The organism is Shewanella sp. CG12_big_fil_rev_8_21_14_0_65_47_15, from assembly GCF_002783505.1.
Taxonomy (GTDB): domain Bacteria; phylum Pseudomonadota; class Gammaproteobacteria; order Enterobacterales; family Shewanellaceae; genus Shewanella.
In genome coordinates, this window is the sequence record NZ_PFGL01000049.1 from 51,837 (window position 1) to 109,507 (window position 57,671).

General features: G+C 48.1%; 52 protein-coding genes. 28 read left to right on the plus strand and 24 right to left on the minus strand.

What is annotated here, in order from left to right; genetic code table 11:
- Positions 1-179 precede the first annotated feature (179 nt).
- Positions 180-1,130: a putative sulfate exporter family transporter gene (locus COW15_RS13750; protein WP_293633090.1), complete on the plus strand. Its 951-nt coding sequence runs from the start codon at positions 180-182 to the stop codon at positions 1,128-1,130.
- 13 nt (positions 1,131-1,143) lie between these two features.
- On the opposite strand, the gene COW15_RS13755 is transcribed toward COW15_RS13750, so the two are convergent.
- Positions 1,144-1,290 carry a hypothetical protein gene (locus tag COW15_RS13755; protein WP_293633149.1) on the minus strand — a complete coding sequence of 49 codons (147 nt, stop codon included), beginning with the start codon at positions 1,288-1,290 and terminating at the stop codon, positions 1,144-1,146.
- Positions 1,291-1,403: 113 nt separating this feature from the next.
- On the minus strand, positions 1,404-1,949 hold the full coding sequence (locus COW15_RS13760; protein ID WP_293633091.1) for a LuxR family transcriptional regulator: 546 nt from the start codon (positions 1,947-1,949) through the stop codon (positions 1,404-1,406).
- A gap of 144 nt (positions 1,950-2,093) precedes the next feature.
- Between COW15_RS13760 and COW15_RS13765 the strand changes: the two genes are divergently transcribed.
- From COW15_RS13765 to COW15_RS13780, 4 genes are read left to right on the plus strand one after another with little or no spacing between them, the layout of a single operon-like run.
- Complete coding sequence (locus COW15_RS13765; protein ID WP_293633092.1) at positions 2,094-3,335, plus strand: metal transporter; 1,242 nt, start codon at positions 2,094-2,096, stop codon at positions 3,333-3,335.
- The gene (locus COW15_RS13770; RefSeq protein WP_293633093.1) at positions 3,332-4,360 is read left to right on the plus strand and encodes a membrane fusion-like protein; all 1,029 of its coding nucleotides are present in this window, start codon (positions 3,332-3,334) and stop codon (positions 4,358-4,360) included. The genes COW15_RS13765 and COW15_RS13770 overlap by 4 nt, the downstream gene beginning before the upstream one ends.
- 1 nt (position 4,361) lies before the next feature.
- Complete coding sequence (locus COW15_RS13775; protein WP_293633094.1) at positions 4,362-7,415, plus strand: CusA/CzcA family heavy metal efflux RND transporter; 3,054 nt, start codon at positions 4,362-4,364, stop codon at positions 7,413-7,415.
- The gene (locus tag COW15_RS13780) at positions 7,412-7,717 is read left to right on the plus strand and encodes a DUF3240 family protein (protein ID WP_293633095.1); all 306 of its coding nucleotides are present in this window, start codon (positions 7,412-7,414) and stop codon (positions 7,715-7,717) included. Before COW15_RS13775 ends, COW15_RS13780 begins: the two co-directional genes overlap by 4 nt.
- 75 nt (positions 7,718-7,792) lie before the next feature.
- Here the strand turns inward: COW15_RS13780 and COW15_RS13785 are convergent, their stop codons facing one another.
- The 8 genes from COW15_RS13785 to COW15_RS13820 all read right to left on the minus strand — a co-directional run bounded on the left by COW15_RS13785 (position 7,793) and on the right by COW15_RS13820 (position 15,300).
- On the minus strand, positions 7,793-8,095 hold the full coding sequence (locus COW15_RS13785; protein WP_293633096.1) for a hypothetical protein: 303 nt from the start codon (positions 8,093-8,095) through the stop codon (positions 7,793-7,795).
- A 106-nt stretch (positions 8,096-8,201) separates the two neighbouring features.
- On the minus strand, positions 8,202-9,392 hold the full coding sequence (locus COW15_RS13790; protein ID WP_293633097.1) for an HD-GYP domain-containing protein: 1,191 nt from the start codon (positions 9,390-9,392) through the stop codon (positions 8,202-8,204).
- A gap of 219 nt (positions 9,393-9,611) precedes the next feature.
- Positions 9,612-9,848, minus strand: a complete 237-nt coding sequence (locus tag COW15_RS13795) for a hypothetical protein (RefSeq protein ID WP_293633098.1) — start codon at positions 9,846-9,848, stop codon at positions 9,612-9,614.
- Positions 9,849-9,860: 12 nt separating this feature from the next.
- Positions 9,861-10,598: a DNA-binding protein gene (locus COW15_RS13800; RefSeq protein ID WP_293633099.1), complete on the minus strand. Its 738-nt coding sequence runs from the start codon at positions 10,596-10,598 to the stop codon at positions 9,861-9,863.
- A 22-nt stretch (positions 10,599-10,620) separates the two neighbouring features.
- Complete coding sequence (locus COW15_RS13805; RefSeq protein WP_293633100.1) at positions 10,621-11,163, minus strand: core component of ECF transporter; 543 nt, start codon at positions 11,161-11,163, stop codon at positions 10,621-10,623.
- Positions 11,156-11,842, minus strand: coding sequence for an energy-coupling factor transporter transmembrane component T (locus COW15_RS13810; protein ID WP_293633101.1), 687 nt, complete (start codon positions 11,840-11,842; stop codon positions 11,156-11,158). The genes COW15_RS13805 and COW15_RS13810 overlap by 8 nt, the downstream gene beginning before the upstream one ends.
- Positions 11,832-13,196, minus strand: coding sequence for an ATP-binding cassette domain-containing protein (locus tag COW15_RS13815; protein ID WP_293633102.1), 1,365 nt, complete (start codon positions 13,194-13,196; stop codon positions 11,832-11,834). Before COW15_RS13815 ends, COW15_RS13810 begins: the two co-directional genes overlap by 11 nt.
- A gap of 1 nt (position 13,197) precedes the next feature.
- The gene (locus COW15_RS13820) at positions 13,198-15,300 is read right to left on the minus strand and encodes a TonB-dependent receptor plug domain-containing protein (RefSeq protein ID WP_293633103.1); all 2,103 of its coding nucleotides are present in this window, start codon (positions 15,298-15,300) and stop codon (positions 13,198-13,200) included.
- Positions 15,301-15,720: 420 nt separating this feature from the next.
- On the opposite strand from COW15_RS13820, the gene COW15_RS13825 reads away from it, so the two are divergent.
- A complete protein-coding gene (locus COW15_RS13825; RefSeq protein WP_293633104.1) occupies positions 15,721-17,079 on the plus strand; it encodes an isochorismate synthase in 1,359 nt (452 codons plus the stop codon).
- 41 nt (positions 17,080-17,120) lie between these two features.
- Here COW15_RS13825 and COW15_RS13830 read toward each other — a convergent pair whose 3' ends face one another.
- Positions 17,121-17,846, minus strand: coding sequence for an ABC transporter substrate-binding protein (locus COW15_RS13830; protein ID WP_293633105.1), 726 nt, complete (start codon positions 17,844-17,846; stop codon positions 17,121-17,123).
- Positions 17,847-18,086: 240 nt separating this feature from the next.
- Between COW15_RS13830 and COW15_RS13835 the strand changes: the two genes are divergently transcribed.
- Both COW15_RS13835 and COW15_RS13840 read left to right on the plus strand, forming a co-directional pair.
- Positions 18,087-18,746 (plus strand): 7-cyano-7-deazaguanine/7-aminomethyl-7-deazaguanine transporter, encoded by a 660-nt coding sequence (locus COW15_RS13835; RefSeq protein WP_293633106.1) that lies wholly within the window; start codon positions 18,087-18,089, stop codon positions 18,744-18,746.
- A 98-nt stretch (positions 18,747-18,844) separates the two neighbouring features.
- On the plus strand, positions 18,845-19,303 hold the full coding sequence (locus COW15_RS13840) for a GNAT family N-acetyltransferase (RefSeq protein WP_293633107.1): 459 nt from the start codon (positions 18,845-18,847) through the stop codon (positions 19,301-19,303).
- Positions 19,304-19,538: 235 nt separating this feature from the next.
- Here COW15_RS13840 and COW15_RS13845 read toward each other — a convergent pair whose 3' ends face one another.
- Together COW15_RS13845 and COW15_RS13850 are read right to left on the minus strand one after the other, a co-directional pair.
- Positions 19,539-21,668, minus strand: coding sequence for an ATP-binding protein (locus COW15_RS13845; protein ID WP_293633108.1), 2,130 nt, complete (start codon positions 21,666-21,668; stop codon positions 19,539-19,541).
- A gap of 1 nt (position 21,669) precedes the next feature.
- On the minus strand, positions 21,670-23,100 hold the full coding sequence (locus COW15_RS13850) for a sigma-54 dependent transcriptional regulator (RefSeq protein ID WP_293633109.1): 1,431 nt from the start codon (positions 23,098-23,100) through the stop codon (positions 21,670-21,672).
- Positions 23,101-23,329: 229 nt separating this feature from the next.
- Between COW15_RS13850 and COW15_RS13855 the strand changes: the two genes are divergently transcribed.
- The 8 genes from COW15_RS13855 (at position 23,330) to mutM (ending at position 30,374) form a co-directional block, all read left to right on the plus strand.
- On the plus strand, positions 23,330-24,154 hold the full coding sequence (locus COW15_RS13855) for a substrate-binding domain-containing protein (protein WP_293633110.1): 825 nt from the start codon (positions 23,330-23,332) through the stop codon (positions 24,152-24,154).
- Positions 24,151-24,858, plus strand: coding sequence for an ABC transporter permease (locus tag COW15_RS13860; RefSeq protein ID WP_293633111.1), 708 nt, complete (start codon positions 24,151-24,153; stop codon positions 24,856-24,858). Before COW15_RS13855 ends, COW15_RS13860 begins: the two co-directional genes overlap by 4 nt.
- A 3-nt stretch (positions 24,859-24,861) precedes the next feature.
- The gene (locus COW15_RS13865; protein WP_293633112.1) at positions 24,862-25,572 is read left to right on the plus strand and encodes an energy-coupling factor ABC transporter ATP-binding protein; all 711 of its coding nucleotides are present in this window, start codon (positions 24,862-24,864) and stop codon (positions 25,570-25,572) included.
- A complete protein-coding gene (gene mobA / locus COW15_RS13870) occupies positions 25,556-26,149 on the plus strand; it encodes a molybdenum cofactor guanylyltransferase MobA (RefSeq protein ID WP_293633113.1) in 594 nt (197 codons plus the stop codon). Before COW15_RS13865 ends, mobA begins: the two co-directional genes overlap by 17 nt.
- Before the next feature lie 29 nt (positions 26,150-26,178).
- On the plus strand, positions 26,179-27,978 hold the full coding sequence (locus COW15_RS13875; RefSeq protein ID WP_293633114.1) for a bifunctional molybdopterin-guanine dinucleotide biosynthesis adaptor protein MobB/molybdopterin molybdotransferase MoeA: 1,800 nt from the start codon (positions 26,179-26,181) through the stop codon (positions 27,976-27,978).
- 16 nt (positions 27,979-27,994) lie between these two features.
- Positions 27,995-28,978 carry a GTP 3',8-cyclase MoaA gene (gene moaA / locus COW15_RS13880; protein WP_293633115.1) on the plus strand — a complete coding sequence of 328 codons (984 nt, stop codon included), beginning with the start codon at positions 27,995-27,997 and terminating at the stop codon, positions 28,976-28,978.
- Between the two features lie 90 nt (positions 28,979-29,068).
- Positions 29,069-29,524 carry a hypothetical protein gene (locus tag COW15_RS13885; RefSeq protein ID WP_293633116.1) on the plus strand — a complete coding sequence of 152 codons (456 nt, stop codon included), beginning with the start codon at positions 29,069-29,071 and terminating at the stop codon, positions 29,522-29,524.
- Between the two features lie 34 nt (positions 29,525-29,558).
- Complete coding sequence (gene mutM / locus COW15_RS13890; protein ID WP_293633117.1) at positions 29,559-30,374, plus strand: bifunctional DNA-formamidopyrimidine glycosylase/DNA-(apurinic or apyrimidinic site) lyase; 816 nt, start codon at positions 29,559-29,561, stop codon at positions 30,372-30,374.
- A 198-nt stretch (positions 30,375-30,572) separates the two neighbouring features.
- On the opposite strand, the gene COW15_RS13895 is transcribed toward mutM, so the two are convergent.
- The 3 genes from COW15_RS13895 to COW15_RS13905 are packed head-to-tail and all read right to left on the minus strand — an operon-like array spanning position 30,573 to position 33,707.
- Positions 30,573-32,297, minus strand: coding sequence for a glycosyltransferase family 39 protein (locus COW15_RS13895; protein WP_293633118.1), 1,725 nt, complete (start codon positions 32,295-32,297; stop codon positions 30,573-30,575).
- 10 nt (positions 32,298-32,307) lie between these two features.
- Positions 32,308-32,973 carry a VTT domain-containing protein gene (locus COW15_RS13900; protein ID WP_293633119.1) on the minus strand — a complete coding sequence of 222 codons (666 nt, stop codon included), beginning with the start codon at positions 32,971-32,973 and terminating at the stop codon, positions 32,308-32,310.
- A gap of 2 nt (positions 32,974-32,975) precedes the next feature.
- Positions 32,976-33,707, minus strand: a complete 732-nt coding sequence (locus COW15_RS13905) for a glycosyltransferase family 2 protein (RefSeq protein ID WP_293633148.1) — start codon at positions 33,705-33,707, stop codon at positions 32,976-32,978.
- Positions 33,708-33,944: 237 nt separating this feature from the next.
- Here COW15_RS13905 and COW15_RS13910 point away from each other — a divergent pair, with 237 nt between their 5' ends.
- Complete coding sequence (locus COW15_RS13910) at positions 33,945-35,108, plus strand: nucleotide sugar dehydrogenase (protein WP_293633120.1); 1,164 nt, start codon at positions 33,945-33,947, stop codon at positions 35,106-35,108.
- Positions 35,109-35,143: 35 nt separating this feature from the next.
- Positions 35,144-36,151, plus strand: a complete 1,008-nt coding sequence (locus COW15_RS13915; protein ID WP_293633121.1) for an NAD-dependent epimerase — start codon at positions 35,144-35,146, stop codon at positions 36,149-36,151.
- 50 nt (positions 36,152-36,201) lie between these two features.
- On the opposite strand, the gene COW15_RS13920 is transcribed toward COW15_RS13915, so the two are convergent.
- Together COW15_RS13920 and coaD are read right to left on the minus strand one after the other, a co-directional pair.
- Positions 36,202-37,677: a capsule assembly Wzi family protein gene (locus tag COW15_RS13920; RefSeq protein WP_293633122.1), complete on the minus strand. Its 1,476-nt coding sequence runs from the start codon at positions 37,675-37,677 to the stop codon at positions 36,202-36,204.
- An 85-nt stretch (positions 37,678-37,762) separates the two neighbouring features.
- The gene (gene coaD, locus COW15_RS13925; protein WP_293633123.1) at positions 37,763-38,254 is read right to left on the minus strand and encodes a pantetheine-phosphate adenylyltransferase; all 492 of its coding nucleotides are present in this window, start codon (positions 38,252-38,254) and stop codon (positions 37,763-37,765) included.
- Positions 38,255-38,548: 294 nt separating this feature from the next.
- Between coaD and COW15_RS13930 the strand changes: the two genes are divergently transcribed.
- Together COW15_RS13930 and COW15_RS13935 are read left to right on the plus strand one after the other, a co-directional pair.
- The gene (locus tag COW15_RS13930) at positions 38,549-39,619 is read left to right on the plus strand and encodes a glycosyltransferase (protein WP_293633124.1); all 1,071 of its coding nucleotides are present in this window, start codon (positions 38,549-38,551) and stop codon (positions 39,617-39,619) included.
- A 319-nt stretch (positions 39,620-39,938) separates the two neighbouring features.
- Positions 39,939-41,111 (plus strand): glycosyltransferase family 4 protein, encoded by a 1,173-nt coding sequence (locus COW15_RS13935; protein ID WP_293633125.1) that lies wholly within the window; start codon positions 39,939-39,941, stop codon positions 41,109-41,111.
- Positions 41,112-41,146: 35 nt separating this feature from the next.
- Here the strand turns inward: COW15_RS13935 and COW15_RS13940 are convergent, their stop codons facing one another.
- From COW15_RS13940 to COW15_RS13950, 3 genes are all read right to left on the minus strand, one after another.
- On the minus strand, positions 41,147-42,223 hold the full coding sequence (locus COW15_RS13940; RefSeq protein ID WP_293633126.1) for a CDP-glycerol glycerophosphotransferase family protein: 1,077 nt from the start codon (positions 42,221-42,223) through the stop codon (positions 41,147-41,149).
- A gap of 30 nt (positions 42,224-42,253) precedes the next feature.
- Positions 42,254-43,339, minus strand: a complete 1,086-nt coding sequence (locus COW15_RS13945; RefSeq protein ID WP_293633127.1) for a glycosyltransferase — start codon at positions 43,337-43,339, stop codon at positions 42,254-42,256.
- Positions 43,340-43,406: 67 nt separating this feature from the next.
- Positions 43,407-44,459: a glycosyltransferase family 9 protein gene (locus COW15_RS13950; RefSeq protein ID WP_293633128.1), complete on the minus strand. Its 1,053-nt coding sequence runs from the start codon at positions 44,457-44,459 to the stop codon at positions 43,407-43,409.
- 98 nt (positions 44,460-44,557) lie between these two features.
- Between COW15_RS13950 and COW15_RS13955 the strand changes: the two genes are divergently transcribed.
- Positions 44,558-45,313, plus strand: coding sequence for a 3-deoxy-D-manno-octulosonic acid kinase (locus COW15_RS13955; RefSeq protein WP_293633129.1), 756 nt, complete (start codon positions 44,558-44,560; stop codon positions 45,311-45,313).
- Between the two features lie 13 nt (positions 45,314-45,326).
- Here the strand turns inward: COW15_RS13955 and waaA are convergent, their stop codons facing one another.
- Positions 45,327-46,592, minus strand: a complete 1,266-nt coding sequence (gene waaA / locus COW15_RS13960) for a lipid IV(A) 3-deoxy-D-manno-octulosonic acid transferase (protein WP_293633130.1) — start codon at positions 46,590-46,592, stop codon at positions 45,327-45,329.
- Between the two features lie 183 nt (positions 46,593-46,775).
- On the opposite strand from waaA, the gene COW15_RS13965 reads away from it, so the two are divergent.
- The 5 genes from COW15_RS13965 to glpG all read left to right on the plus strand — a co-directional run bounded on the left by COW15_RS13965 (position 46,776) and on the right by glpG (position 51,230).
- Positions 46,776-47,423, plus strand: coding sequence for a TetR/AcrR family transcriptional regulator (locus COW15_RS13965; protein WP_293633131.1), 648 nt, complete (start codon positions 46,776-46,778; stop codon positions 47,421-47,423).
- A gap of 329 nt (positions 47,424-47,752) precedes the next feature.
- The gene (locus tag COW15_RS13970) at positions 47,753-48,946 is read left to right on the plus strand and encodes a glycine C-acetyltransferase (protein ID WP_293633132.1); all 1,194 of its coding nucleotides are present in this window, start codon (positions 47,753-47,755) and stop codon (positions 48,944-48,946) included.
- A gap of 10 nt (positions 48,947-48,956) precedes the next feature.
- Positions 48,957-49,982, plus strand: a complete 1,026-nt coding sequence (gene tdh, locus COW15_RS13975; RefSeq protein WP_293633133.1) for an L-threonine 3-dehydrogenase — start codon at positions 48,957-48,959, stop codon at positions 49,980-49,982.
- A gap of 106 nt (positions 49,983-50,088) precedes the next feature.
- Positions 50,089-50,394, plus strand: coding sequence for a thiosulfate sulfurtransferase GlpE (gene glpE / locus COW15_RS13980; RefSeq protein WP_293633134.1), 306 nt, complete (start codon positions 50,089-50,091; stop codon positions 50,392-50,394).
- Positions 50,391-51,230, plus strand: a complete 840-nt coding sequence (gene glpG, locus COW15_RS13985) for a rhomboid family intramembrane serine protease GlpG (protein WP_293633135.1) — start codon at positions 50,391-50,393, stop codon at positions 51,228-51,230. Before glpE ends, glpG begins: the two co-directional genes overlap by 4 nt.
- 63 nt (positions 51,231-51,293) lie before the next feature.
- Here glpG and elbB read toward each other — a convergent pair whose 3' ends face one another.
- Positions 51,294-51,950, minus strand: a complete 657-nt coding sequence (gene elbB, locus COW15_RS13990) for an isoprenoid biosynthesis glyoxalase ElbB (protein ID WP_293633136.1) — start codon at positions 51,948-51,950, stop codon at positions 51,294-51,296.
- A gap of 386 nt (positions 51,951-52,336) precedes the next feature.
- On the opposite strand from elbB, the gene polA reads away from it, so the two are divergent.
- Positions 52,337-55,099 carry a DNA polymerase I gene (polA, locus tag COW15_RS13995; protein WP_293633137.1) on the plus strand — a complete coding sequence of 921 codons (2,763 nt, stop codon included), beginning with the start codon at positions 52,337-52,339 and terminating at the stop codon, positions 55,097-55,099.
- A 1,044-nt stretch (positions 55,100-56,143) separates the two neighbouring features.
- Here polA and yihA read toward each other — a convergent pair.
- Positions 56,144-56,803 carry a ribosome biogenesis GTP-binding protein YihA/YsxC gene (gene yihA / locus COW15_RS14000; protein ID WP_293633138.1) on the minus strand — a complete coding sequence of 220 codons (660 nt, stop codon included), beginning with the start codon at positions 56,801-56,803 and terminating at the stop codon, positions 56,144-56,146.
- 169 nt (positions 56,804-56,972) lie between these two features.
- Here yihA and COW15_RS14005 point away from each other — a divergent pair, with 169 nt between their 5' ends.
- On the plus strand, positions 56,973-57,596 hold the full coding sequence (locus COW15_RS14005; RefSeq protein ID WP_293633139.1) for a c-type cytochrome: 624 nt from the start codon (positions 56,973-56,975) through the stop codon (positions 57,594-57,596).
- Positions 57,597-57,671 lie beyond the last annotated feature (75 nt).

A 57,671-nucleotide genomic window follows, 5' to 3' on the forward strand; every position in this document is an offset into this window, starting at 1 on the left:
AAATAAAACTGACTAACTAAATAAGTTAAATTGATTTTATTGAAGCAAGCAGTCACAGCTATAATGCCCCTCACTCAGCCTCCAAGATCCATCCCTATTAAAAGCCATATTGTGACAGTCGCTTAATATGAAGATCTGTGTTGGAACGATAAACCCTAATCGCTCGAGCCTAAGGTGTTATGAATTCTTCGTCGACATTAACCCAACAGAATAAACATCAGCGTATTATCTTCATTTGTGCGGGTCTGTTATGCCTCGCGCCCTTTATCTCGTCCCCCATGGCGTTAGTGCTGGGCTTCACCTTAGCCAGTCTTGGCTGGGTACCAATCCAATGGAATATTGCCGCACTCACCAAAAAACTCCTGTCTTATTCGATCATTGGCCTCGGCTTTGGCATTAACTTAAACGCGGCAATCGAGGCGAGCAGTAACAACCTTGGCCTCATTGTCGGTTCCATCTTTTTTACCTTAGCCCTGGGCTTTGTACTCACCCGCGCACTGAAATTTGATCAAGTCACTGGCCATTTGATTGCCTCCGGTACTGCGATTTGTGGTGGCAGCGCCATTGCCGCAGTGGCGCCAGCCATCAATGCCCGCAACGATCAAATCGCCACGGCACTGGCCTGCGTATTTGTGCTCAACTCGGTCGCGCTGTTTTTATTCCCCGCACTGGGCCACTTGCTCAATATGAGCCAATACGATTTTGGTGTGTGGAGCGCCATCGCCATCCACGATACCTCATCGGTTGTTGGCGCGGCTTCGGCCTACGGCGATGAAGCCTTAAAAACCGCAACCACCATTAAACTCGCCCGCGCCCTGTGGATTATCCCGATCGCACTGGTCAGCGCTATGCTGTTTGGTGGCGATAAGCGCAAACTTAACCTACCGTATTTTATCGGTTTTTATTGTTTAGCCATTGTGGTGGCCCATTGGTTGCCACAGTTCCACACCGTTTATGACATCCTATTTATGCTGTCGAAACGGGCCTTAGTGCTGTGCTTGTTTTTGATAGGTGCGGGAATTACAGTGCAGAAAATGCGCGCGAGTGGTCCCAAACCGCTGTTGCTTGGGGTGATGCTGTGGGCGGCGATAGGAATGATATCTTTAGTGTATATTCTGTATTTTCAATAACTAAGACTCAGGCTTACTCAATACTTGGTTTGATCCGCCAGGCCCAACTGAGGACGCCAACAAAGGCAGAGAATTCGATAAGTGAACGCACTAGCCCTGTGGTTTGCGTCGAAGCAACCAAGGCAATCAGGGAAAACACAATAATCAACCAGTTTTTCAATTGCATCTTCCTGCAAACTTAGGGGATGCTCATTATTGTTTAGAACTAAAAACTCAGCAAATATCGATTTTCAATAACAAATAGCTATAACAGCTAAGCCCATGCTGTGATCATTAGGCCGCCTGATGGCTTGACCCCGCTTCGTTAGCAGCAAGATCTTGATTATGCTCTTGAATAAAATCTTCCATAAACCAAGCACAAAAAGTATGGCGTCCATCGACTGCCGCTTTGCCATAAATGGTCGATGCCTGTTGTCTGACGGTTTTTTCCTTAGTCTGACGCACTTCGGCAATCTCTTTAAAACTTAAGCCTTTAAGCAATAGAAATGCCACTTGCTGCTCACTCTTAGTAAAGCCCCAAGTCTCGAATTGCTGCGACACAGCTTGGCTGTATTCTTGTCTGGCAGAGCGCATTTGCGTCGACATATTGTCAATTTTCTGATCCGCATGCTCCAGGCGTTTAGCCAAGGCTTTGACCTCGCGGGAGCGACGAATAAGATCATAACTTAAGTACATGGCACCAATCACAGTGAGCACTAACAGCATGGTTTCCTGGGCAATATGCCAGTGGGGAATGCCCAATTGAATGTCGGATGAGATGTCAAAAAGCTTAAAACACATGATTATGGCCAGCAAACCAATAATGACCAGATCCTTCATTTAAAACTCCTAAATAAATGCAAAATCAACCAATTATTTTATGGGACATATGTACCATAGGCGGTTTTATGATACATGTCCCCCACGACTTTCACCCGCCAATCCCTACACTGACAGCACACTTTAATACCATAGAATCGCCCTATGTCTGTCAGTACGTCTTGTATCAAGTTATGTCTGTTGGCAAGCTTAGTCAGCAGCAGTTTCCTGTGCCTCGCCGCGAATTCCGAGCTATCTGCACATTCCGAGCTATCTCAAGCACTCTCCACCAGCCAAGCTAGATTAGATTCTTTATCTCAATCGGGCGGCCAGTTACCGCAATCACAAATAAGCTTAAGCAGTTCATCTTGGCTCAATGGCCTGCCGAGCATTAGCCTGAGTCACTTAGGCAGCCTAGATAATGGTAACAGCTACGAACAGGAACTCTCACTCAATTTGCCAATAAAATCCCCTGCTTTACACAGCAGCGATAAACAAATTAAACAACTCACCCAAAGCATTCAGTCGCAACAAGTCGCGCTGCAGGGGCTGTATTTATCGGGATTATTGCGACAAAGCCTGTGGGAACATCGCCTCGCAGCAGTGAAACTGGCCCAGTTAGATCGCAAGAGCCAATTGCTCGATAAACTCCATCGCCAGCAAAAGCAACTCACAGACGCGGGTGAACTGCCGATTGCTAACATACTCCTGTTAGAACGCGAATTAGTGGACATTGCACTGGAGCGGGTCGACCTTCATCAGCAACTGGCCGAGGCGCTTGCCCTCTATCAACAACTCACCGGGCAAGAGCAGATACCGCAGGACATAGCCGAAACCGCGCGGCCACTGTCAGCCAGCAGCCAACCCAATGACATGCTCGCGCAGCATCCATTATGGCAATTATTGAGCCTGCAGAAGCAGCAACAGCTAATGATCATCCAGAGTCAACAAGCGGGAGATAAAGACCCTTGGACAGTCTCACTCACGGCTAAAAATACCGCCGATAACCAAGTTGATGATCAACAGCTTGGCATCGCCGTTTCTGTGCCACTGACTTTAGGTTCTGCCCTATCGCAAACCGAATTATCCCAATGGCAACAAGCCAATACCGAGCACACGCTCAACCTCGACCGTACCTATATCGAACTGAAAACTCAGCTTAAAAAGCTAGAGCAACAGCAACAAAACTTACTCGACCAACAGACATTGCTAACCCAAGCCTTACACCTTAGCCGCACCATCACAGAGGAGCTGGCCAAGGTCAAAGACCAAAATCAAGTTAGCTACGAAGTTTGGCTGCGCCGCTATATGGATGCCCTCGATACCGAATCCCGCTTGGCACTGAACCAAGTCGCGCAGCAACAACTGCACTCCCAACAACTGCAAGCCTTAGGAATTTCATTATGATGGCCAAGTACGGCGCATGCCTTTTCTGTTTATCCGCCAGTGTAGCCACCTTAGTGCAGGCTGAATCCTTAACGATAAGTTCCCTCGGTAATTTAGACCTGAGCTACGTGCAGCCGCAAAAAGTCGCCAGCTATGAGGGCAGCCCATTGCCCGCACAGGTTGAAATCCTCCCCGGTAACGATTACTGGATCAACACGCCGGAGAATACCCAGCAGATAAGCTTCCTCGTCGGCCAAGGCCAGCGGGTTACTAAGGGTCAGGCGATAGTCAAACTGACAGGGCCAGAAGTGTTCCACTACCTCGCCCAAGTCGAAGCCGCCGGCAACTTATATCAACTGGCCAAGAGCCGTTACGAGCGTAATAAACCCTTAGTAAACAATGGTAGTATCAGCGCCGAAAAGTGGCGTGAGATCAGCCAAGACTACTTCAGCACTCACCTCGAATACGAGCACATGCAGCATTTTATGGAGATAGTCAAAAGCACAGATGCCACCACAGACTCCCTAGTGGTAGGCACACCAGTGGCAGGGATAGTTAAACTCAACCAAGTGAATGGGCCTTATATGGCGGGTTCACAGCTATTCTCACTGGTGCCCAGCGACAGCATTCGCGTCAAAGTCAGTGTGCCTATGAGCCAGTCACATTCGCTCTCGGCGGTGAACATCAATCAGTGCCATATCGCCATTGAGTCCATGTCGGCCATCGCCGAGGGGGCCTTCGTGACCGCTTGGTCATCACCCGTACCGCAGGAATGTAACTTACTGTTAGGACAACAGATCACTGTGATACCCGAGTATCAAAAGGCGGTGTATTTATTGCCTAAAAATAGTGTTTTTAGTTGGGAGCAAGACAGCCAAGTCTTCACTAAAACCGCCGACACGCTCACCCCGATTACGATCGATATTCTCGGTTCAACCCCCGAGCAATATATAGTTGAAAGCGATAAAGATCTGAGCCAAATCCAAGTCTTATCCCAGTCAGTTGCCGCAGTCAAAGGCATAATGCTTGGCCTAGGAGGCGAATAAGATGTTGACCTCAGTCATCCGCTTTTCGCTTACGCAGCGCCTATTTGTGCTGATTGTGGCGCTGATCATCATGTTAGCGGGAGCGCGAGCCTGGTTTTCCATTCCCTTGGATGCCTTTCCCAATATTTCACCCACCCAAGTGAAGATCATCCTCAAGGCGCCCGGCATGACACCGGAGGAAATCGAAGCGCAAATTACCGTGCCGATTGAAACCGAACTGTTAGGCATTCCCCATCAATCGATTCTGCGCTCGACCACTAAATACGCCATCAGCGATATCACCCTAGATTTCGACGAAGGCACGGATATCTATTGGGCACGCCAGCAGGTGAGCGAACGCATCGCCGCCGTGTGGGACAGTTTCCCTGAAGGTGTAACGGGCGGCGTAGCGCCTATGAGTACGCCACTCAGCGAAATATTTATGTTTTCACTCGAAAATCCCAATCTTTCGCTGATGGAAAGACGGCAGTTACTCGAATGGGAAATCCGCCCGCTGTTGCGAACCGTTGCGGGTGTGGCCGATGTCAATATCCTCGGTGGCTATGCCAAAAGCTTTAGTGTGACCCCCAAACCTGCGGCGATGGCGGCCGCGGGAGTGAGCTTTGCGACGCTGCAACAGGCAATCGTTGAGAATAATCACAACGAAGGTGCGGGCAAGCTCACCATTGGCACAGACACCATCATAGTGCGCGCCGAAGGCCGCATCGATGATATCGACGAACTCAAACAATTAGTGATCAAGGCCGATGATGCCAGAGTGTATCGACTGCAGGATTTGGCCGATATTCAAATTGGCCACTTAGCCCGCTATGGCGCAGTCACTAAAGATGGCAACGAAACCGCCGAAGCCTTAATCATCGCCCTGAAAGACGCTAATACCGCACAAGTAGTCAAGAATATTAAGGAAAAGCTCGATCAAATCGGCCTAACCTTGCCAGAAGGGAGTCAGATAAACACCTTTTACGACCGCGCGAATCTGATCAATACCGCGATCGATACAATCTCCAATGCCTTGTTCGAAGCCGTAGTGCTAGTGATCATCTTGCTGGCGCTATTTTTAGGTAACGTGCGCGCCGCATTAGTCGTGTCACTCTCGCTGCCACTCGCCGCGCTGATGACGTTTTTGATGATGGATTACTTCAATCTTTCCGCGAACTTAATGAGCCTAGGCGGGCTGGTTATCGCCATCGGCATGTTAGTGGATTCATCCGTGGTCGTAGTCGAGAACATGGTGAATCTTATCGCCACTAAGCAGAGATTACCGCGGCTGCATTTGATTTTTCGCGCGACCAAGGACGTTGCCATTCCCGTGGTGTCGGGCACTGTAATCGTCATGATAGTGTTCTCGCCCTTGCTGACCTTGAGCGGACTCGAAGGCAAACTCTTTACCCCAGTTGCGATCACTATCGTGTTTGCCATGCTGTCGGCGCTGGTGTTGTCGTTAACTGTTATTCCGGTTATCGCTTCTTATCTCGTCAACGAAAAAGCCGCCAAGGAACCTAAGGCGATTGAAAAGCTTAAGCAGCTTTATCTGGGCAGCCTCAAGGGCACGTTTAGCCATCAAAAACGCTTTATGGTGATCGCCTTTAGTTTACTTATTGTCAGCCTAGGCCTGTTCGGGTTAGTGGGAAAAACCTTTATGCCGACCTTAGATGAGGGCGACATTATCCTGCAGTTGGAGAAATCCCCGTCGATTTCGCTCGAGGCTTCGATTGCCATCGACAAGCAAATTCAGCAAACCTTGCTGGCTAAAGTTCCTGAAATTAAACAGATGGTGGCACGTACTGGCGCGGATGAAATCGGCTTAGATCCCATGGGGCTCAATGAAACCGATGTGTTCTTAGAACTTCTGCCCCGCAGCGAATGGCGCTTTGCAAATAAAGAAGCGCTTATCGATGCGATCCGCACTGTGTTATTGGACTATCCCGGCGTTAATTTTAACTTCACTCAACCGATACAAATGCGCGTATCCGAAATGCTCACCGGCAGCATTGGCGACGTAGCGATCAAGGTCTTTGGTAACGATATCGACACCTTAGGTCAGCTCACGAGCCAAATCCAACAGCTGATTAATGCCACCAGCGGCAGCGTCGATGTGAAAATGGCGATGATCGAAGGCAGTCCTTTTATCAACCTCACCTTAGATAACGAGCTCGCCCGAGGCTTTGGCATGAGCACCATGGAGTTTGCCCGCTACCTGAAAAGCCAGCTCGAAGGCGTAATAGTGACCGAAGTGCTACAAGGTAAAAAGCGCACACCCGTGCTGATTGCTAACAATCAGAGCCACTTAAGTAGCATTAATGAGCTTAAAAATCAGTTACTGGTGATGCCAGATCACTCCTTAAAACGCCTGAGTGATGTCGCCACCTTAAGCTATAAGCAAGGCCCCATCCTGATCGAGCGTGAGCAAGGGAATCGCTTTTCAGTGATCACCACTAACGTGCAAGGCCGCGATATCGTGAGTTTTGTAGAAGAACTCAACGCTAAAATCACAAAGGAAATCAAACTCCCGAGCGGTTATAGCGTGAGTTTTGGTGGCGAGTTTGAAAACCAGCAGCGAGCCACCAGCAATTTACTGTTAGTGATCCCGATTGCTATCGCGCTGATCACTTTGATTTTATTCACCACATTTGGCTCACTGACCAAAGCGGGTTTAATCCTCGCCAACGTTCCCTTCGCTATGATGGGCGGCATAGTTAGCCTGTATTTATCGGGGGAATATTTGTCCGTGCCCGCCTCGGTTGGCTTTATCGCCCTGCTCGGCGTCGCTGTGCTCAATGGTGTAGTGATGGTCAGCTATTACGAACAAACCAAGCACATGTTCAGCAACCTGCGCGAACGGGTGGAACAAGGTGCGGCGCGGCGTTTGCGGCCCATTTTGATGACGGCGACAACGGCGATGTTTGGTCTTATACCGCTAGTATTTGCCTCGGGTCCTGGGGCTGAAATTCAAAAACCCCTAGCGATTGTGGTGATTGGCGGCCTGCTCACTTCAACTATTACCACACTATATTTACTGCCAATTCTGTATTTTTGGCTGGAGAAGCGTAAATGAGCACAGAACAACTATTAGTATTGATCGCCCAAAATGATATTAAGGACGACATAGTCGATACCTTGATAGAGCTAGAGTTTCTGTCGGGTTTTAGCCTAGGCAATATTTGTGGTTTTAGCCGCGAACACAGCCATTTTAATATCAAGGAACAAGTGGAAGGTTATCGGGAGTTCTGCAAATTCGAGATTATGCACCCCGCTACGCAGCAAGCGGCACTGCTCACTGCGCTGGCGCTGGTCTGCAAACATAATCCCTGCCGTTATTGGATTATGCCCATCTATCAAAATGGCACTCTGTCCTAATTCACCACACAGTTAACCGAGTGAAATCTAGGCATACCGACCTTATCGCTAGGGTCGGTATGCCTTATACAATAACTACAGAATGGGCGTTGGACGACGCACTAAAAAACCACTCAAAATTGATAAAATGCAGTAAGCGGTAAAGAAGTAGAAACCGTTTTCAAATTGCGCTTGGGTTTTTAACATTTCCCCCATGCCACCAGAGGCGTTCCCCGCCATAAAGGTGATGATCAGCGCTACCACAAACACATCAGTCAGCTTGGCCTTATCGATAGTGCCGCTGAGACTCAAAATAGGTTGAGTCACCCCAGGGATTAATAAAGCTAAAGATAAGAGAATGATAAAAATAGGAAATAGTGATTTCATCGCACTGTTCATCGCATTACCAGATCGGAGAAGACATTCAGTTTACGGTTTTTAGCGCAGGCTCTGCAATCCTTCACACCGGTCTCAGATGACCGGCGTTAAAGGTAGGATGTGAGGATCAATAGAAAGGTGTTGGGTCTATATCCAATGTACTCGGTGAGACCCCCCGCTCGATGTGCAGCTCAGATTTGAGGAGATCAACCATAGTCACTTCGGTGTAACGCTTTGCCTTTAAAGAATAAAAGCATTTTACGATCGGGTGTAGTGCATCCCTGTCCTTCGATGCCCAGACAATGCCGATACGGCCATCCGATAATTCAACGAGGGAGCCCACGGGATAAACACCTATGCAGCGAATAAACTCATAGACCAGTTCTTTACCTAAATGGAATGGTGTCAGGCTCAGTAAAATTTTAAAGGCTGCGGCTGGGCTCATGGCCTCTTTGTAACAGCGCGTCGCCGTCAAGGCATCGAAAATATCGACGATACAACTCATGCGCCCATGGCGGGGGATTTCATCGCCCTTCAGCCCCCTTGGATAACCTCGACCATCTAACTTTTCATGGTGCATCAAACAGATATCTTTACTGATCTGCGATAACCCCTTAGTGTCGTTCATAATTTCTAGCGCATACACCTGATGCAGCTTCATATGCTCAAATTCTTCCGGTGTCAGCTTACCCGGCTTGTGTAGCACTTTATTGTCGACTTTAATCTTGCCAATATCGTGCAAAATCCCGCCGACGGCCATTTCCCGTAGCATGGCTCGGTCGAGCTTGAGGTATTTGCCGAAGGTAACGAGTAAAAAGGCGACATTCACTGAATGTTCGAGTAGATAGGCATCTTTTGAACGGAGCGCAGACATACACTTAAGCGCGTCTTCATCGAGGAAGACTGATTCGATCATGCTATCGGCTAATGTCTCGAAGGGCTTCACTTCTATGGCTTTGCCTTCGAAAATTTCGGCTAACACCTTACGAATAAGATCCTTAGCTTCGGTGAGAATGATTTGAGCTTGCTCCTGTTGTTTCTCACGGGTTAATAAGGATTTTTTATTCCCAGCCGAGCTATCGTTGCTGGCTTTTCGTTTAAAACCACAGTGTTCTGCCGAGCGCCCCGTATCGACCCAAACGAATTTGATGCCACTTTTAGCCAGTCTTAAAATCGCATCCTTGTGCTTAATCTGTCCTGCATTGGTAATAGCGAGTTGGCCCTTATCATTGTTATCTATAGCACTGACAAACATACCTAATGTCAGTTGCGATACAGGCAATTTGATAAGATCAACTGATTCTGCCGGCTCACTCATTTCTGCAACCCCAAGGATAACTAACTTTATAGAAAACCATAAAAGAACCAAACAACATCAGAGCAGTTAAGTGTGTCTTACTTTTGGTAGTATAGAACAGTTCATTGGGCATTCTATGCCGGGGATGACAAAAGCACCATACACTTTGTTACAGGCCGAGAACAACATCATAGAAGCTAGGCAAAACGAGGGACTATTGCGCAAAATTTAGTTAATCGACTAATAATGCTGATTTTTTAATAGTAGACATTCAACACTCTCGACCAGCCAACGCCGATACTGGCAGTTGTAACAGGAGCGAGGCTCGTCATCGACTTGCTCATCCTCATCATCGGGGACAAAACCTGTGCAGCGCTGTGCTACTCGCCTCGCCATCCAATACTGGCCCAATCCCGCCCGAAAAATCCAGCGATTATCCACTAACTCAAATGCCTGCTCGGCCAATATGGGATCCATTTCACCCTCCATCTAATAGGCCTGTAATGCTTGCTTACCCGCATTACGCCATGTTTGGGCTTTTCTATCGACTAACAACACAAACTTATGCCCAAGGTAAACGGCTTTCACTTTACCCTTCAGCAGTACTCGCTCGTCCGCCGCGAGGGGATACCTCTCGGTACTCATCACCGCATCGAGCCCTGTCAGTTCAAGGATCTCGGCAACACAGAGTTCGAGAGCAACATCCTCAAACTGACCAAGCTTAATTTGCCCTTTTACCCGGCCGTCGCTACCCATCAAACGTAACCCTAACCCCGCTAACGCGCCAATAACACCTTGGCCGGTACCGCCATGTTCAGTTAACTGGATATTGAGTCGTTCGGCTAGGTCATAGGCCGCGAGCTTAGTGATCACTTCGGTTTTCGCTCTACGACCAAACTCCATTAGGGCGGTTGCATCGTATTGGGAGCCTAAATCGAGGATAGCGATGCCCGGATCTGCCCTAGGCGCCGACTCAGCGATTAAATGGGCGACGGCATAGTGGTGGATCTCGGCCTGGGTCAGTGGTGAGCGCAGCGCAAAACACATGGCACTGTTATGGGAGGTGTAGGGAATATCGGGGTGCACAAATAATTGGTGCCGCGTCACGAAGGAGGCCTTACCGCCGGACATATTCTCGAGGAGGAGCGCGATTTCCTCGGCAATTTCCCCCGTGCCCTTAGTGCCTATATCATCGGTGTCATCGATACAAATCAGCCAGTTTTTCATCTGCATTCCTAGAGTTAGAGTTTTAAAATTTGTCTCTGTGCAACAGATCCTGGGCCTTTAAGCGCGTGAGCACGGGCGGTACGAGCAAAGCGCCAAGAGTGGCAAAGAATCCGCCTTTTAATACGCTCATCCCCCATTGAATCAACACTACATCTAACTCCATGCCCGCCAGCATATTGGTCAGCGCCACTTTACCCGCCCAGGCGATGCAACCCGCTAGGCCTAAGATCACGCAGCGCCAATGCAATGCCATACTCAGAGGTAGAAGCAAGGCGATAAGATCCATGGCTATGGCGGGTAAGACAAACTTTAACAGTATCATAGGCCCGCCTTTCCCGACGCCCAGAGCCATAGCTACCAGGCCAGCAATAGCACCACAGGCCGTCATGCTACCGAAACGTCCCAACGCCCCGTAGCAAATCAGATAGAAAAAACTCATTAAAAACATACTGTGTCCAGATATGCCGAGTTTCAGCCTTAGCATGCCAGTTAATGCCACCAGTAAAGTGGCGCAAAAGCCAACAAAGAGCGAGTCTTGCAGGCTAAGGGGAAGTTTTTTAGTCATTGTTGTCCCTCGGTGAATGCCAATGGGTTGGGCGTTGGTTTAGGCCAAAATGACGGCTCTGCGCCGCAATCGCCATTTGACGAGATAATTTAAGCAACTGAATCAAAACGGGAAATAACACGCAATATACCAACTCGGCCCAATTTCTCGGATTACGCAGCGCCCTTGGGGTAATACGTGCCCCGCGCAAACATTGAATGTGATAGATCTCGCGGATTTCATCGGCCATATAGGGCAATAAACTTAAGGAGGCCGCGACCACAAAAGCCCACTTTGTCGGCAGGAAAGCACTTAACACTTCGCCAATGCGCTCGGGGGGAACCGTAATACAAAGCCACCAACCGGGAATAGTGGCCAGAATGATACGAGCGACCACTATGGCACCCTGGGCTAAATGTGCTACGCCATAGAGGATTAAATACAGACTCAAAGTGATGCTCAGTTGCACTAAACCTAGTTTTAGTACCCCAAAAATACAGCCGCGACGCAGCAAACCATGGATCACTAACAGCCCATTCAGCCCAGCGAGTGACAGGAGCAGATAAGCGGGTAATACAAAAGCACAGGCCGAGAGCACACAGACGAAGAGCAGTGACAAGCTGCAGATGGCAGTTTCACGCCGCTCACGACTCCAATGCCCCCGTGTTCGTCGATGCGAACGTCGGCAGCTAACCCACATAACGCGCCTCCATTTCCATAGGGTCTTCCACCAACAGGCCATTACGTAGGCTAAGTTGCCGTGACACGACCCTATGCTCAATATGTCTATGGCTAGCGAGCAAGATGGCAGTGCCCTGCGAGCTTAGACGCTGCAGCAAATGCCATACTTTGCCGTGGTAATACTGGTCCATTCCCGCTAAGGGATCATCAAGTAACAATACCTTAGGGCATAAGCAGGCTAATGAGGCTAAGGCGATTAAGTGCTGCTGGCCGTAGGATAATTTATGGGGCGACAATTCAGCTAAGTCGGCAAGCTGCAACTCATCTAGCATCTGCGCCGCGCGCTCTTTTGGGAGTCCAAAACGCTTAAGACTGAACTGCATTTCGGCGAGCACGCTAGTTTCAAACAATTGTCGACTCGGCCTTTGCATCAACAGCCCCAGTTCGGCGCCATAGATCCCAAGCTTAGGTCTTCGGCCTAACACTTTGAAGGGTAAGCGCTGCCTTAAACTCAGCACGCCAGCGATGGTTTTTAGTAGGCTGGTTTTGCCTGTGCCGTTATCCCCCACTAAGGTCACGATTTCACCCGCCCGTAGTTGAAATCCCTGTGGGCAAGCAAATAGCACTGGGCTGCCATCGAAGCCAAAATCGAAGGCCCCGGCACTGACGAGCACTCTGCCTAAGTGGTTAAACTGGCTGCGCCGCACGGGAGTCTCGACTGGCGGTGTATCCTTCACCGTATAAGTACCTGCAGATAATTTGCCCGCCTCTAACTGCCAATAATGCTGAATAATGTCGGCGAAGGCGGAGGCGTTGTGCTCAACCAACACCAGCGCCATCCCCCCTTGAATAAGATTGCGCAGCACGATTAACAGCTCGCTTACACTGTGATCGTCTAGTTGTGCCCAAGGCTCATCGAGCAGCAGTAAATGGGGTTCACACACCAGTTGGGCGGCAATCATTAGCCGATATTTCTGGCCGAGTGACAACGTGCTCACTGGGGTATCGAGGCGTAAATACAGCCCTACTCGCCGCAATGCAAGCTGCACTTTAGCTAGCATCTGCTCTGTGGGAATGCTGAGATTTTCCAGCGCAAAGGCAACCTCAGCCCCCACCGTCTGCCTGATGAGTTGAATTTGCGGGTCCTGCATCACCAGCCCCGTCACTAGCTTAGGGTTACGCCAGATTTCACCCTCATGGGGGCGATTTAACACCCCCGCAAGTAGGTTTAACAGACTCGACTTCCCAGAACCCGTAGTTCCACTCACACAGTGGCATTGGCCGGAACCAATGCTTAAGTTGACCTCCTGCAACACAGTCGGTAACTGGCTACCATAGTTGAAGCTAACACCTTTAAGCGCTAGGAGTGTCATCTTAAATCTGCCAATTTACACCAATAAAGATCTGCCGTCCCGCCTGTGGCAGCGCTTCACTCTGGTAGTAGTTTTCATCCAAGAGGTTAGTGGCGCGCAGATACACTTCTAGTTTGTCGCTAATGAGTGGCTGCACTAAGTTGATGTCCACTAAGGTGTAATTATCCAGAGACTGTTGTTGATATTGCGTCTGACCGTTAACCTTCACTTGAGTCGCATAGACTTGATCCAAAATACGCTCCACATTCAGATGTATTTGAGTTTCGAAGGGAAACTCGTAACTCATCTGCCAGCGTAATTGATGGCGAGGGCGGTATTGCAGCGCATCTAAGGTATCGTCACCGTCCATCTCTTCGGAGTCTAAGAAGCTGTAGGAGAAGCCCAGATCTAAATGCTCAATAGCCTTATTATTAATTTGAAAATCAATCCCTTTGAACTTATAGCGCCCCATATTTTGGTAGAAACCATCGATATCCTTAGCGATATAGTTTTCTGCATCCGTGTAATAACCATAAACAGAAAAATCCGTGCTTGCGGGTAGATTCTGCTCTAAGCCCAACTCCAGATGTTTAGATTCTTCGGCCTCTAAATCGCTATTACCAGAGAGTTGTGAATACAAGTTCACCATAGAGGGGAAGCGCACCTTGCGTGCAACACTCACACTCAAGCGTGAATCCGGCACCAACTGCCAATAGCTAGAGGCCATGGCCGAATAGTTGTTATCCGTGCCATCACTGGTATCGAGTGAATGATAAGCGCCACCTAAGGTAAAGCCGTATTGATGCTCAGATTGATACTGATACTCGGCCGCTACAGTATATAACCATGCGGAATCATTTAAGTTTTCGATACCACCGGTTCCACTGCCAGAACCCGTACCGCCACCGCTTCCCGTTCCGCCGCCAGAGCCTGTTCCACCGCCGCTCCCCGTTCCGCTTCCAGAGCCCGTACCACCGTTTCCACCACCGGACCCAGAGCCACTATTACTCCCAGTATCTGGTGTATCGATGTTAACTACCGACTTCCAACTTTGCTCTTCTGTAATAACCGAAGTCGTTAACAAGCCTGCGGTATGTAAATCCGTGATCAGTTGTAGATTGATACCTTGGACGACCGAGCGGCCATCTTGGGATTGAGTGACAGCTTGGTAGGTCTCATCGGCATAGGAGGCTTCTAAGGTATCGCTTTGATTGTGATAGCCAAATCCACGTAGCGTAAAAGTGTCGTCAAACCTATGCGCCAAACCTAACTGGGCAGTATGTGAGTCATAGTCATCGGTACGTTCATATTTCATCTTGCCACTACCGGTCCCATCACGGGCGGGTTTACCCCATTCACCGCTGCGCAGCGCCATATTGGCAATCAACTGTGTCTTATCGGATAACCAGTAGCTGCCTTGGGCATAGAAGTTATTAACCTCTTTATCCGAGTTCACTCGCAGCTCCCCATCTTGAGATGGCGTCGGTTCAAAGTCATTCGACATTGGGAAGCCGTCCGTCTGTTGATGGCTAACACTGACGAGCCCCTGCCAATCATCCCCCGAACCTGCGGCGCTAATATCACCGTTGAAGGTATTATCCTTACCCGCCTCCAAACGCCCAGAAAGTGCAGGAGCCGTATCTCCTTGCTTGGTAATAATATTGATCACCCCACCCGCACCACTCGGACCGTAAAGTACCGACGTCGGCCCCACAGAAACCTCCACCGAGGCAATTTGGCTTGTGGGAATGATACTCGGGTCGAATTGCCCATCATCGGCACTGCCCATAGGCACGCCATTGATTAAAAGGGTGACATGGCGCGTTTTAAAACCACGAATATCGACTCTTGGGGTACCGTCCCCCCCCACGCGAATATACACACCTGGCACATTCTTTAAGACTTGATCTAGCGTTTGTGCGCCCAAGGCACGGATCTCCTCCTCACTAATGCTCCAGTGGGTTGTCGCCATTTCACTGACTTCCCCACCGTCGCCGTGAACGACGATCACTTCATTGACATTGAGTAGCGGATCTCGGGAAATATCATCGGCTTGAGCAGCAAAACTAAGACCAATAGCCAAGGCTAGAGACGACATGCGAAAGAGGGTATTCGTGGTAATCATGTTATTGTTGTCAAATAGAAAATGTAAGATGTGCCGCTTATTGTGGGCCGTGGTTATTCTGTCTCAACCAAAAAACTGTCAAAAACCAACCTAGATCGACTAATTAAAACAAAAGGGAAAAGCACACACACAGTTAAGAGACAAAATGTCCATCAGCGGTTCACTCACCGACAAAAAGACCCACTCAAGTCACATTTTTTAGCATCACAAAATGAGACTATGGCAAAAGTCACAGGCCAGCGGCTTACATCTTGACACCTAGGGCCACGGCCTTTAATTTGAGCGAAAGATTCTTATTTACGTACTGACACCAAACAGATCCAAAGTACTTTAAAAAGAATGTATTAACTTAATCCAAAATCACTGGTGCCCAGAGCATCCATAGGCCCTTAGCCTTCATCATTATCTTTGGAGTTTTATTTGCCCGTCCATGCCCTGTCTGAGGACCTTAAGCGTCTCATCGACAAACTCATTCAATTAAAGCGGGTTCCCCCTACTGAACCTATAGTGCAGTTATCCCAAACAACTGTATCTATGCCTTTGATTTCATGGCTGGCATCCCAGACCCACTACCCCCGCATCTACTGGCATGGGCGCGATCGAATTGAAGAAGTGGCAGCCATAGGCGCCTGTAAAGACTTTAAATTTGAAACCGGCGTCGATGATCAGCAACTGGCGCAGGCTTACCAAGCACAATGCGCCCTCTCGACCAACCAGGATATTCGCTACTATGGCGGCGTGGCCTTCGATCGCAGCATAGAGTCTTGGCCCGAGTTCGGTCATTGCCGTTTTGTGCTGCCTCGCATCGAGTTTAGGCGCAGCGGGGCCCAATTCAGTTTGAGAGTTAACCTCAATTTTGCCGATAACGATCCCCACTCGGAAATAGATAAGGCCATCGCGGCCATCGAAGCCGTGCTACCAGCGAGACCCTTAGCACCACCAAACAAACTCACATTATTGGGGCGTAGCGATAGACCCGACTTTCAGCGCTGGAAGGCGTTAGTCGAGCAAGTGGTCGATCCCAAATTTAACCAAGACACTCCCAAAGTCGTGCTATCCCGATTAACCCAGCTAGAAGTCAATGAACGGGTCGACCCTTGGATGGTGCTCGCCTGCTGGCAGGGGCGTAATCCCAATAGCTTCCAATTTGGTTTTCAATTTAGCCCAGATCGCACTTTTATCTCGTGCTCACCCGAGCGTTTATTCCGCCGCCGTCAACAGGAGCTGTTTACCGAGGCATTAGCAGGCACGACAGTGCGAGGGTTAAACCAGGAGGAAGATATTGCCTTGGCGAATGCCCTACTCGAAGACAATAAAAATAGTGTCGAAAACCAGTTAGTGCGTAGCCATATTGTGAATATGCTCACACCACTGAGCCATTATGTGGGGGCTGAGGAATCGGCCACTATCTTTAAACTGACCCATATTCAACATTTACACCGCGCGATTCGAGCAGAACTCAAGGCGGGGGTGAATGATTTTCAACTCCTACAAGCGCTGCACCCCACACCTGCGGTTGGAGGCTTGCCTCGGCATTCGGCGATGAGCTTTATTCGTCAGCGCGAAGGTTATATGCGCGGTTGGTATGCAGGGGCCTGTGGTTATTTCAATAAGTACGAGAGTGAGTTTTCGGTGGCGATCCGCAGTGCCCTTATCGAACCCGGTCGGATCAATCTGTTTGCCGGTGCGGGAATTATTGCGGGTTCGGATCCACAGGCGGAGTGGCAAGAGCTTGAGAATAAACTTGCGACTATTATGTCGATTCTGATCGAGCTATAGCTTCTCGGGCTACAACTTATCGAACTATCGTTAATGGGGTTTCAATAGCCATTCGCCTTTGTCTCAGTATACAGTCTCTCTTGCTCTCCCGAGTCGATTAAGCGTTTATGGGCTATATCAAAATGCTGTTTCAACATGCGACCTTTTTCGGTATTAGCGAAGGCAAAAAACGCTTCCGCCTTTAGTACACCTTGAATAATCACAAAATTTTGCGGTTCCTTTAGCTTAGGCACTAAGGATAGGATGTTTTTCCTATAGTCCAACACGGTATCGATTCGACCCGCATTTAAACTATTGAGCATAGTGAGCATATCGCTGCTTTCCTCGTAGTACATAGGTACCGGTGTCAGCATATTGTAGCGATAGGCCAACATGGCCTGCACTTTCTTATGGGATAAACTCTCGATCCCCACCCAACTGGCGGCAATGTCTGGGGTGACTGCGGCATCAATAGCATCGATCTCGACTGCATGCTCGCTCAATAGGCTCTTTTTAATATCCCCCTTATACACACTGAGTATCATATCGACTCGGTTATGTTCAATAAGATAAAGCGTGCGCGCAAAGGGAACAAACTGCACATTGAGCTGCCATTCTGGCGCAGGAAAAACGCGGTTGAGGATATCGAAGTAGTAGCCGGTTTCATCGGGGTTAGCGAAGCCCTCCCATGTTGCTGTCACTAAGTTAATGACAACTGGACTAGTGGGGGCCGCCGAAGTAAAAAAACTCAACAAACACAGGCAAAATACACTAAAGAATGATCTCATCGCGCCCTCCTTCATGTAGTAGAAGTGTAGGATAGTTTCTATCTCTTTGCTGTCTCAAACGTCCCATCGCTCGAAAGTGATTGGAATATGCGCGGTTAGCTTGCATCTTAAGTGGCGGCCATTATAATGGCCGCCCTCCGATTGCAGTATGCTGGGATCGGTCTATAAGCGAATCAATATAATAAAATGTTCATTAGCGGGTTCCCTCACCCCGCCCTACACAACTAAAAAGGCCACAGAATGTTAATGTTAACTACAGCGCAGCTCCGCCGCGCCTTACTCCTATTAGTAGGATTCCACATACTGATTATTTGCGTCAGCAACTACTTAGTACAACTGCCATTTCAGCTATTTGGTTACCACACCACCTGGGGCGCATTCAGCTTTCCATTCGTGTATTTAGCCACAGATCTCACGGTCCGTATTTTCGGTCAAACGGCTGCGCGTAGCATTATCCTTAAGGCTATGGTGCCTGCGTTGATGATCTCCTACGTGATGGGAGTGCTGTTTCACCAGGGCAGCTTCCAAGGGGCTGATTCACTTGGGCAGTGGAATACCTTCGTCTTTCGTATTGCCTTTGCCAGTTTTGCCGCCTACTTGATTGGCCAACTGATGGATATCACAGTCTTTGCTCGCCTGCGGGCCAGCCGCTCTTGGTGGGTCGCACCCGCCGCATCCACCATAGTGGGTAATCTAGTCGATACCTTAGTTTTCTTTAGCGTCGCTTTTTATGCTTCGTCAGATAGCTTTATGGCCACCAATTGGCCCGAGATTGCCAGCGTCGATTACGGTTTTAAGTTACTCGTGAGCTTAGGTCTGTTCCTGCCTGCCTACGGTGTTTTGCTAAAAGTCTTACAAGACAAGATTTTGCAAACCAGTCCGCAAAAAGTAGTTTCCTGATTAACTCAACTGGCCAGACCTGTTATAATTTAGCCAGTTTATCCTCGGCCCTATTGCTTCTCGCTGTTGAATGGGGCCGATTTTCATGAGAGAAAATTATGTATTCTATTGAAATCAAAGCGCTGACAGTACTGACCCCCGAGCTAACCAATCAACTCGTTGAACTGAGTCAACAGATCCCAGAACTCGATCGCCCACTCACCAGCCAAATCCTAACGGAACGGTTGACAGGCAAAACATGCTTGATTCTATTAGCCTATGTTGAGGGTGAACTCGCGGGGTTTAAGCTGGGATACGGACAAGATGAAACCCTTTTTTACAGTTGGTTAGGGGGTGTTGCCAGCGACTTTAGGCGTTTAGGGCTGGCACAGAGTCTGCTGGAATATCAAGAGACTTGGGCCCATCGCCAAGGTTATCGCCATATTCAAGTTAAGACGATGAACCGTTTTCCTGCGATGCTTAATTTATTGATCCGGAATCAGTATTTGATTACTGAACTCAAAACCGATCCCAAAAACCTGATCGACCATAAGCTGCATTTGAGCAAGTCTCTCTAAGGAATTAAGGGAAGTCTGTGCCACTCTTTGTAAAGATTTGCACTTTTTTCATTAAATAGCTTGCAAACACAACTGAGAATGATTATCGTTAACGTGCGTTCCAAAACTCATCTTTAACACCGATGACTGGTAATCTGACGTGGTTAAAGTGCTCCTGAGTTTGCAAGCACGACATTGCTCACACACTCTTTTGTGGCCGGATTCATCATCCGGCTTTTTTTTGCCTTAAATTTATCTAAACCTCGGTAGAACCGCCTGAAAAATGTAAGCCCTCGTAGGGATTATTTTGCTGCTCTTCCTTAGCTTCATGGTACAAACCTATCGTAAAGATAGAGCCTTTGCCCAATGTGGAACTCACTTCGATAGTGCCACCAATTCGCTTAATAATACCGTAACTAAGGGAAAGCCCTAGGCCAGTACCATCTTTACGTGTGGTGTAAAATGGGTCGAAAATCCGCCCAAGTTGTTCAGGTGCAATCCCAGAACCTTCATCCTCCACTTCGATTTTGACGCCAATCGGCGTACCCTGTTGCAGCCAGTCATAGGTCCGCACCCAAATGCGGCCCTTACCGTCCATAGCATGTGCCGCGTTTACGACTAAGTTAATCAATACCTGCAGTAATTGCGGCCGATTAACCTGCACAGGACAAGTAGCATTGAGTTCAGTGATGAGCACAACTTCTTGTTTTTTAATTGAATGTCGCACTAGCACTAACATTTCTTCGATAATAGGTGTAATAGGATGCATCTCCAGCGGCGCATTGAATTCACCTGGGCGACTGTATTGCAATAAGCTACGGATAATAGTGCTTATCCGTCCAACTTGCTGAATAACGAGATCTATTTCTTCTTTTACTACTTCGGCATTGTCGCCAAGCTCATAACGCAGTAGTTCCATGTTGCCGAGGATAACGGCGGTCGGATTATTGATTTCGTGGGCAATACCTGCGGTTAATTCACCGAGTGCGGTGAGCTTCTCGTTGGTGACGAGCTGTTGGCGCGTTTCATTCAGTAAGGCCACGTTACGTTGCAGCTCTAAGGTCTTGTCCTGCAAGCTGCGGGTACGCTCCTCGACCTTCATTTCAAGCTGCTCCGCCGCCGCTTGGATCTGTGCATTACGCCGCTGCAACAGGTCAAGCATACTATCAAACTGCTCCGCTAAGTTTGATAGCTCGTTATCCCTATCTAGCCCTAGGGCGCCGATACGGATATTACGGCCAGACTGCACCGCTTGCACCACATGATGAATACGTTCTATCGGTTGCAGCAGACTGTAAGCACCGCGGTAAACCAACAGGCCAGATACCAGCAGCACTAGCATCAAAATCGTACCTAACTCAATAATATTAAGGAGGTAATTATGGATAAAAGGCGACTCAGAAAACCCCGTATAGATCATGCCTACCCGCTGCCCTCGAATATCCTCTAAGGGCGCATAGGCAGAGATAAACCAATCGTTAAATACAAACGCTCTATCGACCCATAAGTCCCCCTGGACTAATACTTTTTCACGCACTTCCTCAGACACTAAACTGCCCAACGCGCGCCCCTGGGTCTCGGTCCCCTTTGGATAAAAGTGCAAGGGTACGTTGGTTGAGATGCGAATATTGTCTAAGAAGATCGTGACTGTGCCGATCGAACGCTCGGGTAGCGTCCCCTTGTCATACACCAGATCACGAATATGATCGATGATTCGAGTATCGCGGTTAAATAAAATGCCGCCGTCGAGATACCAGGCCACTTTACCCTCGGCATCGGGCACGGGTAACAGACTACGACTGAGTAAGCCTCGCTCTTCCACTGCCTTGCTCGGGCTCTGTGCCCTTAATGTCGCCACAATGGGAATACTGGCCGTAACCGCTAACTCAGGATCGATGCGGGATAAGCGCTCTGGCGATAACACCATCAGCCCAGAGTAAGGCAATAAGCCTCCCATCTTGGGCAATATCAGCCGTAGATCGGGGTCCGCCGCCGCTTCGTCGACACTGACTAAACGCAAATAATCGAGATTGAGCAGTTTTTTTTGCTCGTGAAGGAAGGCATCGATATTCGCTCTATGCATCAATGCTCCCCCTAAGATAGGCCGGAAGTCATTCTGAAAGGTCCAGGACGTCATCACCCGCTCGAGCTGCTTTTCTTGGCGGACTTGCACTTGCTGCAGGGTATTTTCGGCCACGGCGAGATCGGCTTTTACCTTCATAAACAGCTGTTTACCTGTGTAGCTGATATTCCAGTAGATAGTGATAAACACTAAACTCACTAAGGTCAGCAGAATAGGCAGTAAAGTCAGGATTAATATGCGATAGCGCACCTTGGCCTGCATTTGCTGCCAACTGACACCAAAAAAGTGAGTAAAAAATGACACCCTAAGACTCCTGTTCGCCGCTGAAGTCAAACCACTCTTTATATTTGCGATCTAAGGTCTTACGGGATACACCTAGGTCACGTGCGGCGGCTGATTTATTACCAGAGTGCAGATCGACAACGCTGGTAACGTGATGTTTTTCAACATCTTTTAATGGCCAATCTAGGGGGTAACCCTGGGAAGATAAGGACTCGCTCTTAATCTGTTGCTTCCAATATTCCGCCGGAGGCTTGCCGAGTAAAATACAGCGTTCAATCATATTTCGCAGCTCACGGATATTTCCTGGCCACTCATGCTGTTGTAACTTCACCATATCCTCATGGCTCCACACGACTTCCCTCACGCCCAAATCGGCGGCCAATTGCCGAGTAAAATGATGGGTCAGTTCCACCACATCCTCAGGACGTTCGCGCAGGGGAGGAATTAAAATATCGAGCACATTCAAACGGTAATATAGATCACGGCGGAAATTTCCCGCTTCGACCTCCTCGACCAGTGTACGGTTAGTCGCGGCAATCACGCGGACATCAATATTGACCTCCTTCTCGCTGCCCACGGGACGAATCGCTTTCTGCTCCAATACTCTGAGTAGGGCCGTTTGCATTTTCAGTGGCATCTCGCCGATTTCATCGAGGAAAATCGTGCCACCGGAGGCAAAACTAAATAGCCCTTCACGATTGCCTTTCGCCCCGGTAAATGCCCCTGCGGTATGGCCAAATAATTCGCTCTCGAGTAACTCAGGTGCGATGGAACCACAATTGACGGGCACAAATGGCCCTTGGCGACCACTGAGTAGATGCAGTTGTCTTGCGACCAATTCTTTACCCGTACCGGACTCACCCTGAATGAGTACGACGGCATTGGTCGGCGCCACCCGCTCGATAATATGTTTGACCGACGTCATGGCCTCACTGCTACCAATAATGGTCGAGGAATAACCGATAGACACCTCACGACGCAGCATCAGATTTTCACGCTTAAGCAAACGACGCTCGATACAACGATCGACCGCCGACATCATCTGCTCAAGGTGGAAAGGCTTCATGATAAAGTCAGAAGCCCCGGCGCGAAGGGCGGTAATCGCCACTTCCATATCGGCATAACCCGTCATAAAAATAATATCCGAGCGGCGGCCCTGTTCATCTAAGGCTTCGTGCCACTCGATCCCAGAGCGGCCCGGTAGACGAATATCGACAATCAACAGGTCGAAATGGCACCGGCTACGCAACTGCTCCGCGTCTTCAATACTGCCAGCGGTTTCAACTAGGGCGAATTTCTTTGAAAGTGCCTTATTTAAAAAACTACGCATTCCGGGCTCATCGTCGACGATAAGCACTGAAACGGCCGAAGGAAGGGGCTTGAGGTTGTTATCTATCTGGCTCATAGTGATCACTTCTGGACATTTTGACTCAATTGCGACCAATTCTAGCATTGAAATTCGGCTAATAGGTCACTATGAACCATGAGAAGCGTGCGCTGCGACAATTTGTCTGCCGACTATTTGTTGGGCCTGAGATCAAGCTCACAGTTTAGATCGGCCAGTGAAGGGAAAAGGGCAATTATCAGCTTGGCATCTAAATTGCTTTCAATCGAACGCATTACAATTTCATCCGCTCAGTAGGCATTTGAGTCGGCCCCCTATTTTTCGCCAAGGAGTATCCATGCTAAACATGAAATCCCATATGAAGTCACTACTGGGCCTGGTTATTGCTGCCAGCATGCTCACCGTATTACCCGCTCAATCTGCCGAAGTCATTAAGCTAGCAACCACTACCAGTACTGAAAACTCAGGTTTGTTAAAAGAACTCCTGCCTAAGTTCGAGAGTGAATCGGGTTATCAAGTCCAAGTTATCGCAACAGGTACAGGTAAAGCCCTGAAACTGGGTGAGCAAGGCGATGTGGATCTCGTGATGACCCATGCTCCAAGTGCCGAAGCAAAATTTGTTGCCAATGGTTTTGGTGTTGAGCCCCGTGGCATTATGGAAAACGATTTCGTTGTCTTAGGCCCTAAAAACGATCCCGCTAAACTGCGCGATAGTAAAACCGCCGAAGAAGCCTTCGCTAAAGTCGCTAAATCAGGCTTACCTTTTGTGTCCCGTGGTGATAACTCTGGCACCCACATCAAAGAGTTGGAAGTGTGGAAAGCTGCGGGTGTGACGCCCGATTTCAAGGGCTATACCTCGGTAGGCCAAGGCATGGGTAAAACCCTGCTGATGGCAAATGAGTTACAAGGTTATACCCTGTCGGATCGTGGTACATTTGTGGCTTACAAGACTAAGCTAGATCTGGGCGTGGATTTCGATGGTGGCAAAACCCTAGCGAACCCTTACCAAGTAATCCTTATCAACCCTGCGAAATACCCAGATCTAAACCACAAGGGCGCTAAAGCATTCAGCGACTGGTTAATTAGTAAGGAAGGCCAAAGCATGATCAACAACTTCAAAGTTGAAGGCGAGCAACTGTTCAAGGCAACCTATAGCGAATGAACGACGGCTGGCTAGCACTGTTACAGCAGGCGTTGAGCCTGCTGTTTTCATTGGACCCCGACGTTTGGTCCATCATCTCTGTCTCGTTTACCGTTTCTTTCGCGGCGCTGCTCATCACCTTAGTCCCTTCTATGGTACTCGGCTTTGTGCTGGCCTTTTCCCCCTTTCGCGGCAAATGGTTAGTCACTAACTTAGTCCAAACCCTGCAATCTATCCCCACTGTGGTAATTGGTTTGCTGGTGTATTTACTCCTGACCCGCAACGGCCCACTGGGTGACTTAAAGTGGTTATTCACCCAAGAAGGTATGATCCTCGGGCAAATGCTGATCTGTGCGCCAGTGCTAATCGCCATGAGCCAAGCCGCCTTTACCAGCGTCGACCGCCGGGCATGGGAAACCTCACGCACCTTAGGCGCCTCCTGGGGACGAGCCGTGTGGACAGTCTGCCGTGAGCTGCGAATGCCCCTACTCTTAGCCATTGTCGCCGCCTTTAGTCGAATTCTGACCGAAGTAGGTTGCTCTATGATGGTTGGCGGCAATATTTTAAACGTGACCCGTAATATTCCCACCGCCATCGCGCTGGAAACCAGCAAAGGTGATTTTGCTCAAGCTATCGCCCTTGGACTCGTGCTGCTTATCTTGGCCTTGCTCCTTAACTTTGCTTTGGGTAGTTTACGGGGCAAAGCCATGCCAAGGAGCCATTAACCTATGACTCAGGTAAAACTCACCGCCCGAGACTTGGAAATGTCATTTGGCTCACGCCGACTCTTTCAAGCCGAGTTACTCGAATTGCGTCAGGGAGATGTGATTTATCTTCAGGGTGATAATGGATCGGGTAAATCCACCCTAATGAAAATTCTGGCGGGATTAATGCAACCCACCAAGGGAAATATCGAGGCCGCTGGCTTTGTCCGTCATGCCTGGTGGCAGCGTAATCCCCTGCTAGGTAAGGCTGTTTACCTGCATCAGCACCCTTATTTATTCGATGGCACAGTGGAGTACAACCTTAACTATGGCCTCAGTTTCAGCACTGAAGCTAAGACCAAGGCGAAACAGCGCACGGCGCAAGCCATTGATATGGCGCAGCTAGGTTCGCTATTACACGCTAGAGCAAGCAACCTATCCGGCGGCGAAAGGCAGCGCCTCGCCATTGCCCGCGCTTGGATACTGCAACCGACACTCCTGATGCTCGACGAGCCAACCTCCAATATGGACAAGGATTCCCAGGCACTGGTATTGCAGATGATCCAACAATTAAAACAAGAAGGCACAGGTATGCTGCTCAGTAGCCACCAAAATTGTGCTTTAACCGCTATCTGCAAGCAACAATGGCACATAGAGGGCGAACGAGTGCTAATCTCATCTCAGTCCATACAAACAACCCCAATTGAGGGATCTTTATATGTCGTTGCACATTGATGCTGTAATTCTCGCCGGTGGCATGGCACGCCGTATGGGAGGGGAGGATAAAGGTTTAGTCGAATTAAATGACAAGACCATGATTGAACACACGATTGACAGAATAAAACCTCAGGTTAAGGAGATCCTGATCAACGCAAATCGCAACCAAACACGGTATGCTGAGTTTGGTTTTAAGGTGATAAGCGATGAACATAGCGGTTTCCTCGGCCCTTTGGCTGGCATGATCACCGCTATGGGCCAGACCGAGGCAGACTATTTATTAGTCGTGCCCTGCGACTGCCCGTTACTGCCCCGGGATTTAGCCGCCCGCTTATTGGCGGCGATTGAAGCAAACGATGCAGAACTTGCCGTCGCCAGCGATGGTGAACGCGAGCAGCCCGTAGTGATGTTACTAAAACCGAGCTTGCGCGAGTCGATGACCGCCTTCCTAGAAGCCGGTGAGCGTAAAATTGATTTTTGGTATGCCAAACATCGCTTTGCCGTCGCGGCCTTTGCCGATCAACCCAACGCCTTTGTGAATGTGAATACGCCGGAACAAAAACAACGACTGGCGGCGGAAATAACTAAAAACTAAGGCCCCCATAACCCAGATTAGAGGTGCAAATGAGTAACCCCTTCGTCAATCCGCTCGCTATTCCCGTTCTCGGATTTTGTGCCTATAGTGGCACGGGGAAAACCACCTTACTCAAGCAGTTAATCCCCGAATTAAACCAACGGGGGCTACGTTTAGCCGTTATCAAACATGCCCACCATAACTTCGATGTGGATATCCCCGGTAAAGACAGTTATGAAATGCGTAAGGCTGGCGCGCGGCAAATGCTGGTCGCCTCCCATGTGCGTTGGGCGCTGATGACGGAAGATACACGCGATGGCGACCCTGAACTCGTCCATTTGCTAAAACAAATCGAGGCCGATAAAGTCGATATCGTCCTCGTGGAAGGTTTTAAGAAGCTCACATTACCTAAAATCGAATTACACCGCGCCGCCCACGACAAACCTTTTATCTACACCCAAGATGACAATATTCTCGCCATCGCCTGTTGCGATGATACTGAATTGCCGAGCGAGCTGCGCCGACTCGATCTGAACAATGTCAGCCAAATTGCCGACTTTGTGGTGGAATATGCCCGCAATTGGCAAGCACCTTGTATCAATCTACCGATCAACACCGTGGATGCCTGTGAAATAGGCAATGATAAAAATCTCACAGTGAGCCAAGGGTTAGCACAGATTTTGTCCCATGTGTCCCCAGTCACAGAGGTTGAAGCGCTTGACTTAGACGCCTTAGATCACCGCGTACTCGCCAGCGACAGTATTTCTCCCGTCGACGTACCACAGCAGACTAACTCGGCAATGGACGGTTACGCCTTTATTTATCAAGACCCTATGCCAGCAAGCCTTAAACTTGTCGGTGAAGTGCTTGCCGGGCATCACTATGCTGGCACCCTCAAGGTCGGCGAAACGGTGCGAATTATGACGGGCGCGCCAGTACCCGCAGGCGCCGATACTGTCCAACCCAGAGAACTGGCCCAAGAGGTCGATGGTCTTGTGAGCCTGCAGGGCCATATTGAGCTAGGTCAGCATGTTCGCCTCGCTGGGGAGGATATCGCCAAGGGACAAGTGGCACTCGCCAAAGCCACCCGCCTAGGCGCCGCCGAACAAGGTTTGCTCGCTTCCCTTGGGCTCAATAGTGTCAGTGTCTATCGTCACCCCACGGTTGCCGTGTTCTCTACCGGCGATGAAGTGAGCCAACCCGGCGATGAGTTAAAGGCTAACTGCATCTATGATTCAAATCGCTTTACTATCAAGGCGATGGCGAAGCGTTTAGGCTGTGAAGTCATAGATTTAGGCATCATTGAAGATTCAGAGACCGCCCTCGAAGCCACCCTTGCGCAGGCAGCAACCCAGGCCGATGTGGTGATTAGCTCAGGTGGGGTATCCGTGGGTGATGCCGATTATATTAAGGCTGTGCTCGCCCGCCTCGGCAATATCGATTTCTGGCGGATCAATATGCGCCCAGGCCGCCCGCTTGCCTTTGGTAAAATAGGGGAAGCGCTGTTCTTCGGTCTGCCGGGCAATCCCGTGGCCGTTATGGTGTCTTTCCTGCAATTTGTGCAGCCAGCACTGCGTAAACTAGGCGGTGAACTAAATTGGCAAGCGCCATTATTTCCAGCCATCACAGATGAAACGCTGCGAAGCCGCCAAGGTCGCACCGAGTTTATTCGCGGTATTTATCACCTAGGCAAAGACGGACGCCTACACGTGAGCAGCACGGGCAACCAAGGTTCGGGCATGTTAAGTTCCATGGTCACAGGAAATTGCCTTATCATCATTGGCGATGAGGCCGAAGTGGTGAATACAGGCGAAACCGTGTTTATTCAACCCTTTGCGGATTTACTTTAGGAGCCAGTGAGCACCTATGAGTTTACTAGTAGATCCCTTTGGCCGCAGGGTCGAATATTTAAGGCTTTCGGTCACCGACCGCTGCGACTTTCGCTGCATCTATTGCATGACCGAAGATCCCTGTTTTCTGCCTAGGGACCAAGTGTTGCACCTCGAAGAGTTAGCTTGGATTGCCCAAGCCTTTACCGAGCTAGGCGTGACAAAAATCCGCCTAACCGGGGGCGAGCCCTTAGTGCGTACCGATTGCGATCAGCTTGTCAGTCTGCTCGGCAAACTTCCCGGACTCAGGGATTTGTCCATGACGACGAACGGCTCGAGGCTGACTAAGCTTGCTAAACCTATGTTCGATGCGGGATTAACACGCCTCAACATCAGCCTAGACACCTTAAATCCAACCCTTTTTACCCAATTAACCCGCAACGGTAAGCTCGAACGAGTTATCGAAGGTATCGATGCCGCCATTGCCGCCGGCTTTGAGCGTATTAAGATCAATGCCGTTATTTTAAAACAGCAAAATGATAATGAAGTCATCGATCTAGTGGAATTTTGCCGCGAGCGCAACTTAGATATCGCCTTTATCGAAGAAATGCCCCTCGGCGAAATCGATGAACGTAAGCGCGCCCGCCACTGCAGCAGTGAGGAAGTCAAAGCCATCATAGAAACGCGCTATCCACTCAAACTCTCCGATAAGCGCACCGGCGGCCCAGCGCGATATTACACTATGGCCAACAGCCCAATCCATATCGGTTTTATCTCGCCCCATAGCCACAACTTTTGCCATGAGTGCAACAGGGTCAGAGTCACTGTCGAAGGTCAATTACTACTCTGTTTGGGTAACGAACATGCCATTGATCTTAAAAGCATAGTGCGTCAGTTCCCTGGAGATATTGAGAGGCTTAAGGCCGCCATTCTCGCGGGCATTAACCTTAAGCCCAAACAACATGAGTTCGATCATAACGCGGTGCAAATCCTACGTTTTATGAATGCAACGGGTGGCTAACCACAGAGTTCAAATCCCTCGCAGGACTAGCATCTCACTTTGGGCGTGATAAACTCGGGTATTATCCCCTACTCGTTGTCGCGCATTATCATGGCCCTAACTCGTAAACAGTGGAATAACATCATTATTTTAGCCTGCATCTTTATGATTGCAGTGCTCACTTTTATGGATAGAAAAACCCATAATATTCCCAGTGATGCAAAGCGGCTGTTTGACGATAATGCCCCGCTTGCACAGTTGCAACTCGATGGCATGTGGCTGCATAAGCAAGCCGCACAATGGGAGTGCGATACTAAAGTACTCAACTGTGATGAATGGGCAAATGCGTGGCAAACGGTACTGGTATCCCCTTTAGCGACAGCACCACAATCTACAGATAAACCACAGGAATTAGTGATTCAGATCGCCGATATTGCCGATCCGCAACTGTGGCTTTATTTCCCCATTGAGGGCACCTTAAAATCTCCCGCGGGTAATTGGTACATAGTGCCACCGAGTTTACGCGCCAAACTACAACCTATCATCGATGCCAAACCCGCGGCTTAATGCGGCCAAATTGACTTAAGATAAGAAAGAATCCATGCCGGAATTACCAGAAGTTGAAGTCACCCGCCAGGGTATTGCACCCTTCCTTGTCGAGCAAACCGTAGTTGATCTTGTGATCCGTAATGGCTCACTGCGCTGGCCAGTACCAGCAATCGCCAAACAAATTATCGGCCAAGTCATACGTCAGGTCCGCCGCCGGGCCAAGTACCTGTTAATCGACACGGACGCGGGCACTAGCATAGTGCACTTAGGCATGTCGGGCAGTTTACGAATTTTGCCCCACGACACCCCAGTGGAAAAGCATGACCATATCGACTTAGTGCTCGCCAACGGCCGCATTTTGCGCTTTAACGATCCTAGACGTTTTGGTGCTTGGCTCTGGTGTGAACTCCCGGAAGAGGCCCATCCATTACTGGCAAAACTCGGCCCGGAACCCCTAACCAATGCCTTTAATGTCAATCAATTAGCCACAGCTTTAGCGGGCAAAAAAAAGGCCATTAAGCTCTGTTTGATGGATAACCACATAGTCGTCGGAGTGGGCAATATTTATGCTAACGAAGCCCTGTTTGCCGCGGGTATTCACCCCGAAGCCGAAGCAGGTAAAATCGATATCGAGCGTTTGACCATTTTAGTTGCCGAAGTGAAGCAAATCCTCGCCCATGCGATTAAGCAAGGCGGCACTACGCTGAAAGACTTCACCAATGCCGATGGTAAACCCGGCTACTTCGCCCAAAAACTGCATGTGTATGGCCGCGGTGGTGAAACCTGCACGAGCTGCGGCAACCTACTGAGTGAAATCCGTTTAGGCCAGCGCACCACTGTCTTTTGTGGAATTTGTCAGGCACGCTAAATAGCCGTTTCAAATTGTTGATCACTTTATAGGGCGAGCAGGTTATCGGTAAGCAGGCCCTCTGCGCCATGAATGGCGCGGTGGAGCCCTCAGGGAAGAGTTCATGGCGTGCCTGTGTGCGATACCCTGCGATGTGGCTAATTTGAATCCATTATTTAGCGCTATCAAAAATGCCTGCAAATTGCAGGCATTTTGCGTTTATTCCTTTAGCCAACGCCCAGGATGATCGGTAAAGTAACGATATTCCCGCGTTGGCGATGCGCACTCTGGCGTCATTTCCGAGGCCGAGAGCAAGATCCACTCATCTCGGTGGGCAATGCCCATGCTCTTGCCACCTTTAATATTGAAACAACTCAGTTTTGCCCCGCTTGGCACTAATAGATAACGCTGTTTGTTTTCCTGCATCCATTGCCATGCATTGCGCTCTTGCTCTTCAACGGGGGCTAAATAACTAAAGTGCGTCACACTCATAGGCGAGAACAAAATAAACTGCTCTTTAAAGTTCACTAAGCCTAACTCGGCATCTTCACCAATCACTGCTGCGGCATGCAACATCAAATTCCTTGGGGTTCGCATCTCGTCGAGCATAGCGTATCCCCAAGTACTGACGAGCACCCAACCTAGGGCAGAGACAATACCCACCTTCACTAGGGCAAACTGTTTGCGTGTGAGCCAAAGCAGCAAAAACCACAACAGGCCAAGCAAAATAAAGAGATAGCCAATCCCTGTTAAATCATCGGTATAGTCAGCAAGGGCTTTAACTAGTGCGGAATGATGAATCAATGCCAGCACCCCCGCCAATAACACCACCCCACCTAAAAACCACAGTACTCCACTGACTAGTTTTTCAAACCAAACCTTAGGCGAAACCCCAGTTAATACTGCCGAAGCCACAAGGGCTAACATAGGTAATGCGGGCAGAATATACACATTGCGCTTACCCGGGCTAATGCTAAAAAACAACACCACCAACGCCACCCAAATCAGTAAAATCGCAATCTTAGGATCGGCCTTAACCTTCTGTACCCATAGCTTCCAATAAGCGATCACCAGCAGTGAAATCGGGAACCACATCCACGGAATAACACTTAAAATAAAGAAATACCAAGGCTTAATATGATGCCAGGCGTTGACATAACGCTCACCGGTTTGCTTAAACAAGATATTGTTTTGGTAGGCGACAAGCTCAGGCGTACCATGGGCTTGCACTGTTAGCACCATAGGCACTAGCCAGCAGGCAATCACCGCCAGCATGGCCAAAGGCCCCGCAAGACATAACCAAGTCAAACGCCCTTGAAAACGGCTTCTATCTTTAACGGCATAAATACCGATAGGAACTAACATCAACAGCGGTAAAAATCCCACGCCTTTAGTGATAACGCCCAGTCCCATAAAACCCCAGCCAATAAAATACCAGCGCCACTGGGGGCCGAGCATAAAGTGGCGGATCAGGCCGTAACATCCCACAGTGATCCAACACATCACCATGGCATCTATCTGAGCGTTTTTAACCTGCATTAAAAACTGCGGCACAATCAAGAGTAGTAAGGCGGCATTACGGCCTACACGCACACTCCATAGTTTTGCACCAAGATCATACACTAGGAATACGGTCAACAGGCCACACAGAGCATTGGGCAATAAAAAGGCGAACTTAAGGGAGCCCGTCAGTTGGTAAAATAGGGCGATGGCCCACATAAACACCGGTGGTTTATCGGGATAGTATTCGCCGCCTCGGGTCGGAAATAACCACTGCCCCGATGCCACCATTTCCCGCGCGACCTCGACAAAGCGTGGCTCGTCGGCAGGCCAGGGAGAGCGAAAACCAATCCCAACCAGCAAAATCAATAAACTCATCAAGAGTAAAGGCCAGAGTACCTGGTAATAATCTTCACTATTGAAACGGCGCTCGAGTGCTTCCATTGCAGGGTCCTTATTCTTCGGTTTCCAATTCATCCACCTGTTTACGCAGGCTAGAACGGTACAAATACGCGCCAATCAGGCTAGATAAGATAAATAAACCTATGCTGATCCCCAGCTGATTATGATCGGATAAGCCTATGCCAGCGCCCGCAAAACTAAAAATTAGCATCTGCGGCAAATAACCTAATACACTGCCCAGCATAAATCCCCCTGCGGGAACGTGGGTTGCCCCCGCGAACAGATTAGTGAGTAAGTTACTGCCAACGGGCAACAGGCGGATCATCAAGACTTTCAGCCAAGTTTTGTTGATAATCAGGGCTTCAAACTTTTGTAGGCGCTTACCAAAACGATGTTGTAAGCTACTGCGGATGGTTAATCTCGCCACATAGAAGGCAAATACGCAGCCCAGTAAGGCGGCCAACGTCGAAAAAATACCACCATAAAGACCGCCTAAGGCAAAGCCAAAAACAAAGGCAATGACTTGCCTCGGCCCTCCCACTGCGGTAAAAAAGGCACCAACCACTAGTAAAACTAAGAGCGCAAACACCCCCCTGTCGGCAATAAAGCGCGCGACCCAGTTGCTATCGGTTAAATGCTCAAACATCCCCTGCTGGACGGCAAACATCAGTACCAGCAGGATGAAGACGATAAACACCGCCTTATAAAATCGCTTCATTGTCAGTCGCGCCAGCTTGCTTGACTGCGAGCAACCCTAGCAATCTTCGCCCTACGCCCGAGCCACATCACGCCCATGATATCGACTATGCCGACCCAGGCGCGATTCCAAGCAGTGTACTTAGAGACACCGACCTGACGATCCCTGTGATTGACCACAGAAATAAAAATCTCCCCGCCCATACGGCGTACTAATGCAGGAATGTATCTGTGCATATGATCGAAATAAGGTAAACGCAGGAAGGTTTCACGGGGGAAGAGTTTAAGACCGCAGCCAGTATCGGGCACGCCATCATGTAAGAGCGCATCACGCACCTTATTGGCGAAGCGAGATTGAAATCGCTTCCATGCCGTATCTTTACGATTTTTACGGTAGCCTGCAATACAAAAATGCTCGGTATGGATATGGGGTAATTGGGCAAGCATGGCCGGAATATCGGCGGGATCATTTTGCCCATCCGCATCTAAGGTCACAATGTACTTGCCGCGGGCATGTAAGACACCAGTGGAAATCGCTGTGCTTTGCCCAGTGCTGCGCTCATGGCGAATCGCTTTAGCATCGCATTGCTGCGAAGTGGCGGTGCGCATCACTTCACCAAAGGTATCGTCTTGACTGCCATCGTCGACGACGAGAATCTCAAACTCAGTCACACCTTTGAGGGCATGGCATATCTCTTCCATCAGAGGGCCAATATTACCTACCTCATCTTTAGCAGGGATCACGATAGAAATCAATTCAAGACTCCAAAACTTTAACACCATCAATACGGTATCATATGATTATTGCAAAAGAAAAATCTGTCTTGATAGAGTGTTATTGAATCAAACAGAATGCAAGCTGGGTATTGTAAACGAGGAAAATATTCCAAGAAAAGACTGAATTTGGAACTGTCGCTTTCATTTGATTGCGCTTTTTTGTAATAAGACTATGGTACTTTACTAGGAACAAAAGGTATGGCATCGGAGCTATCTATGAATATCGTTGTTGTGGGGATGGGTTACGTTGGTCTATCAAATGCTGTCCTGTTAGCCCAGCAAAACCGGGTCACCGCCATCGATTTATCACCGGAACGTGTCGCACAAGTTAACGCACATAGGTCAACCGTTGTCGATGAGTTAATCGAAGATTACCTGAAAAACAAATCGCTGAATTTAACCGCAACAACACAGAACGAGGCCTTTCAATCGGCCGACTTTGTGATGATTGCCACCCCAACGGACTATGATCCCCAGACCAATTACTTTAATACCCAGTCGGTTGAAAATGTCGCTAGGGATGTCCTAGCCGCAAATCCAAATACGACTATCATCATTAAATCGACCATCCCCGTTGGCTTTACTGCGGCCCTGAGACAAAAACTCAATAGTGATAATATCCTGTTCTCCCCTGAGTTTTTACGCGAAGGTAAAGCCTTGTATGACAATCTTCACCCCTCGAGGATTGTCGTCGGTGAACGCTCAGCCCGAGCCCAAGCCTTTGCCAATCTCTTAGCCAAGGCGGCAATCAAACAAGATATTCCTATTTTGCTCACCGACAGTACCGAGGCAGAAGCGATTAAGTTGTTTGCCAATACGTTTCTCGCCATGCGAGTCGCATACTTTAATGAACTCGATACCTACGCCCAGAGCCGAGGCCTAAACACGCGCCAAATTATTGAGGGAGTGAGCCTCGATCCCCGTATCGGCAACTATTACAACAATCCTTCCTTCGGTTATGGTGGATACTGCCTGCCCAAAGACACTAAACAGTTGCTGGCAAACTACAATGATGTGCCGAACAATCTGATCAGTGCCATCGTCGACTCGAATACCACCCGTAAAGATTTTATTGCCGATGCGATTATCCGCAAGCGACCCAAATGCGTCGGTATATATCGTTTGATCATGAAAGCCGACTCAGATAACTTCCGCGCCTCAGCCGTGCAAGGCGTGATGAAACGTATCAAGGCCAAAGGTATCGAAGTCGTAGTCTATGAGCCAGTGCTCAAGGAAGATGAGTTTTTTAAATCGAGAGTCATTCGAGATTTAAATGAATTTAAAGCCATGTGCGATGTAATAGTCTCCAATCGCATGGCCGACGAACTCACCGATGTTGCAGACAAAGTCTATACCCGAGATCTGTTCCACCAGGATTAATGCTCAACCATTGAGCCGACAGTAAAAGGTTTAACATGAAATACTTAGTCACAGGTGCCGCGGGATTTATTGGCGCCAAAGTCAGTGAACGTCTATGTGCCCTCGGCCACGACGTTATCGGCATTGATAATCTTAATGACTACTACGATGTAGGACTCAAACTAGCCCGTCTTGCACCCTTACGGGCCTTAGAGAATTTCCGTTTTATCAAACTGGATCTCGCCGACCGAGAAGGGATTGCCGCCCTGTTTGCCCAACATGGTTTTCAACGGGTGATCCATTTGGCGGCCCAAGCGGGGGTGCGTTACTCACTCGACAATCCCTTGGCCTATGCCGATAGCAACCTAGTGGGACACCTGACGATTTTAGAGGGCTGTCGCCATCACCAAATTGAGCATCTCGTCTATGCTTCATCTTCGTCTGTATATGGGTTAAATCAGAAGATGCCCTTCTCCACCGAAGACAGCATAGATCATCCGATTTCCCTCTACGCGGCAACGAAAAAAGCCAATGAGTTGATGTCCCACACTTACTCACATTTATACCAGTTGCCCACCACTGGACTGCGCTTCTTCACTGTCTATGGCCCCTGGGGACGCCCGGATATGGCTTTGTTTAAATTCACTAAAGCCATACTCGCGGGTGAAGTTATCGATGTGTATAACCATGGCGACTTAAGCCGTGATTTTACCTATATTGATGATATTGTTGAGGGAATTATTAGAGTCCAGGACAAGCCACCCAGCCCAACGCCAGGCTGGACAGTAGAAACAGGCTCGCCCGCCACCAGCAGTGCCCCCTATCGCGTCTTTAACATAGGAAACGGTAGCCCAGTGCAATTACTCGATTTTATTACTGCACTCGAACATGCTCTCGGGATAGAGGCGAAGAAGAATCTCTTACCAATGCAACCCGGCGATGTGCACGCCACTTGGGCGGACACGAGCGATCTCTTTAACGCCGTGGGTTATAGGCCACAGGTGGATATCAACACGGGGGTCGGGAAATTTGTGGACTGGTATCGCCAATTTTACAATCAGTAATATTAGCGGTAATAAAAAAGCCTGCATTTTGCAGGCTTTTGTTTTAACAATTAAAAACGATATTCAAAACTACTAAAAAGCGTGCCATTGGTCTCGTTTTCTTGAAGTTCAAACTCAGATCTGGACACAGTGCCCCCTAGACTCCACATCCCTTTCCACACTGGCATGCGGTAGGACAGTTCTAACATCAACAAATCTTCCTTCGGCGGTTGTGGTGCCCAGGTCGTTGCCGCGTTAGTACCGTCCTTATTTAATTGCGCATAACGTAGCAGAGAGGTAAAGCCACGGCTATTGCTAAACTGGCCGACTAAGCCAAGCACAAAGGTTTGGGCATCGCTGTCATAGGTTGAGCCTAAAGCACGGCCATAGTAACGAGCACCGCTCAGATAAACCGGGTCCTCATAGAAGCAATTAGCACTGTCACCATCACACTTAACATAGGTATCCGAGTATTCCATAAACAGCTTAAACTGCTTACCCGTAGTACCAAAATGGGTATCCATCCCCCAGAGGGAACCACAGTCGCTGCCATTCTCGCAGCTACGTTCTAGGTATAATCCCACGGGAATATCCTGCCAAGTGTCGGCATAGCGAAGATCAATACTCTGCGTTCTGTGGCCCGCATCCCGACGCTGATCGGGGGCGCAATCGTTGGAACCATCAATACAAACCGAATTACTCGCAACCGCATCCCACCAGGAACTCAAGTTACACTCTTGCCCTTCGCCACAAAACAGAGTCGACCAGGCGAGGCCGATTTCAACTTGCTTTATGGGCTTGGCACTGAGGCGCATATCCCACAATGCCGTTTTAGGCACGGCACGTTCGGCTTCGGTGAGGCTAAATCCGGTCTTAAATGTCCAGGGACCAACCCAAGATAACCAAGGCGTTTCAAAGGCCGCGGCGTTGTTGCGGCTCAAAGAGAGTGACTGCATGGAACGGGCGTTATTCGAACGGTGTAGTGCAGAGTCGAACCCCGCTCCCCACCACTGCTCAACCGAGCCTAAAGTCGCAATCCAGTTGCCCATGATGACCGCAAAATAGGAATCATCGAGTCGAAAGTTTTTATTATCTTGGGGATCATAGGTTTCTGTCACTGTCGTCTTGTAAGCAATGCGCGAACCTAAATACTCATAGGACCCCTTCACTTCACCCTTCTCGCGGTATTCAGAACCATAGTGCTGAAACCTTGCCGGATCCGTCGCCGCTGAGACTTTCACTCTGGCATTGCCGCGATTCTCGACCGCATTGTGGTAATAGAAGTTAACGCGGGCAAAGGCTTGCACTAATGCTGGCGAAAGGAGTTCTGGCTCGACGTTCGCTAAATCGCCACCTATTCCCGACCACATCAAGGGGAAAGTATTCACAGGCACAGTGATCACCCCCGCATCGGCCAATGCTTGAATATCGGCTCGAAGATAAATATCCGAGGCATCCACCCAAGGCGCAGCGGCGAGTGTAGAGCAAAACAGTAAGCCAGAGACAACGCTAGTAGCGAGGATAGTGGGGGTAAAAAAAGCCTTCATAACATCCTTTTCATTATCATCGCGAGGTCACAATGCCTCAAAATTAACATAAAAATACCACAAAAGATCATTCGCTTTGCCAGTTCTACGCCTTAGCGGTCTTAAGCTTTGCCGCTAATGCCATGGCCACCTCGGGGTGAACAAATTGGCTCACATCGCCACCATGTAAGGCGACTTCCTTTACTAAGGTCGAAGAAATAAAGGAGTTCTCCTCGGCGGGAGTTAAAAACACACTTTCAAGCTCTGGGCTCAATCTGCGATTCATATTCGCTAATTGGAACTCGTATTCGAAATCAGATACAGCCCGCAGGCCACGCACCAACACACTGGCCCTTTGCTCCTTGGCAAAATCGACCAACAGACCAGAGAATCCAACGACCTCGACATTATCCAGATGTGCGGTCACACGATTGACCAGTTCAACCCGCTCTTCTAAGGTGAATCGAGGCTGCTTTGAAGGATTGGCGGCAATACCAATGACCACATGTTTAAATAACTTAGCCGCACGCTCGATTAAATCGGCATGACCATTAGTAATGGGATCGAAGGTCCCTGGATAAACTGCTCTTGTGTGCACTTTGCTGACCCAACTTATATGGATACCATAAAATCGTTGCCCGTCAGTCTACTCGTTTTAGCCAAGCGAGTGAATAATCACGGCAAAAACCGCTTTAAATACCCATAAAAAACTAAAAAATAGCAAGAATACTTGGGATTAAGCCCATGTAAAGGCGTGAACTGATATAATGCAGCCACTTAGCAGAGAGGGATTGAATAGCCCCAAATAGCGCCCCGTCTTTACTCGCGGTTGTAGCTTAGACAACTTGATTGAAAGCAACGGCTTACAGAGCAACGCAATAAGAGCATTCCTATGAAAAAAATCGCGATTTTTTGCCATAACTTTTTCTCCAACGGCACAGTGAAAATAGCTTTATCCCAGGCAGAAGTGCTGCAGGAAGCCGGGCAAGATGTTCACTTATTTGTGTTTCACAAAGAAGGCGATTTTATGCCTCCTCAAAATGTTACTATTCACTATCTATTTGAAGCGGGTCAAAAAACTTCGTTAGATGAACAAAGGTCGCACCTCAAAGCTAAAGTGAAAGAAATCGAGGAAACCGGCAAGTTTTCACTGTTTTTAAGCAATTCGACCGACTGCGATGTAGTTGTTTCCGGCTGCCATTTTGAACCTTGCTACTACTTCTGCCATTGTGCGCTAAAGCAAGAATTATTGATGGAGCTAAAACGCGGCCCAGTGCATTTTTGGCGGCGCTGGAAAAAAGCCAAAGCGCTGATCGGTAAAAAAATTATCACAGTCTCTAATGGCATTGCCGACGAGCTAAGGGCCACCCCATGGCTAAAACCCCAGAGTGTGCAAACCATATACAACCCTTTTCGACTCGCAGAAATCAAACATAAGGCTCAAGGGGTCATCGCTGACATTCCCAATGAACCTTTCATGATCCATGTTGGTCGAGTTACTCGCCAGAAGCGCCATGATATTCTCTTCAAGGCTCTGCGGGACATGCCAACGGCACCTAAATTAGTCCTGCTGTGTAATAGGCCAAACAAGGCCCGAAAATTAGCTAAAAAATACGGGGTTGAACATCGTATTATCACCCCAGGGTTTCAACACAACCCCTATGCTTGGATTGCCAAGGCAGAATTAATGCTGCTGAGTTCCGATTTTGAGGGTTTACCCACAGTAGTCATTGAATCATTAGCCTGCGGGACACCCGTTGTCAGTACTGACTGTCCGCACGGCCCTAATGAAATTCTCACAGGGCATCTAGCCAAGTATTTAGTCCCCGTTCGTCAACCTGCGCTATTAGCACAGAAGGCACTCGAGTGCTTGGCCTCACCACCATCCCTAGACAACCTAGAAATATTAAAGGCCGTAGACAGCCAATATATTGCCACGCAATATATTCAGTTAGCGCAATAACTATCGGTCATGATTAATGGGAACGCCATTTCTTATATTGGCTCCCATTGATGCTGCAACAAAATGATACGGAATGGGTGTGTGTTAAATATTTACATAACAATTGTATCAATTATGATTTCAATTCAATTAAACCCCCTCATGCTTTTATTAAACTGATACAAATTAAACACATTTAAAAAAATCTAGCTATACAAAACTTCGTTCTGTATTAATAAAATAATTATTTAATTGATCGGCAGAATTAAAAACCTCAAAATACTCGTCTTCGAATAAATTTGTCTCACAAATGGAGTTTGTGGGTATTTTTGGGGTAATTATGGGTAAGCTAAAGGTCGCTTTATTAGTCGATGAATATTTTGGTGGCACAGGTACAGTATACGGTGGATACGGCTTTCTGGCGCGTCATCTTATCGCCAAACACTTACCCAATGAGAACATTGAAGTAGAAGTACTGATAAAGAAAGATTGTAGTAAACAGCGCTTAATTCCCCGTCGTTATATGATTGATGGTATCAAAGTGTATCGTCTTGCCGCTAAGTTTATGGATTTTCTTAATATTAGATTCTTAAAAAAGAAAAACTATGATCTTTTTTTATCCATCGAAATGACGACCCATTCCTATCGTATTCTTAAAACAATCCCAAATATCGATAAAAAACTGTTGTTCTGGGTTCAAGATCCACGCCCCGATTACGAGTGGGACGAAATTAATACAGTAAAACTCTTTCCTGAGAAAAGTTATTGGGATAGCAACATTTATCAGTTTGTCCACGACCTATGGGCCGCGGGTAAAGTTTCGTTTATTTCTCAAGCACGTTTTCTCGATAGAAAAGCGCGGGATCTCTACAACCTCGACGATAAAACCGAGATCAAATACTTACCTAATCCTATCGAAATCGATCACAGCTTCGATGTCGAAACCCATCCGAAGAAAAATCACATTATCTTCCTCGGCCGTATCGAGTCGGTTAAGCGTGGCTGGTTGTTCTGTGAGATTGCCAAACTGATGCCAGAATATGAGTTTTTCATGCTTGGTCAATCCTTTAGACAGTCCAAGAAAAACCAATCCATCATGAATAACTACCTTGATATTCCTAATTTACACTTTGTAGGGCATGTTGAGGGCGAGAAAAAAGCACTGTTGATTAAGGACGCTAAGATTTTAGTGAACACCTCAATCCACGAGGCACTACCAATTTCGTTTTTGGAAGCCCTATCCTACGGAACGCTACTCGTGAGCTGTCGTGATCCCGATGTACTCACCAGCCAATTTGGGGTATTTACTGGCACGGTATTGGGCGATGGTTTCGATAAAGTCCCACTCTTTGTCGACGGCATCCGCCATTTGATGGAAAACGAGCCTCTGCGCCAAGAGCTAGCGCTAAAAGCGGTTAACTACATCAAAGCTAACCACAGCGTTGAAGATTTTCAGAAAAACATGCAAGAGATTATCTTTAAGCTGGTCGAAGAGACTAAAGCACAAAGCTAAAAACAAGGCCGACACTATGTCGGCCTTACTTTTTCTTAAAACAATTTCCAATAGCCTAACTTACGGCGCATTTTAAAATGTCTCAGCAAGTTCAAAGGCTTAGGTTTCAGCCAACCTGTGCCCTTATCAATCAAGGCATCTGTCGCAGCCAAAACACGTTGGCTAGATTGACCATCACCCGTTGGATGGATTTGGTTGCAATAATCATGGATATGCACCATCAAATCTTCGGGACGGCTGAGCGCTCTGGCTAATGCTGGCTCAATCTCTTCGACTCGGCTAATGTCGATTAAATGATCTTTTGGTGACTGATTTTTAAAGGTCACTACAGGCTTGCGCTGCATTAAAAACATCAACAGAATCGATGAGGTGTCACACAACATCACATCCCCAGCCTGCAGTAAAGGGATCACATTATCAGTTTCAACAAACTGTAAATTCTCGTTTTCCAGTGCCTTGTACTGCTCCACAATCCTAGGGTTCATCTTAGGATGAAATTGCACCAACCAGCGCCATTGGCTCTTTTGCGACAGGGCTTTTATCTGTTCAAATACCGCGGGCGCGCAGGTCAAGCTAGGGGAAAATGTCGAGCAAAAGAGTACGACTGGCCTTGGGTCATCCGCTTTGATATAGGGATTATCTTTATTCTCAAGAAAAAGAGGGTCTAATGCCGGCCAGCCCGTTTCGGCGACGGTAAAAGTACCAAACTTTTTCTCCAGTTTGAGGAAAGGCAGTGTTGTCGCCGGGCCCTGAGTGCAATATAAGTCAAAACAATCGCGGATTTCGAAGTGATCTTCACGGCCCTTATGGTTCATTTTCCCCGCATTAAAGCCATGGAATACACCAACTTTTACACCAGGAATAAAACTGGGCACAACATTACCCGGAACAAACACGGCATCGGGTTTCCAAGTTTTAACGGCATCGATACTCAGCAAGCGCCGCTCATCGGCCTTTAGAAACTTAGGATCGACCTCCTTCCCCTCTAAAAACCAGCAGACCTCATCGCCCCTATCCCAAATAACTTGCTGGATGGGTCTTAGCATCGCATAGGAATAATTCTGTGCAATGTACAATAAGTAACGTCTCTTCGCTTGTTTGACTTCTTCCACCCGCATCCTCCTACAAGGCTAAAGGTTAAATTATTTTGCCAGTGCCAAATATTGCTTGGCAATCAAGGTCGCATCAACCTTTGCCAAGATTTCAACCTCCGCTAAGGATGGTGGCTGCTTGACCACTTCATCGATCATTTTTGCCAACGCCTTAGGATCGCGGCGCGGCACTAGATAGGGCGATAAATTACCAGTTAGAATCTCACTTGGTCCATGGGGGCAATCGGTACTAACAACTGGGGTTCCACAGGCTAATGATTCAATCAAGACTGTGGGCAGGCCTTCAAAATCTGAGCTGAGCACGAGTGCCTTAGCGCGTTTTATCCAAGGGAAGGGATTACTTTGAAACCCGGGAATGATTAAGCGTTTCTCAATACCGAACTTTTTCGCCGCTTTGATGGCTTTTTTGTGGTTATGGCACAAAAGCACAACGGGTAGCTGATTTTGTGTGAGCTTCAGAGCTTCAAACAGCACATCATGGCGTTTCTGTTTAGCAAAGCGGCCAACATGAATAAGGTATTCACCCTGAGGAATTTGAGGATTCTCTTGCTGCGACTGAGCAACAATTTCATTAAATTCAAATGGATTATAGATGGTCTGCATGGATGCGGGATGAAAACGACCTTTATCTTTAATCTCTTTTGCTATGCCATTTGAGACGGTAATCAAATGCTGACCATTGAGGGCTTTTTTGGCTCTGAGCTTTTTAAGGTAGGCGAATGGGCCGAGCTTAAATTGACGGCTCAACTCTTCTTCTACAGAGGAATGAACGATCACATAGAGTGGCGACACTCCCGTTTTAGTCATCATCAAATTGGTTTTATCTAGATTTGAGAGGAATAAATCGAACTTACCCACTCGAGATTCAATCTCGGCAATTTTTGTCTGCAGTTTATTGACCGAAGCCGTTAGGCGCCCAAAGTGATCATAATCTTTATCTTTGTCGGCAAAACATTGATGAACAGGCAAATTATCCGGAGTTTCATAGTACTGATTATCCTCCATGACTAAGAAATGCGGCTCATGCCCTAAGTGTATAAATTGCTTAGCTAAGGTCAGCATGACCTTCTCGGCCCCGCCGCCCGCTAAACTGTCGATGGCAATGGCTATCCGCATGACTTGTCTCCTAACATAATCTAAAAACGCACGGCAATAGGGTGCCGTTAAATACCTGAGACCGAATCTAACAGGCCTTAACTGAGCCCTGCTGAACTACCAGCTCAAACTTCTCAATCACGGCTTCAACGCCGATCAATGCCATAAGATGCTCTCCCTTAGCACGAGTTCCCCACTTTACCTCGCCGCTATGCTGGGAACTTATCGCCTCATCGTAGACGCTCACCACATATTGCCGCGATAGATAGGGCCCGGTTCGCCCCGGATTGGAATGGGCATATAAGCCGATAACAGGCGTGCCTTGGGTAACGGCCATATGCGCTGGACCCGTATCGGGCGCTAACACTAGGCTTGCGCGTTTTAGCAGCGCCAATAATTGCGTCAGACTGGTTTTACCCACCAAATTATCGATCTTAGCGGGACAAGCCTGCAAAATTTGCTCGGCTAAATCCTTCTCAAGTTGAGTTGGGCCACCACAGAGCATAACTCTAAATCCTTTCGCAATCGCATGGCTCGCGACAGCGGCATAACGCTCGGGCAACCAGTTGCGCTCGGCCTTACTGGCGGCGGCACAAATGATAAAGACTTTCTCATCATCTTTAATCTGCGTCTTTGCAAACTCAGTATCAGCAATCGGCACCGGAATATGCCACTGTGGCGTGAGGTCGTTAACTCCAATCGCCTTAGCAAAACCCATAAATCCTTCAAGCACATGGGGATGAGTTAAGGGCTCAACCCTGTGATTAGTCACCAGCCACTGGCCTTCTTTAGCACGGGCACGGTCGAAACCTATGCGTACTTTTGCCGAGATGGCTAGGGATGCCAAGGTTGCGCGTAGGGCAACCTGCATATGCAGCAGCACATCAAACCGTCTGCCTTTTAAGGCCTTACGTAAGTTAAAATAGCTACGCCAGCCTTGAGATTTATCGAAAATAACAAACTCAATACCGGGTAAGTGCTTCAATAATTGATACTCAAGCTTACCTATTACCCAAGTAATCTTAAGCTCGGGATATTGCCGCTGAATCGCCTGCACCATAGCCACGGCATGACAGACGTCACCGATAGCCGATAGCCGCAGTAAACAAAGGGAATTCATACTATTGGGATGTAAACTCATTAGGGTTGAAGCTCGTAGCTTTTAAGGTTATTTGGCGCAAGCTAAGGATCTTAATGTAGAATGGCCCTAGGTGCCACGCTTAAGTCAACAATTCTCCGATGAATGCTCAGATACAGATCATAAAAACCGCCCAAGGCCATATGGCGCTTTGCCAAGATACGCCAACAGCTATCGCTCCAGCTTGGTTCTCGGTGGATTTTTGGCGCGCTAAAGAGGCTGTCGTCGGCTCATCCAAGGGCCGCTACACCACCTGGTTTGTCGCTTCTGGCGCTAGCCATTGGGTATTACGCCACTATTGGCGTGGCGGCTTAATGGAGAAATTCAGTAAAGACGCTTACCTTTATACAGGCCTTGAAAATACCCGTGCCCTGGGTGAGTTACGCTTATTAGACACTTTGTATCGCGAAGATTTTGCCGTACCTAAACCGATTGCCGCCAACATAGTGCGCGATGGATTATTTTACCGCGCCGATATTATTATCGAACGGGTCGAAGGTGCCGAAGATTTAGTCGCTAAACTCAGTAAAGAAATAATGAGCACGGGGCAATGGCAGGTGTTGGGCGCGACTATCGCCCAATTCCACCAGCGTGGTGTGTATCATGCCGATCTCAATGCCAAAAATATTCTGTTCCAGCCTGCGCAAACTGAGTCAGTGACGCCGGAACGCTTTTATCTTATCGATTTCGACCGAGGTGAATTAAAAACACCGAACCCGCAATGGCAAAAAGCCAATCTAGACAGACTATTACGCTCCTTCAATAAAGAACAAGGCAAACTGCCAAGCCTTGCTTTCAGCGCCGATAACTGGGCATCACTGATGAAGGGCTATCAAGGGGCAATGCAAAGCGCCTAATTCACCAGCCGTATTAAGCCTTTATTAGGGATTGCGCTAGCGCAAATTGCCGCTGCAAGGCACCGCGATTCGCCTCCACCACGGCAAGACCAGCGCTCGCCGCCTGTTGGCGTTGTGAAGGAGTTTCAAAGTATTGGATAAGATTTAGCCCTAGTTCTTGCGCTGAGCCAACAATCCGCAAACCACCCGCATCCGCCAGCATTTGGGTAATTTGGGCAAAGTCCCAGTGGTTTGGTCCCACCATCACAGGCACGCCCATAGCGACAGGCTCCAAGGGGTTATGGCCGCCGTTTTCGATCAATGTCCCCCCGACAAAGGCTTGGTCCGCGGCACCATAAAAGGTGAGCAATTCGCCCATGGTATCGCCCACCAGCACTTGCGTCTTAGGCGTCACGGGCTGATTTTCGCTGCGACGAACGGATTCAAAACCTTGCGCCGCAACCACTTGGGCAACGGAGTTAAACTGTTCCGGATGACGCGGCGCGATAATCAATAGGGCATCGGGCCATTGTGCTAATACTTGCCTATGGGCTGTGAGCATAGCGTCAAATTCACCAGGATGTACGCTGCCCGCAACCCAAATCGGCGATGTTTCGCGCCCCCAAGTCTGACGCAATAGCTTGGCATTGGCTAAACGCTCGGGGGTAATACTGAGATCAAACTTCAAGCTACCGCAGACTGTCACTCTGTCTGGCGATACACCGAGTTCGATAAAGCGCTGCGCTTCCACTTGCGTCTGCGCCGCAATCACATCGAGTCGTTGCAGCATAGGCTGGCTGAGCTTTGGACGCTTAGCATATTGCGCCGCCGATTTAGCCGACAGGCGAGCATTGGCCAGCATCAAACGTACGCCTCGTTTGGCTGCAATTGCGACTAAGTTAGGCCACAGCTCAGTTTCCATAATCAGGCACCATTTCGGGGATAGCTGGCGTAAAAACCGATTCACACACCAAGGCAGGTCGAAGGGCAGATAACAATGCTGCACCGAACCACCAAAGGCTTTGCGCACCTCTGCCGATCCCGTAGGGCTGCTGGTCGTGACCGTAATACTTAGCTCAGGGTGAGATTGCTGAATCAGGCGAATAAGCGGGATCGCCGCGAGCGTTTCCCCCATAGACACTGAGTGGATCAGTAAATCCGTCGATTTAAGTCTCGTTAAACCAAAACGCTCCCCCCAACGGCCAAGGTAATCGGGGCTTTTAATGGCACGAAAAGCCAAATAGACAATGAGCAGAGGAGATAAAAGATAAAGCAGCGCACTGTAAAAAAATCGATTCATAAAAAACGTGCTTATGGGTTTTGCCTGATGAATAGCGGCAATGTTAGCATAATAGCCATCACATTGAATTTTTGTTCGTTCATCAAACCAAACATTCGATACGATTTAAATGAGGGATAATTTACCAGCAGTATGGCGGTCGTTGGTTAGCTTTCCCAATTACACTCGCAATTTGGATAACTTATGAAAACCCGCGACAAAATCATCTATGCCAGCCTGGAGCTATTCAATGAGCACGGCGAACGAAATATCACGACGAATCATATTGCCGCCCACTTAAATATGAGTCCCGGGAATCTTTATTATCACTTCCGTAATAAAGAAGACATTATTCGCTCTATTTTCAGCCTCTATGAAAATCACCTCGAGTCAGGGTTCCAACCCTATGAAGGGAAGCAGGTGAATGTAGAACTGTTAATTGGCTACTTCGATGCCATGTTCTATACCCTATGGCAATTTCGCTTTATGTACGCCAATCTTGCCGATATTCTCGCCCGCGATGAAGAGTTGAAAAAGCGCTATCTGCATGCCCAACAACAGGTCTTGACCCGTTCTAGCCAAGTGTTGCACCAGCTTAAACAGGATGGTTTTTTAAGTGTCGATACCGACAAAATCACCCCGCTCGCGGATACCATCAAGATGATCGTCAGCTTTTGGATTGGCTATCAACTCACTCAATCCAGCACCTCTACCATCACTAAAGCGACCCTCTACGAAGGTGTGCTAAGGGTACTGATGATTTTCAAAGCTTATGCGACACCAACGTCCATCGCGACCTTTACGCGCCTAGAGCAGCATTATCACGACTTAGCCAACCAAGAACCTAGCTAAATATCCCCAACTCCTATACGGGAAGCCCGCATTAGGGACTAGACTTACTAGTCATAACACTGAGTGCGGGCGGCCAAATCCATTAGGATAATCCTTTGCCAGCTAGGTAACGAGCTTATCACTAAGCCACTCAAAAAGGTCAATTTCAGCATTTTCGAATGACGATTAATTGATGTTACACATTAGTTTTTATAATGTAATAACGGCTTTACCCCTAAACTAATTTATCTGGCTAAGCTGCATGAAAAAAAGGCTGTAGGCCAATTAGGTTTAGAGTTAGAATGCCGCCACTCCCAGAATCAGAATAAAGTTAACTAAGGAGATATCAGGTGGCCTCTACCTCATTCTACGCACAGATTAATCAACAGCTTGCAGATATCAAAGCCGAAGGCTTATACAAAAGCGAGCGTATTATTGCCTCACCGCAACAGACTGCCATTCAAGTTAATCACCAAGAAGTTGTTAACTTTTGCGCTAACAATTATTTAGGCCTAGCCAATCACCCCGAGCTGATCAAAGCCGCCCAGCAAGGTTTAGAGAGCCACGGCTTTGGTATGGCGTCGGTACGTTTTATTTGCGGTACCCAAGATATCCATAAAAAGCTAGAAGCTAGCCTGAGTGAATTCCTCGGCATGGAAGACACGATTCTGTATTCCTCTTGCTTCGATGCAAACGCCGGTCTGTTCGAAACCCTGTTAGATGCCGAAGATGCGATTATCTCCGATGCCTTAAACCATGCCTCAATCATCGACGGTGTGCGTTTATGTAAAGCTAAGCGTTTCCGTTACGCCAATAACGATATGGCGGATTTAGAAACTCAGCTGATCGCCGCGAAAGAAGCGGGTGCGCGCAATATTTTGATCGCCACCGACGGCGTATTCTCCATGGATGGCGTGATCGCCAACCTTAAAGGCGTATGTGATTTAGCCGATAAATACGGCGCTCTCGTGATGGTAGACGATTCCCATGCCGTGGGCTTTGTTGGCCAAAACGGCCGCGGTTCCCACGAACACTGTGGCGTGATGGGCCGTGTCGATATCATTACTGGCACCCTAGGCAAAGCCCTAGGCGGCGCATCGGGCGGTTTCACCTCGGGTAAAAAAGAAGTCATCGACTGGTTACGTCAACGCTCTCGCCCTTACCTGTTTTCTAACTCATTAGCGCCCTCTATCGTGACCGCATCAATCCATGTATTAGAGATGCTCAAATCCGGCCAAGCCCTGCGCGAAGCGGTTTGGGAAAACAGCCGTTATTTCCGCGAAAAAATGTCAGCGGCAGGCTTTACCTTAGGCGGTGCCGATCACGCGATTATCCCAGTGATGATTGGTGATGCGAAACTGGCAAGCGATTTTGCTAACCGCTTATTAGAAGAGCATATCTACGTGATTGGCTTCTCCTTCCCTGTCGTTCCAAAGGGACAAGCCCGGATCCGTACGCAAATGTCGGCGGCACATACCCGTGAGCAACTCGACAAAGCGATTGAAGCCTTTACCCGTATTGCCAAAGAAATGGCGATTATTTAGGACCCTACAAATGAAAGCACTAAGCAAGTTAAAAGCCGAAAAAGGCATTTGGTTAGTCGATGCGCCTAAGCCTGAAATGGGCCATAACGATCTGCTGATCAAGATTAAAAAGACCGCGATTTGCGGTACCGACATGCATATCTACAACTGGGACGAATGGTCACAAAAAACCATTCCTGTGCCTATGGTTGTCGGCCACGAATATGTGGGTGAAGTGGTTGATATAGGCCAAGAAGTTCGTGGTTTTAACATTGGTGACCGCGTATCTGGCGAAGGCCATATCACCTGTGGCCACTGCCGTAACTGCCGCGCTGGCCGTACCCATTTATGCCGTAATACCTCTGGTGTCGGCGTAAACCGCGAAGGTTCATTTGCCGAATACTTAGTGATCCCCGCCTTTAACGCCTTTAAAATCCCCGATGATATCAGCGACGATTTAGCCTCTATCTTCGACCCATTCGGTAACGCCGTTCACACAGCGTTGTCCTTCGATTTAGTCGGCGAGGACGTGTTGATCACAGGCGCAGGTCCTATCGGCATTATGGCTGCAGCCGTGTGTCGCCATGTAGGTGCGCGCCATGTAGTGATCAACGACGTTAACGAATATCGCTTAGAGTTAGCCCGTAAAATGGGAGCTACCCGCGCAGTCAACGTATCGAAAGAAAGCCTGAAAGACGTGATGAAAGAACTGGGCATGACCGAAGGTTTTGACGTGGGTCTGGAGATGTCTGGCGTACCTTCGGCCTTCCACGCCATGTTAGATACCATGAACCACGGCGGCAAAATCGCTATGCTCGGAATTCCGGGTGGCGAAATGGCGATTGATTGGAGCAAAGTGATCTTCAAGGGTCTGGTCATTAAGGGCATCTACGGCCGCGAAATGTTCGAAACCTGGTACAAGATGGCAAGCCTTATCCAATCTGGCTTAGACATTTCCCCAATCATCACTCACCACTTCAAGATTGATGATTTCCAACAGGGCTTCGAGGCTATGGGCTCGGGTCAATCGGGTAAAGTGATCCTCAGCTGGGATTAATCCCCAGCTGAGATAACTCATACCAAGATAGGGGCTGTACACTCGCAGCCCCTTGTTGCACACTTATCCCATCGCTTACCGTTTCTTAGCAATCTCAGGTTTTATTATGTCTTCCTTTAAACACTTAAGTGTTAATCAATTAGTGCACATGACCGAGTCAACGCCAGTGCAAATCGTCGATATCCGCGATGGCAATAGCTTTAGCAACGGCCACATTGACGGCGCATTCAATTTGAATAACGAAAATCTAGCGCAATTTATTAGCCAAGCCGATATGGATAAGCCGCTGGTCGTGGTGTGTTACCACGGTATCAGCAGCCAAAATGCCGCGCAGTATCTCTGCGAGCAAGGCTTTGATGATGTCTACAGCCTAGACGGCGGCTTTAGCGCCTGGCATGGGGCGAATGCATGATAGAGATTGGCCGACTCCCAAACAGCAGAGCCGCGCAGGCATTTGTCGATTACCTTAAGGGGGAGCATATCGACTGCCAAATTGAGCCGCTGATGAAAGGAGTCGCCATTCTCGTTATCCACGACAAAGATGTAGCGCAAGCCCGTAAAGAGTTTGCCCACTTTATTACTCATCCCTACGATAGCAAGTATCTACAGGCTTCCTGGGAACACGGCGATACTCATACTAAGCTCGATTATGGCGCACCGTCATTGCAGCTTTTTACCCAGTTTATTACTGGTGCGGGTCCAATCACCTTAATCGTATTTGCACTCTGCAGCGTTATTTTTGCGGCGATGAACTTCGGATTTGCAAACCCAACCTATGAAGCGCTGTCCTATTTTGGCGCTGTACCTAATGCAGATTTCAGCCAGTTCTGGCGCGTTTTCACTCCAAGTTTGCTGCACTTTTCGGCCATGCATATCATTTTCAACTTACTCTGGTGGTGGTATTTGGGCGGAAAAATCGAGACTCGAATGGGCACTGCACCCCTGCTGATTTTATTACTCGTGGCAGGGACCCTACCTAACATCATTCAATACTATGTCAGTGGACCTCACTTTGGCGGCCTATCCGGCGTCGTCTACGCTGTCGCAGGTTATACCTGGGTGATGGGCATACGTAAGCCTGCCGCGGGTATTGGTTTACCCCCTTCCTATATGGGTTTTATGTTGATTTGGTTAGCATTAGGCTTTACCGACGTGCTGGGTATTTCGGTCGCAAACGGTGCCCATATCGGCGGCCTAATTATCGGCTTAGCCCAAGGTCTGTTCGATAGCCGTAAAGCCACACACTAAGCGCATCTGCACTTGACCAAGATAACCACATAAAGCGTTATCTTGGCCCGATTGCGACACCACTTACTTTGCCAACTCCAGCACTTTGGCGACGAGCTTTTCGATACCAGAATGTGCCTCAGCAATATTCCCCGCGAGCATATAAGCGGGTGTGCTGACTATCTTGTTCGCTTCATCTATCACAATATCGTGCACTGTTGCAGCTTGATGAACGCCGCCCATCAGATTAAAGGCCGCGACAGTATCGACATCATTACCAATCGTTCCCTTTGCCCCGTGCCCATATAAGCGCGGGATCATCATAGGTGCGATACAGATAAAACCAACGGGTTTTTTAGCCAAAATAAACTCGTTGATAAAATCAGCCACTAAGGGGTTTACCTCACACTCGCTGCCATTAGTGGCGAAATTACACAGATTTTTCGCCGCACCGAAACCACCGGGGATGATCAAGGCATCGAATTCATCGATATCCAGTTCTGTGGTCGCTTTAACTTCTCCGCGGGCAATGCGTGCCGATTCCACCAATACATTGCGCTGCACCGCCTTCTCAATCTCACCGGAAAAATGATTAACAACATGCATCTGCTGGATATCGGGGGCAAAACATTGATAGCTCGCACCCGCCTTTGACAGAGACAATAGGGTTAAAACCGATTCATGGATCTCAGTTCCATCGAAAACACCGCACCCACTGAGTAACACTGCGATTTTTTTCATTAAAAATATCCTTCTTATGCCATTTGATTTTAACAAACCATAAACAAATTGGTTGATCTGATTAAAAATCGTGCTAACTTAATTCGTCGAATCTGACAGACGGTGAAAATTAAGCCAGCCTTAGATGTATTTTACGGAGTCAATAAAAAATCCACAAATCAGGAAGATTTTTCAAGAAACAGTATTGAACTCACACAAATATTTTATAAATATAAAAATCAACAACTTAAAAAAATCGCACTAAGCCGTAAACAACGCCATTATTCACAGTTGACTTTTTCACTCACAGACTTATCCACAGGCTGAGAGTCAATTTGCCGTGGCTGAAATAGTGCATCTGTGGCATGCTAACCGCCATCTAAGTCATCGATAAACGAAAATTACCTATGCCAACTATTGCCAATAACCCACTTGTCCTTGTGGATGGATCTTCTTATTTGTACCGCGCTTATTATGCGCCTCCTCATCTGACAAACTCAAAGGGCGAAGCAACGGGAGCCGTTTATGGTGTAGTCAATATGCTCCGTAGTTTATTGACTCGTTACCAACCCAGCCACATCGCCGTGGTATTCGACGCCAAAGGTAAAACTTTCCGTAATGACTTATACGACGAATATAAAGCGCATCGCCCCCCGATGCCCGATGATCTGCGTTCACAGATAGAACCCCTACATCGCATTATCCGCGCCTTAGGATTACCGCTGATTTCTATTCCGGGTGTTGAAGCCGACGATGTGATCGGTACTATTGCCCGACAAGCGAGTCTCGAAAAACGCTCGGTATTGATCAGCACTGGCGATAAAGATATGGCGCAGCTCGTAGATGACAATATCACGCTGATCAATACCATGACCGATACCATTATGGGTCCAGAGGAAGTTACGGCTAAATATGGTGTAGGCCCAGACAGAATTATCGATTTCTTGGCATTGATGGGCGATAAGGCTGATAACATCCCCGGCCTACCCGGTGTCGGTGAAAAAACCGCATTAGCCATGCTCACTGGGGCTGGCAGTGTCGCCAATTTGCTAGCAGAGCCCGAGAAAGTCTCCGAATTAGGCTTTAGGGGCGCAAAAACCATGGCGGCGAAGATCATTGAAAATGCCGACATGCTCAAACTTTCCTATGAACTCGCCACCATCAAGACCGATGTTGAACTCGAGCAAGACTGGCATGAACTCACAGTTAAACCCGCAGACAGAGATGAGCTGATCCAATGCTATGGTGAAATGGAATTCAAACGTTGGCTAGCGGAAGTGTTAGATAATAAATTAATCACAAGAACCGCCGTCACCAGTGTAGCAACAGAGGAAACCTCCACCTCAACCGAAACGCTTGAAACCCAATACGATTGTATTCTCACGGAAGCCGAATTAGACGCTTGGATTGCTAAGCTCAAGCAGGCCGGCTTAATGGCGGTAGACACCGAGACCACCAGCTTAGATTATATGGTGGCTGAGCTAGTCGGAATGTCATTTGCCGTCGAGGCGGGGAAAGCAGCCTATTTACCTTTGGCCCATGATTATGTTGGAGCCCCCACTCAACTCGATAAAACCGTCGCACTAGAGAAACTGCGTCCGCTACTTGAAGATCCCAAGATTAAGAAAGTCGGCCAAAACCTTAAGTACGACATCAGTATCTTAGCCAATGCGGGGATCAAACTGCAGGGCGTCGCTTTCGATACTATGCTCGAATCCTATGTGTTTAACTCAGTCGCTTCACGCCATGATATGGACGGCCTTGCACTCAAGTACTTAGGCCATAAAAACATTGGTTTTGAAGATATTGCAGGAAAAGGCGCTAAGCAACTCACCTTCAACCAAATCCCGCTGGAAAACGCCGCGCCCTACGCCGCCGAAGATGCCGATATTACCCTGCGCTTGCACCAACACCTCTGGCCAAGGCTGGAGAAAGAAGCCGAGTTGGCCTCCGTTTTCACCGAGATTGAATTACCTCTTATCCAAATACTCTCGGACATAGAGCGTCAGGGCGTATTAATCGATAGCATGTTACTCGGACAACAGAGTGAAGAGTTAGCGCGTAAAATCGATGAACTAGAGTCTAAAGCCTATGATATTGCAGGCGAAAAATTCAACTTAAGCTCGCCGAAACAATTGCAGGTGCTGTTTTTTGAAAAACTGGGCTATCCCATCACCAAAAAGACCCCCAAGGGAGCACCATCGACTGCAGAAGAAGTGCTCGTCGAATTGGCATTAGACTATCCACTCCCCAAAGTCATTCTCGAACACCGCAGCCTGACTAAATTAAAGAGTACCTATACGGATAAACTGCCGCTGATGGTCAATGCCAAAACTGGCCGCGTGCACACAAGTTACCATCAAGCCAATGCCGCCACGGGGCGTTTATCTTCGAGCGAACCTAACCTACAAAATATTCCAATCCGTACCGAAGAGGGGCGCCGCATTCGTCAGGCGTTTATCGCCCCCCAAGGTCGTAAAATACTCGCCGCCGACTACTCACAGATTGAGCTGAGGATCATGGCGCATTTATCCCAGGATGCGGGTTTACTCAAGGCCTTCGCCGAAGGAAAAGACATTCACAGAGCCACGGCAGCGGAAGTGTTTGGTATCGACTTTGGCGATGTAACAACCGAGCAACGCCGCCGCGCTAAAGCGGTCAATTTCGGCTTAATCTACGGCATGTCGGCCTTTGGGTTGGCGCGTCAGCTCGATATCCCCCGCCACGAGGCCCAAACCTATATCGACACTTACTTTGCCCGCTATCCAGGCGTCTTAAAATATATGGAGGAAACCCGCGCCAGCGCCGCCGACCTAGGTTACGTATCGACGCTGTTTGGCCGCCGTCTTTACTTACCTGAAATCCGTGATCGTAATGCGATGCGCCGCCAGGCCGCCGAACGTGCCGCGATTAATGCGCCAATGCAAGGCACCGCCGCCGACATTATCAAAAAAGCCATGATCAGCATCGCCAATTGGATAACAACAGAAACCCAAGGCGAAATCGCCATGATCATGCAAGTGCACGACGAATTGGTGTTCGAAGTCGACGCCGACAAGGCTGAAACACTCAAGCTAAGAGTCTGTCAACTTATGGCTCAAGCGGCCAATCTAGATGTTGAGTTACTGGCCGAGGCGGGTATTGGTGATAACTGGGATCAGGCTCACTAACACTGTAGCATCCAACAACCAAACTAATTGAACAGAAGATTAAGCTAACCTGAATGCAATTTTTGAGTTCAGGTTAGCTCGCTAAATAGCAATCCCCCATGGGAAATCGCGATGGAGTTCTCAGGGAAGCTTCTTGTGAGATCAAGTGCTGGTGTACCTAAATGCAATCTCCTGCGATGTAATATAAGTTTTGCGCCTTATATTTAGCCTCCTTACATTAACATTTTAATCTGCAACACTAAGCATAACTCACGGCCAAGCACTCATAGCCAAGCAGCCCAATGTACTTGGCAACGCCTAATTCGGCGTCATCAAGCAGAACACTCAAGTAGGTTGTATATGCTCAAAAGTGCCATAACAGCTGTTCTCTCATGCGTACACTAAGACACTCAGCCGAATTTAGAGTAAAAACATTAAATCTCAACTATTGATCTCTTTCGTATATAAATTTCTGATTACCCCGTTAAATCAGCCTATTAAGCATTTTTTATGAAATTTTCAGATCAATTTAAGGTGTTTTTTCGCTCACAACCTGAGATCAAGCGCACATAATTACCTCATTTTTGAAAAAACTGTTTTCCATTTAAAGATAAATAGCGTATTATTCTCTGCGTAGGGTACAGAGGTTAAGATGTTCTATCTTTCAGACCTTTATTTCACTTATAGTGATGAGCCAAATTATGGCGCCTCAGCAACTTGTTTGCTGAGGCTTTTTTTTTGCTCTTTTTTAGGCAAACGCATTTTTTAGAGTATTTACTTTAATAAAAAGTAAATCCAATGTATGCTGTCTTCATTGAGAACCATTAAAGGTATTTAATGGTGCTTGAGTCTTGTTGAATTTAGCTTCTCCCCAAAAGAGCTAATATTTTTGGCCGATGACCTAGTTATCGGCTATTTTTTTGCCTGAAATTTACAACAGTGGCAGCTAGATAGATTGGGGAAACGAAGACTGGATAAGCGTAGCAGATGCACATACACAGCTAAACTTGTGATTTAAGCTGTGTACGAGTTTTAGACTGTTTATTGTTTATGTTGTCAATTCAACTATTCAGCACTATCTGCAGCATCTAATTCGTCGGTCAGCCACTGAGGATGACACCATTCATTCAGTATGCTTAGCACTTTAGGTTTTCCTGTTCCTTTAAGTGATGAAAACGATTCAACTTGGACCCAATCCCCAAAATCAGTTAAGGCTTTACGAACTTCATTGACGGTTTTCATTTTAGCGCTTTGTGCTAACTTGTCAGACTTAGTCAACAGCGCCAATACAGGTATTTCACTCGCTACCGCCCACTCTATCATCTGCATATCCAAATCTTTGAGCGGGTGACGGATATCCATTAACACAACAACACCACTTAAGCAGGCACGCTTCTGTAAATATTCACCAAGTGCTTGTTGCCATTTATTTTTCATCGCCAATGGCACCTGCGCAAAACCATAACCCGGCAAGTCTACTAAGCGACGCTGTGCATCCAGCTCAAACACGTTAATAAGCTGAGTTCGACCAGGGGTTTTACTGGTTCTTGCCAAGTTTTTTTGCTCGGTTAATGCATTGAGCGCACTTGATTTTCCGGCATTTGAGCGACCAGCAAAAGCAATCTCAACTCCAACGTCACCGGGCAGATATTGATCCAAATGTGCAATGTCGGGTGCACTAATTAAAAACTTCGCCCTGCGAAAATCTATATGAGATTCAGTCACTATTTACTCCAAAATATTTTCTACGCAATACCATAATTAATGAAGAATTGCTTACTTTTCCACGTTTTCGTGTAAAATATTACCCCGATCACATTAAACATATTTTACCACGCTTGCGGGTCACCCTAGTAAGCTCAGGATAATAATCTTAACCAGAAGTTGGAACGCCATGAAAAAGTTAGCTCTTGCGCTGTCTGTTGTAGTTGCCGCCATATCTTCACCTGCGATTGCAGAAGGTAATGCTGAAGCGGGAAAAACTAAAATTATCGTTTGCTCTGCCTGCCACGGTATGGACGGTAACAGTATGATCGATATGTATCCTAAGCTTGCGGGTCAACATGCCACATACCTGCAAAAGCAACTACATGATTTCCGTAGTGCTGCACAAACGGGTGGCAAAGATGGCCGAATGGATCCTATCATGAGTGGTATGGCAATGCCTCTTAGTGATCAAGATATTCTCGATATTACCGCATATTTCTCCAGCCAAACTTTACAAGTCGCAGAAGTGAAAGATGTGCCAGAGCTTGGTGCAAAACTTTACAAAGGTGGGGATGTTTCGCGTGGTATTACAGCCTGTATGGCATGCCATGGTCCTGATGGTAAAGGCGCAGAGCTTGCTGGCTTCCCCGCTTTAGCTGGCCAACACGCTAACTATATCAAAATCCAACTGACTAAGTTCCGTGATGCGGGCCGCAATAACGATCTCAACGGCATGATGCAAGATGTCGCTAAGAAGTTAAGCGACAGCGATATTGACGCTCTTTCTAAGTATTTGTCTAGCCTGAAATAAAGCTAAAGGTGCACGATTTAGTGAGCACTAAACTGGCAAGGATGGTTTATAACGTCAACCATCCTTGCTATGACT

Bases quoted from the DNA above. Each gene is read 5' to 3' on its own strand.
- COW15_RS13750 (WP_293633090.1), top strand. From the start codon at position 180: ATGAATTCTTCGTCGACATTAACCCAACAGAATAAACATCAGCGTATT.
- COW15_RS13760 (WP_293633091.1), bottom strand. From the start codon at position 1,949: ATGAAGGATCTGGTCATTATTGGTTTGCTGGCCATAATCATGTGTTTT.
- COW15_RS13765 (WP_293633092.1), top strand. From the start codon at position 2,094: ATGTCTGTCAGTACGTCTTGTATCAAGTTATGTCTGTTGGCAAGCTTA.
- COW15_RS13770 (WP_293633093.1), top strand. From the start codon at position 3,332: ATGATGGCCAAGTACGGCGCATGCCTTTTCTGTTTATCCGCCAGTGTA.
- COW15_RS13775 (WP_293633094.1), top strand. From the start codon at position 4,362: ATGTTGACCTCAGTCATCCGCTTTTCGCTTACGCAGCGCCTATTTGTG.
- COW15_RS13780 (WP_293633095.1), top strand. From the start codon at position 7,412: ATGAGCACAGAACAACTATTAGTATTGATCGCCCAAAATGATATTAAG.
- COW15_RS13785 (WP_293633096.1), bottom strand. From the start codon at position 8,095: ATGAACAGTGCGATGAAATCACTATTTCCTATTTTTATCATTCTCTTA.
- COW15_RS13790 (WP_293633097.1), bottom strand. From the start codon at position 9,392: ATGAGTGAGCCGGCAGAATCAGTTGATCTTATCAAATTGCCTGTATCG.
- COW15_RS13795 (WP_293633098.1), bottom strand. From the start codon at position 9,848: ATGGATCCCATATTGGCCGAGCAGGCATTTGAGTTAGTGGATAATCGC.
- COW15_RS13800 (WP_293633099.1), bottom strand. From the start codon at position 10,598: ATGAAAAACTGGCTGATTTGTATCGATGACACCGATGATATAGGCACT.
- COW15_RS13805 (WP_293633100.1), bottom strand. From the start codon at position 11,163: ATGACTAAAAAACTTCCCCTTAGCCTGCAAGACTCGCTCTTTGTTGGC.
- COW15_RS13810 (WP_293633101.1), bottom strand. From the start codon at position 11,842: ATGTGGGTTAGCTGCCGACGTTCGCATCGACGAACACGGGGGCATTGG.
- COW15_RS13815 (WP_293633102.1), bottom strand. From the start codon at position 13,196: ATGACACTCCTAGCGCTTAAAGGTGTTAGCTTCAACTATGGTAGCCAG.
- COW15_RS13820 (WP_293633103.1), bottom strand. From the start codon at position 15,300: ATGATTACCACGAATACCCTCTTTCGCATGTCGTCTCTAGCCTTGGCT.
- COW15_RS13830 (WP_293633105.1), bottom strand. From the start codon at position 17,846: ATGAGATCATTCTTTAGTGTATTTTGCCTGTGTTTGTTGAGTTTTTTT.
- COW15_RS13835 (WP_293633106.1), top strand. From the start codon at position 18,087: ATGTTAATGTTAACTACAGCGCAGCTCCGCCGCGCCTTACTCCTATTA.
- COW15_RS13840 (WP_293633107.1), top strand. From the start codon at position 18,845: ATGTATTCTATTGAAATCAAAGCGCTGACAGTACTGACCCCCGAGCTA.
- COW15_RS13850 (WP_293633109.1), bottom strand. From the start codon at position 23,100: ATGCTAGAATTGGTCGCAATTGAGTCAAAATGTCCAGAAGTGATCACT.
- COW15_RS13855 (WP_293633110.1), top strand. From the start codon at position 23,330: ATGCTAAACATGAAATCCCATATGAAGTCACTACTGGGCCTGGTTATT.
- COW15_RS13860 (WP_293633111.1), top strand. From the start codon at position 24,151: ATGAACGACGGCTGGCTAGCACTGTTACAGCAGGCGTTGAGCCTGCTG.
- COW15_RS13865 (WP_293633112.1), top strand. From the start codon at position 24,862: ATGACTCAGGTAAAACTCACCGCCCGAGACTTGGAAATGTCATTTGGC.
- mobA (WP_293633113.1), top strand. From the start codon at position 25,556: ATGTCGTTGCACATTGATGCTGTAATTCTCGCCGGTGGCATGGCACGC.
- COW15_RS13875 (WP_293633114.1), top strand. From the start codon at position 26,179: ATGAGTAACCCCTTCGTCAATCCGCTCGCTATTCCCGTTCTCGGATTT.
- moaA (WP_293633115.1), top strand. From the start codon at position 27,995: ATGAGTTTACTAGTAGATCCCTTTGGCCGCAGGGTCGAATATTTAAGG.
- COW15_RS13885 (WP_293633116.1), top strand. From the start codon at position 29,069: ATGGCCCTAACTCGTAAACAGTGGAATAACATCATTATTTTAGCCTGC.
- mutM (WP_293633117.1), top strand. From the start codon at position 29,559: ATGCCGGAATTACCAGAAGTTGAAGTCACCCGCCAGGGTATTGCACCC.
- COW15_RS13895 (WP_293633118.1), bottom strand. From the start codon at position 32,297: ATGGAAGCACTCGAGCGCCGTTTCAATAGTGAAGATTATTACCAGGTA.
- COW15_RS13900 (WP_293633119.1), bottom strand. From the start codon at position 32,973: ATGAAGCGATTTTATAAGGCGGTGTTTATCGTCTTCATCCTGCTGGTA.
- COW15_RS13910 (WP_293633120.1), top strand. From the start codon at position 33,945: ATGAATATCGTTGTTGTGGGGATGGGTTACGTTGGTCTATCAAATGCT.
- COW15_RS13915 (WP_293633121.1), top strand. From the start codon at position 35,144: ATGAAATACTTAGTCACAGGTGCCGCGGGATTTATTGGCGCCAAAGTC.
- COW15_RS13920 (WP_293633122.1), bottom strand. From the start codon at position 37,677: ATGAAGGCTTTTTTTACCCCCACTATCCTCGCTACTAGCGTTGTCTCT.
- COW15_RS13930 (WP_293633124.1), top strand. From the start codon at position 38,549: ATGAAAAAAATCGCGATTTTTTGCCATAACTTTTTCTCCAACGGCACA.
- COW15_RS13935 (WP_293633125.1), top strand. From the start codon at position 39,939: ATGGGTAAGCTAAAGGTCGCTTTATTAGTCGATGAATATTTTGGTGGC.
- COW15_RS13945 (WP_293633127.1), bottom strand. From the start codon at position 43,339: ATGCGGATAGCCATTGCCATCGACAGTTTAGCGGGCGGCGGGGCCGAG.
- COW15_RS13950 (WP_293633128.1), bottom strand. From the start codon at position 44,459: ATGAGTTTACATCCCAATAGTATGAATTCCCTTTGTTTACTGCGGCTA.
- COW15_RS13955 (WP_293633129.1), top strand. From the start codon at position 44,558: ATGAATGCTCAGATACAGATCATAAAAACCGCCCAAGGCCATATGGCG.
- waaA (WP_293633130.1), bottom strand. From the start codon at position 46,592: ATGAATCGATTTTTTTACAGTGCGCTGCTTTATCTTTTATCTCCTCTG.
- COW15_RS13965 (WP_293633131.1), top strand. From the start codon at position 46,776: ATGAAAACCCGCGACAAAATCATCTATGCCAGCCTGGAGCTATTCAAT.
- tdh (WP_293633133.1), top strand. From the start codon at position 48,957: ATGAAAGCACTAAGCAAGTTAAAAGCCGAAAAAGGCATTTGGTTAGTC.
- glpE (WP_293633134.1), top strand. From the start codon at position 50,089: ATGTCTTCCTTTAAACACTTAAGTGTTAATCAATTAGTGCACATGACC.
- glpG (WP_293633135.1), top strand. From the start codon at position 50,391: ATGATAGAGATTGGCCGACTCCCAAACAGCAGAGCCGCGCAGGCATTT.
- elbB (WP_293633136.1), bottom strand. From the start codon at position 51,950: ATGAAAAAAATCGCAGTGTTACTCAGTGGGTGCGGTGTTTTCGATGGA.
- polA (WP_293633137.1), top strand. From the start codon at position 52,337: ATGCCAACTATTGCCAATAACCCACTTGTCCTTGTGGATGGATCTTCT.
- COW15_RS14005 (WP_293633139.1), top strand. From the start codon at position 56,973: ATGAAAAAGTTAGCTCTTGCGCTGTCTGTTGTAGTTGCCGCCATATCT.